The sequence below is a fragment of the Kribbella sp. NPDC043289 genome (assembly GCF_056436705.1).
This window is the reverse complement of sequence record NZ_JBWKCB010000001.1, coordinates 1,877,451-1,935,121: the sequence shown is the minus strand read 5'-3', so window position 1 is coordinate 1,935,121 and position 57,671 is coordinate 1,877,451. Positions and strand designations below refer to the sequence as shown.

Annotated in this window: 44 protein-coding genes (2 of these 44 cut by a window edge); 25 read left to right on the top strand and 19 right to left on the bottom strand. The window is 68.3% G+C overall.

All coding sequences use genetic code 11. From position 1 onward, the window contains the following. The 4 genes from AC0662_RS09125 to AC0662_RS09110 all read left to right on the top strand — a co-directional run. Positions 1-1,739, top strand: the 3' portion of a protein-coding gene (locus AC0662_RS09125) for a glucosidase family protein (protein ID WP_478299549.1). The gene continues 46 nt to the left of window position 1, outside the view; 1,739 of the gene's 1,785 nt are visible here — the last part of the coding sequence; its start codon lies beyond the left edge, outside the window; the stop codon is at positions 1,737-1,739. A gap of 33 nt (positions 1,740-1,772) precedes the next feature. After that, positions 1,773-3,329, top strand: coding sequence for a sensor histidine kinase (locus tag AC0662_RS09120; protein ID WP_478299547.1), 1,557 nt, complete (start codon positions 1,773-1,775; stop codon positions 3,327-3,329). Next, positions 3,326-3,991, top strand: a complete 666-nt coding sequence (locus tag AC0662_RS09115; protein ID WP_452196784.1) for a response regulator transcription factor — start codon at positions 3,326-3,328, stop codon at positions 3,989-3,991. The genes AC0662_RS09120 and AC0662_RS09115 overlap by 4 nt, the downstream gene beginning before the upstream one ends. A 211-nt stretch (positions 3,992-4,202) precedes the next feature. Further along, positions 4,203-5,849, top strand: coding sequence for a MinD/ParA family ATP-binding protein (locus tag AC0662_RS09110; RefSeq protein WP_478299545.1), 1,647 nt, complete (start codon positions 4,203-4,205; stop codon positions 5,847-5,849). A gap of 12 nt (positions 5,850-5,861) precedes the next feature. Here the strand turns inward: AC0662_RS09110 and AC0662_RS09105 are convergent, their stop codons facing one another. After that, entirely contained in the window at positions 5,862-6,728 is an 867-nt protein-coding gene (locus tag AC0662_RS09105) for a sigma-70 family RNA polymerase sigma factor (protein WP_478299543.1), read from the bottom strand. A 67-nt stretch (positions 6,729-6,795) separates the two neighbouring features. On the opposite strand from AC0662_RS09105, the gene AC0662_RS09100 reads away from it, so the two are divergent. Beyond that, positions 6,796-7,506 (top strand): FMN-dependent NADH-azoreductase, encoded by a 711-nt coding sequence (locus AC0662_RS09100; RefSeq protein WP_478299541.1) that lies wholly within the window; start codon positions 6,796-6,798, stop codon positions 7,504-7,506. Here AC0662_RS09100 and AC0662_RS09095 read toward each other — a convergent pair. Next, positions 7,415-8,059, bottom strand: a complete 645-nt coding sequence (locus AC0662_RS09095; RefSeq protein WP_452196780.1) for a DedA family protein — start codon at positions 8,057-8,059, stop codon at positions 7,415-7,417. The two genes, AC0662_RS09100 and AC0662_RS09095, sit on opposite strands and share 92 nt — an antisense overlap. A gap of 133 nt (positions 8,060-8,192) precedes the next feature. On the opposite strand from AC0662_RS09095, the gene thrS (AC0662_RS09090) reads away from it, so the two are divergent. Both thrS (AC0662_RS09090) and AC0662_RS09085 read left to right on the top strand, forming a co-directional pair. Then, a complete protein-coding gene (gene thrS / locus AC0662_RS09090; protein WP_452196779.1) occupies positions 8,193-10,214 on the top strand; it encodes a threonine--tRNA ligase in 2,022 nt (673 codons plus the stop codon). Then, positions 10,211-10,807: an HIT family protein gene (locus AC0662_RS09085; protein WP_452196778.1), complete on the top strand. Its 597-nt coding sequence runs from the start codon at positions 10,211-10,213 to the stop codon at positions 10,805-10,807. The genes thrS (AC0662_RS09090) and AC0662_RS09085 overlap by 4 nt, the downstream gene beginning before the upstream one ends. A gap of 2 nt (positions 10,808-10,809) precedes the next feature. Here AC0662_RS09085 and AC0662_RS09080 read toward each other — a convergent pair whose 3' ends face one another. Beyond that, positions 10,810-11,742, bottom strand: a complete 933-nt coding sequence (locus AC0662_RS09080) for a flagellar basal body L-ring protein FlgH (protein WP_478299539.1) — start codon at positions 11,740-11,742, stop codon at positions 10,810-10,812. A gap of 153 nt (positions 11,743-11,895) precedes the next feature. On the opposite strand from AC0662_RS09080, the gene pgsA reads away from it, so the two are divergent. From pgsA to AC0662_RS09065, 3 genes are read left to right on the top strand one after another with little or no spacing between them, the layout of a single operon-like run. Continuing rightward, positions 11,896-12,567 (top strand): phosphatidylinositol phosphate synthase, encoded by a 672-nt coding sequence (pgsA, locus tag AC0662_RS09075; RefSeq protein ID WP_452196776.1) that lies wholly within the window; start codon positions 11,896-11,898, stop codon positions 12,565-12,567. Between the two features lie 4 nt (positions 12,568-12,571). Beyond that, the gene (locus tag AC0662_RS09070) at positions 12,572-13,438 is read left to right on the top strand and encodes a phosphatidylinositol mannoside acyltransferase (protein WP_478299537.1); all 867 of its coding nucleotides are present in this window, start codon (positions 12,572-12,574) and stop codon (positions 13,436-13,438) included. A gap of 43 nt (positions 13,439-13,481) precedes the next feature. Next, positions 13,482-14,588, top strand: coding sequence for a glycosyltransferase family 4 protein (locus tag AC0662_RS09065; RefSeq protein WP_478299535.1), 1,107 nt, complete (start codon positions 13,482-13,484; stop codon positions 14,586-14,588). Here the strand turns inward: AC0662_RS09065 and AC0662_RS09060 are convergent. Next, a complete protein-coding gene (locus AC0662_RS09060) occupies positions 14,581-14,988 on the bottom strand; it encodes an HIT family protein (protein ID WP_478299533.1) in 408 nt (135 codons plus the stop codon). The two genes, AC0662_RS09065 and AC0662_RS09060, sit on opposite strands and share 8 nt — an antisense overlap. 53 nt (positions 14,989-15,041) lie before the next feature. On the opposite strand from AC0662_RS09060, the gene AC0662_RS09055 reads away from it, so the two are divergent. The 3 genes from AC0662_RS09055 to AC0662_RS09045 are packed head-to-tail and all read left to right on the top strand — an operon-like array spanning position 15,042 to position 17,628. Beyond that, complete coding sequence (locus AC0662_RS09055) at positions 15,042-15,491, top strand: hypothetical protein (protein ID WP_478299531.1); 450 nt, start codon at positions 15,042-15,044, stop codon at positions 15,489-15,491. Further along, positions 15,488-16,363, top strand: a complete 876-nt coding sequence (locus AC0662_RS09050) for a tetratricopeptide repeat protein (protein ID WP_478299529.1) — start codon at positions 15,488-15,490, stop codon at positions 16,361-16,363. The genes AC0662_RS09055 and AC0662_RS09050 overlap by 4 nt, the downstream gene beginning before the upstream one ends. Beyond that, positions 16,360-17,628 (top strand): tetratricopeptide repeat protein, encoded by a 1,269-nt coding sequence (locus AC0662_RS09045; RefSeq protein WP_478299527.1) that lies wholly within the window; start codon positions 16,360-16,362, stop codon positions 17,626-17,628. The genes AC0662_RS09050 and AC0662_RS09045 overlap by 4 nt, the downstream gene beginning before the upstream one ends. 1 nt (position 17,629) lies before the next feature. On the opposite strand, the gene AC0662_RS09040 is transcribed toward AC0662_RS09045, so the two are convergent. Further along, on the bottom strand, positions 17,630-19,756 hold the full coding sequence (locus tag AC0662_RS09040) for an elongation factor G-like protein EF-G2 (protein ID WP_478299525.1): 2,127 nt from the start codon (positions 19,754-19,756) through the stop codon (positions 17,630-17,632). Positions 19,757-19,956: 200 nt separating this feature from the next. On the opposite strand from AC0662_RS09040, the gene AC0662_RS09035 reads away from it, so the two are divergent. After that, positions 19,957-21,933, top strand: a complete 1,977-nt coding sequence (locus tag AC0662_RS09035) for a DUF2207 domain-containing protein (RefSeq protein WP_452196768.1) — start codon at positions 19,957-19,959, stop codon at positions 21,931-21,933. 32 nt (positions 21,934-21,965) lie between these two features. Further along, a complete protein-coding gene (locus AC0662_RS09030; RefSeq protein ID WP_478299523.1) occupies positions 21,966-23,909 on the top strand; it encodes a DUF2207 domain-containing protein in 1,944 nt (647 codons plus the stop codon). Position 23,910: 1 nt separating this feature from the next. On the opposite strand, the gene AC0662_RS09025 is transcribed toward AC0662_RS09030, so the two are convergent. The 3 genes from AC0662_RS09025 to AC0662_RS09015 form a co-directional block, all read right to left on the bottom strand. Next, positions 23,911-24,438 carry a ferritin gene (locus AC0662_RS09025; protein ID WP_478299521.1) on the bottom strand — a complete coding sequence of 176 codons (528 nt, stop codon included), beginning with the start codon at positions 24,436-24,438 and terminating at the stop codon, positions 23,911-23,913. A gap of 51 nt (positions 24,439-24,489) precedes the next feature. Then, positions 24,490-26,397: a DUF2264 domain-containing protein gene (locus tag AC0662_RS09020; RefSeq protein ID WP_478299519.1), complete on the bottom strand. Its 1,908-nt coding sequence runs from the start codon at positions 26,395-26,397 to the stop codon at positions 24,490-24,492. A 118-nt stretch (positions 26,398-26,515) separates the two neighbouring features. Next, positions 26,516-27,532: a hydroxyacid dehydrogenase gene (locus tag AC0662_RS09015; RefSeq protein ID WP_452196764.1), complete on the bottom strand. Its 1,017-nt coding sequence runs from the start codon at positions 27,530-27,532 to the stop codon at positions 26,516-26,518. A 172-nt stretch (positions 27,533-27,704) separates the two neighbouring features. On the opposite strand from AC0662_RS09015, the gene AC0662_RS09010 reads away from it, so the two are divergent. From AC0662_RS09010 to thrS (AC0662_RS09000), 3 genes are all read left to right on the top strand, one after another. Beyond that, complete coding sequence (locus AC0662_RS09010; RefSeq protein WP_452196763.1) at positions 27,705-28,622, top strand: proteasome assembly chaperone family protein; 918 nt, start codon at positions 27,705-27,707, stop codon at positions 28,620-28,622. A 180-nt stretch (positions 28,623-28,802) separates the two neighbouring features. Beyond that, complete coding sequence (locus tag AC0662_RS09005) at positions 28,803-29,648, top strand: acyl-CoA thioesterase (protein ID WP_478299517.1); 846 nt, start codon at positions 28,803-28,805, stop codon at positions 29,646-29,648. Positions 29,649-29,795: 147 nt separating this feature from the next. After that, the gene (thrS, locus tag AC0662_RS09000; RefSeq protein ID WP_478299515.1) at positions 29,796-31,055 is read left to right on the top strand and encodes a threonine--tRNA ligase; all 1,260 of its coding nucleotides are present in this window, start codon (positions 29,796-29,798) and stop codon (positions 31,053-31,055) included. 44 nt (positions 31,056-31,099) lie between these two features. On the opposite strand, the gene AC0662_RS08995 is transcribed toward thrS (AC0662_RS09000), so the two are convergent. The 4 genes from AC0662_RS08995 to AC0662_RS08980 are packed head-to-tail and all read right to left on the bottom strand — an operon-like array spanning position 31,100 to position 35,322. Next, on the bottom strand, positions 31,100-31,957 hold the full coding sequence (locus AC0662_RS08995; protein ID WP_452196760.1) for a MaoC family dehydratase: 858 nt from the start codon (positions 31,955-31,957) through the stop codon (positions 31,100-31,102). 1 nt (position 31,958) lies between these two features. Continuing rightward, entirely contained in the window at positions 31,959-33,305 is a 1,347-nt protein-coding gene (locus AC0662_RS08990; RefSeq protein WP_478299512.1) for a 3-oxoacyl-ACP reductase, read from the bottom strand. Between the two features lie 8 nt (positions 33,306-33,313). Then, positions 33,314-34,591 (bottom strand): acetyl-CoA C-acetyltransferase, encoded by a 1,278-nt coding sequence (locus AC0662_RS08985; RefSeq protein ID WP_478299510.1) that lies wholly within the window; start codon positions 34,589-34,591, stop codon positions 33,314-33,316. Beyond that, positions 34,588-35,322, bottom strand: a complete 735-nt coding sequence (locus AC0662_RS08980; RefSeq protein WP_452196757.1) for a TetR/AcrR family transcriptional regulator — start codon at positions 35,320-35,322, stop codon at positions 34,588-34,590. The genes AC0662_RS08985 and AC0662_RS08980 overlap by 4 nt, the downstream gene beginning before the upstream one ends. Before the next feature lie 89 nt (positions 35,323-35,411). Between AC0662_RS08980 and AC0662_RS08975 the strand changes: the two genes are divergently transcribed. Next, complete coding sequence (locus AC0662_RS08975; RefSeq protein ID WP_478299508.1) at positions 35,412-36,761, top strand: acyl-CoA dehydrogenase family protein; 1,350 nt, start codon at positions 35,412-35,414, stop codon at positions 36,759-36,761. 755 nt (positions 36,762-37,516) lie between these two features. Here AC0662_RS08975 and AC0662_RS08970 read toward each other — a convergent pair. Beyond that, positions 37,517-38,491 carry a WD40/YVTN/BNR-like repeat-containing protein gene (locus AC0662_RS08970; protein ID WP_452196755.1) on the bottom strand — a complete coding sequence of 325 codons (975 nt, stop codon included), beginning with the start codon at positions 38,489-38,491 and terminating at the stop codon, positions 37,517-37,519. Positions 38,492-39,217: 726 nt separating this feature from the next. Between AC0662_RS08970 and AC0662_RS08965 the strand changes: the two genes are divergently transcribed. Next, positions 39,218-39,733 (top strand): DUF2231 domain-containing protein, encoded by a 516-nt coding sequence (locus AC0662_RS08965; protein ID WP_478299506.1) that lies wholly within the window; start codon positions 39,218-39,220, stop codon positions 39,731-39,733. After that, on the top strand, positions 39,733-40,143 hold the full coding sequence (locus AC0662_RS08960; RefSeq protein ID WP_478299504.1) for a hypothetical protein: 411 nt from the start codon (positions 39,733-39,735) through the stop codon (positions 40,141-40,143). Before AC0662_RS08965 ends, AC0662_RS08960 begins: the two co-directional genes overlap by 1 nt. A gap of 4 nt (positions 40,144-40,147) precedes the next feature. Here the strand turns inward: AC0662_RS08960 and AC0662_RS08955 are convergent, their stop codons facing one another. From AC0662_RS08955 to AC0662_RS08945, 3 genes are all read right to left on the bottom strand, one after another. Beyond that, a complete protein-coding gene (locus tag AC0662_RS08955) occupies positions 40,148-41,008 on the bottom strand; it encodes a hypothetical protein (RefSeq protein ID WP_452196753.1) in 861 nt (286 codons plus the stop codon). After that, the gene (locus AC0662_RS08950) at positions 41,005-41,463 is read right to left on the bottom strand and encodes a hypothetical protein (protein ID WP_478299502.1); all 459 of its coding nucleotides are present in this window, start codon (positions 41,461-41,463) and stop codon (positions 41,005-41,007) included. Before AC0662_RS08950 ends, AC0662_RS08955 begins: the two co-directional genes overlap by 4 nt. 133 nt (positions 41,464-41,596) lie before the next feature. After that, positions 41,597-42,760 (bottom strand): epoxide hydrolase family protein, encoded by a 1,164-nt coding sequence (locus AC0662_RS08945; RefSeq protein ID WP_478299500.1) that lies wholly within the window; start codon positions 42,758-42,760, stop codon positions 41,597-41,599. A 100-nt stretch (positions 42,761-42,860) separates the two neighbouring features. On the opposite strand from AC0662_RS08945, the gene AC0662_RS08940 reads away from it, so the two are divergent. Continuing rightward, positions 42,861-43,451, top strand: a complete 591-nt coding sequence (locus tag AC0662_RS08940) for a TetR/AcrR family transcriptional regulator (protein WP_478299498.1) — start codon at positions 42,861-42,863, stop codon at positions 43,449-43,451. 377 nt (positions 43,452-43,828) lie between these two features. Further along, a complete protein-coding gene (locus tag AC0662_RS08935; RefSeq protein ID WP_478299496.1) occupies positions 43,829-46,906 on the top strand; it encodes an alkaline phosphatase family protein in 3,078 nt (1,025 codons plus the stop codon). Positions 46,907-47,023: 117 nt separating this feature from the next. Here the strand turns inward: AC0662_RS08935 and recD are convergent, their stop codons facing one another. Genes recD through recC form a run of 3 tightly spaced genes read right to left on the bottom strand, consistent with a single transcriptional unit; the run spans position 47,024 to position 55,430 of the window. Next, positions 47,024-48,823 (bottom strand): exodeoxyribonuclease V subunit alpha, encoded by a 1,800-nt coding sequence (gene recD, locus AC0662_RS08930; protein WP_478299494.1) that lies wholly within the window; start codon positions 48,821-48,823, stop codon positions 47,024-47,026. After that, on the bottom strand, positions 48,820-52,119 hold the full coding sequence (locus tag AC0662_RS08925) for a UvrD-helicase domain-containing protein (RefSeq protein ID WP_478299492.1): 3,300 nt from the start codon (positions 52,117-52,119) through the stop codon (positions 48,820-48,822). The genes recD and AC0662_RS08925 overlap by 4 nt, the downstream gene beginning before the upstream one ends. Next, positions 52,116-55,430 carry an exodeoxyribonuclease V subunit gamma gene (gene recC / locus AC0662_RS08920; protein ID WP_478299490.1) on the bottom strand — a complete coding sequence of 1,105 codons (3,315 nt, stop codon included), beginning with the start codon at positions 55,428-55,430 and terminating at the stop codon, positions 52,116-52,118. The genes AC0662_RS08925 and recC overlap by 4 nt, the downstream gene beginning before the upstream one ends. Before the next feature lie 351 nt (positions 55,431-55,781). Between recC and AC0662_RS08915 the strand changes: the two genes are divergently transcribed. Continuing rightward, the gene (locus AC0662_RS08915; RefSeq protein WP_452196744.1) at positions 55,782-55,937 is read left to right on the top strand and encodes a hypothetical protein; all 156 of its coding nucleotides are present in this window, start codon (positions 55,782-55,784) and stop codon (positions 55,935-55,937) included. A gap of 543 nt (positions 55,938-56,480) precedes the next feature. After that, positions 56,481-57,671, top strand: partial view of a NucA/NucB deoxyribonuclease domain-containing protein gene (locus AC0662_RS08910; protein ID WP_478299488.1) — the 5' portion only. 123 nt of this gene lie beyond the right edge of the window; 1,191 of the gene's 1,314 nt are visible here — the first part of the coding sequence; its start codon is at positions 56,481-56,483; its stop codon lies off the right edge, out of view.

Here is a 57,671-nt window from a genome sequence, read left to right as displayed (position 1 = left end):
AACGTACCTGGTTGGTCAGTGGCGACATCGAGTTGGTGTTCCCGCGTGGTCCGGTGTTCGTGCTGGACCACGGGTACGTTCTGCCGTCGGATGCGTCCACTGAGGTGCTGAACGGGCACGGCACCTGCTGGGTCCTCCCAGAGCTGGAGGGCCCGGCCTGGCTGATCACCACCGATGCTGCGCTCTCAGTCAGCTTTGACGCCGACAGCTGCCGCGTGTCCGTGCAGGGGCCGACAGCAACGCTGACGAAGCACCCTGCTCGTCCGCACGCCGATGTCGAGGGTGCCGAGTTCGCACTGGAGTTCCCGGGCTCCGACGCACTGGCCGACGCGCTCGCGGGCTTCTACTGGGGCACAGTCCTGCCCTGCGTCGTCGAGCGCACCACGGCACGCACGTATCCCGACCCGGACGGCTACGTGATCAGCACGCTCGCCGACAAGTACGTCGGCACCTATCCGGACGTGGACCACGAGTTTCAGATCAAGGGCCGGATCGCGTGGGGCAGTGGCGTCGACCAGGCCGTCGTACGGCGGATGATCGAGCTGCAGCTCCGCCTGATGCGTGAGGACCCGCAGCAGCTCTGGCGCGACCCGTGCGCCGTGCAGCCGGACGGCGACCGCGAGTATCACGTTCGTCGCAACAGCCTCGACGGTACGGCGAACGCGGTCATGTTCCTGGTGACGGGCAACGTGGAGGTGCTGGAGTCGATCTGGCTGTACGTCGCCCGCACCAAGGACCTGTCCTGGCTGCGTGCCCACATCGACGACATGGAAGGCGCCGCGTCCTGCGTCGAGGACTGCATCGACAGTCTCGGCAGGCTCTGGTCCGACGTGTACTACGAGGACCAAGTGATCAAGGACGGGCGCGAGACACTGGCCGCCGCACTCGCCGTACGGTCCTTCCAACTCCTCGCTGAACTGGAGACCCTGGTCGACCGCACCAAGAAGGCGGAGCGGTACGTCGAGATCGCGCAGCGGCTCATACATGCCATCAGGCAGCCACTGCCCGTCGGCTACTGGGATCCCGGGCACGATCGCTTCGTCGACTGGGTGGACCGCTCCGGTGTAGTGCACGACCACATTCATCTGCTCGCGAACGTGCTCCCGGTCCTGTTCGGGGCGGCTGACGACACTCAGAGCACAAAGGTTCTCGAGTTGGTCCAGAACGAGCTGGACGAGTTCCAGCTCTTCCCGACGTTCCTGGCCGCACGCATCGCCGACTACACGCCGAGCGAGATCGGCGACGGCGGCCCGTACGACCTGTGTGCGGCCGGGCGGTACTGGTGCTGGGACGCCGCGTTCTGGTCCTGGCGCAAGGACGGCAGGATGCTGCGCGACCAGCTGGACAAGGTCGCCGCACAAGGTGCCGTCGACAACTACGTGATGGGCGAGCGCTACGACATGGGCCACGTCTACTACGTCGACGACAAGCCCTGGCACGGAGCTGCGCACTACTACGAGTACCCCTGCGTCTACGCGTGGGTCCTCTTCCACGAGTACTTAGGTGTCCAGCCGACGCTCACAGCCGACCTGCGGATCGCCCCGCGCCTGACCGAGTTCGGCGCGGTCACGCTGCACCAGGCTGCCTATCAGCTGCGGTACGAGTACGGTGCGGACGGTTTCCACCTGCAGAACCTCGCTCCGATCACGCGGACGTTCGAGCTCGACCTGACTGCGCTGGACCCGCGCTGGGAGCCGCAGCACGTCGTACTGGGGCCAGGTGCTGACTTTCGTCAGTAGGAGCTCGGTGTTCGGCTGTGTAGCGTCTAGGTCATGACGTGGCGGCGCCTGGGGGACGTAGGTCTGTGGGCCGCGTTGAGCTTCCTCGTGCTCGGTGAGAGCGGCGCCCGGAACGATCCGTACTGGTTCCGCGCCGGCTGCATCGCCGTCCTGGCGTTTGCGGTGTTCACGCGGCGCAGGTGGCCGTTGCCGGCGTTGACCGCGGTGGCGTGGGCGCAGATCGTCATCCTGGCCTTCGCCCTCGGTACGACGAACGGGGTGCAGATCGCGCTGGTACCGGCGATCAGCTTGCTGAGCTACCTGTCCGGACGCCGCGAGACGCAGCTGAAGCACTTCGTCCTCGTGTGCAGCTGGTCGCTGGTCGGCATGCTCGTCCTCGCGCTGACGATCGCCCGCGCCGCGCTGGCGACCGAGGCGGTGCTGACCTGGCTGCTGATGCTGCTGCTCTCTCTGCTGTTGGTAGTACTGCCGTGGCTGGTCGGTCGCTACCGGGCGCAGCAGGCGCAGCTGGCCACGGCCGGCTGGGAGCGGGCCGAGCGGATCGAGCGCGAGCAGCAGATGGAGATCGATCAGGAACGGCTGCGCGAACGGTCCCGGATCGCCGAGGACATGCACGACTCGGTCGGTCACGAGCTCAGCCTGATCGCGCTGCGCGCCGCAGCGCTCGAGCTCGACCCGTCACTGCCGGCGGAGCACCGGCGGGCGGCAGGTGAGCTGCGTGAGTCCGCGGCGACCGCGACGGAACGGCTCGGCGAGATCGTCGGCGTACTGCGTGACCAGGACGCGCCGACCGTTCCGCACGACGAAACGGTGCGGTCGCTGGTCGACCGCGCCGCGGAGTCCGGACTGGCAGTGCGGCTGGTCGAGGAGGCGGACGCCGAGCTGGCGCCCATGGTCGACCGCGCAGTGCATCGGGTGGTGCAGGAGTCGCTGACGAACGCGAGTAAACACGCGCCCGGCGCGTCCGTCACCGTGGCCGTGACGACCCGCGCGGACGACGTACACGTGCAGGTTGTGGACACCGGCGCTCAACGGCCGGTCGCTGCGCCGTCAGGTGGGCGCGGGCTGGACGGACTGCGGGAACGCGTCCGCCTGGCCGGTGGTTCGCTCACCGCTGGTCCTAGACCAGGTGGCGGCTTCGAGGTGACCGCCACCATGCCGCGAGCCGGCGGACGCCCGGAGCCGCCGACCGCTGCGGTCGAGCGGGCTACGGTACGCCGGAGCGCGCAGCGCGGCCTGATCACGGCCATCGCCGCTCCGCTGTTACTCGGTGCGGTGGTCGGAGCGGTTGCCCTTGGCTACTACCTCGTGGCCGGCTACAGCGCGATCCTGCGCCCCGCGCAGTACGACGGACTCGCGATCGGTCAGTCGGAGGCGGAGGTGGAGAAGGTGCTGCCCCGGATGCAGATGATCGACGCGCCGGGGGAGGGCTACCACCCGCCGGCGGGCTGGAGCTGCCGGTACTACCGCCCGGCGGCTCCCTTCTCCAGCAACTACGTGTACCGCCTGTGCTTCGCGAACGGCGCTCTGGTCGCGAAGACCGTCGTACAGAGCGGCTCGGTACCACCGACCCCGGAGGGCAACGGATGATCAGGGTGATGCTCGCCGACGACGAGGCGATGGTGCGGGCCGGCGTCCGCGCGATCCTCGGCACCGACGACCAGATCGAGGTCGTCGCCGAGGCAGCCGACGGCGTCGAAGCCGTCGAAGCGGTACGGCGGCATCGGCCGGACGTCGCCGTACTGGACATCCGGATGCCGCGGATGGACGGGCTGGCGGCCGGTGCGGAGATCCGGCGGACGGTGCCGGAGACCGCGGTCGTCATGCTCACCACCTTCTCGGAGGACGCCTACATCGCCCGTGCGCTCGGTGACGGCGCCAGCGGGTTCCTGCTCAAGTCAGGCGACCCGCGGGAGCTGATCGCCGGGCTGAAGGCGGTCGCGGAAGGTGCCGCGTACCTGTCACCCCGCGTCGCGCAGCGGGTGATCGCCGAGCTCAGTGCCGGGTCGGGTGGCGGTGCGATGGCGCGAGCGGCGGCTGCCAAAGAGCAGATCGCCGTATTGAGCCCGCGTGAGCTGGACGTGCTCGGACTGGTCGGTGCTGGGCATTCGAACGCCGAGATCGCCGCTCGGCTCTACCTGGTTGAGGGGACCGTGAAGGCTTACGTCAGTGCCATTCTGTTGCGGCTCGGCGTCAAGAACCGAGTCCAGGCGGCGATTGTCGCCTACGAGGCCGGGCTGGTGACTTCCTGACCCTCCTGGTGGCCGTTTCGGGTCAGGTGGGTGCATGGTCTGCGCGCGTCGGGATACTGGTTGCGCAACCGACACCGAACGCTCCGGGTGGTGACGTGGTGAGGACACCGGGTCATGGGATAGTGGACCCTCCCGGGGCCCTCACCTCCGGACTACCCAGCAAGCCTCCAGGGGCCACCGAACCCCTCTCACAGAATCGGGGATCCAGGTCGTGACCGACTCGCACAACTCCGGACAGCACAAGGACCGGGAAGCGGCGGCGGCCGAGGTCCGGAGAATGTGGCAGCCGACCCCCTCCTGGACCCAGCCGGACGACGCCCAGCCCGTCGAGGAAACGGTCGAGGAGACCGAAGAGAAGCCCGACGCGCTGTCCCAGGAGTTCCCCGGCGACTCGTGGTCCCGGCCGGTCAACCAGCCGGCGCCGTGGACCCAGCCGCAGAGCCAGCCCAGCCCGTCCTGGACGCAGCCGGCCGCCGAGTCCGCCACCCCGTCCTGGACCCAGCCGGAAGAGCAGGACGACGAGCTCGGTGACGACACCGGCGTGACCGACCCGGCGGACACCTCCGCCGCGCAGACTGGCAGCCCGACCCAGGACGCCGGTCAGACCTCTGCGCCGACCGCCGGTGCCGCATCCGACAGCCCGGTCTTCGGTGGCTCGTCCTTCCACGGCTCCAGCTCCAGCTCCACCTCCGGCTCCGGCTCCGGCTTCGGCCAGGAGCAGGGCAGCCAGCCGCAGACCGCTCAGAACGGTCAGGCTGGTCAGCCCGGCCAGGCTCCGCAGAGCCCGCAGGCCGGTCAGCCCGGCCAGGCTCCGCAGCCCAGCCAGGGTGGACAGAGCGGTCAGGGCGGGCAACCGCTGTCCCCGGCCGCTCAGCACTTCTTCCCGCAGGGCGTCCCGAACCAGCAGACTCCCCAGCAGCAGAACCTGTCGTACCGCTCCGAGGAGCTCCTCCAGGCGCTGCCGCTGCCGCGCGAGGCTCCGGCCGAGCGTGGTGTCCGGAGCATGCTGAAGCTGCGCCCCGGCACGTCGGAGCGTTCCGAGCGGATCGCCCGCGCGACCGCCGCGACGGCCTTCCGCCGTCCGGTGACCATCGTGGTGGCGAACCCGAAGGGTGGCTCCGGCAAGACGCCGACCACGCTGCTGCTGTCCGGTGCGCTCGGTCAGGCCCGCGGTGGCGGCGTCGTGGCGTGGGACAACAACGAGCTGCGCGGCAACATGCACCTGCGCACGCACGACACGAACTCCCGGTCCACCGTCACGGACATGCTGCAGGCGATGCCGATGCTGACCCAGCCGGACGCGCGCCTCGGTGACGTCGCGGCGTACCTGCGGCACCAGGTGGCCGGTCAGTACGACGTGTTGACCTCGGCGACCACGACCTACGCGCAGATCGAGGCGAAGGACTTCGACCAGATCCACCGCCTGCTGAGCCGGTTCTACAAGGTCCTGGTGATCGACACCGGGAACAACGAGGGCTCCAGCAACTGGCGCGAGGCGATGAAGGCGGCCGACGCCCTCGTCATCCCGATCAAGTGGAAGAGCCTGTCCTGCGCGGCCGCCGTGCAGATGCTCGAGGAGCTGGACAACCAGGGCCCCGAGGCGCAGCGGCTGATCCGCCGCGCGGTGATCGCGGTCTCGAACGGTCCCGGCGACGTCAACAAGGAGGTCGAGAAGCAGCTCCGGCCGTACTTCGAATCGCGCGCCGCCGCTGTCGTCGACATCCCGACCGACATGCACATTGCTGCCGAGGGTCCGCTCGACCACTCCGCCATCCAGCCCGCCACCCGCCGCGCGGCGCTCGAGCTGGCCGCCAGGGTGTCGGAGCAGATCACGACCTCGCTCAACACCCCACGCTGAGTCAGAGGCCGATCAAAGGCTGAGCACAGCAAGACGCACCTGGCTGAGGCGGACCGGATCAGCAATCACGTCGTACGACGTGATCCGGTCCGCCTCGCTGGTGAAGGCGATGGCCAGCCGGAGCCGGCCACGCGGCGCGAGGATCAGCCCGACCTCTCCGTCGACCAGCGCGAGTTCCGCGCGCTGAGAGCGACTCGAGAACAGCACCGTGCCTTCAGCGACGGCACGTGCACCACGAAGCTCCGTAGCCATCCCAGGAGCCAGAGCGGCCGCGTCAGCGCGTCGTACGACGTCCGGCGCCAGTACGGCGAGGATCGCAGTCAGATCGCCCGCACGGGCGGCGTCGAGGAACGCTGACACCACACGGTGCTGTCTGGCCAGCTCGGTCGACGAAACGACCGGAGTGCCCTGGACACGCTGCCTAGCCCGGCTGGCGAGTTTCTTGGTCGCCACGGGGGTCCGCTCCACGATCGGTGCGATCTGCGCGAACGGTACGGCGAACATGTCGTGCAGCACGAACGCGATCCGCTCAGCAGGTTCCAGCGTGTCCAGTACGACGAGCAGCGCGCGGCTGACCGAGTCCGCGACCAGTGCCTCGTCCTCGGGACCACGTCGTACCACTGGGACCTGCTGTAGGTCCTCAGGAGTGGTGAGCTGTTCCGGACGGACCTTGCGGGCGCGCAGCATGTCCAGGCAGATGCGGGTCACCACAGTCCGCAGCCAGGCGCCGAGGTTGTCCACACCGTCTGCCCTGCCCAGGCGGATCCACGCTTCCTGCACCGCGTCCTCCGCCTCCGGATGCGCGCCGAGGAGGCGGTACGCGACCGCCTCCAGCTTGCTCCGTTCCGCTTCGAACGCCTCGGCCAATCCGTCGTTCACTGGTCACCTTTCCGCGCCGTACGCCGTCACCCAGTCTGACGACCACGAGACGACGAAGGTGACCACAGTGCTTCTCCATCTGGACTCCAGCGCCAACCGCACGGACGAGTCGGTGACCCGACGCCTGACCCGGCAGTTCGCCGCGGCGTACGACGACCGTCGCTATCGGGACCTGGCCATCCAGCCGGTGCAGCCGATCGACACCGCGTTCTGCCAGCTGGGCCGCCGGTCCGAGCAGCGCGGCATCGTCCCGCTCCACCAACTCGACACGATCATCGAGACGCCCGCCGAAGAACAGGCCTGGGCGCTGACCAAGCCGCTGGTCGAGGAGGTCCGCGCAGCCGACACAGTCGTGATCGGTGCGCCCATGTACAACTACTCGCTCCCAGCCGCCCTGAAGGCCTGGATCGACCGCATCACCTTCCCGGGCGCCTTCCCCGAGGGGGTACTACGGGACACCCAGGTGGTCGTCATCTCGTCCAGTGGGGGAGCGTACGGCGCCGGCTCACCGCGCGAGGGCTGGGACCACGAGACGCCGTACCTGCGGGCATACTTCACGAACCTCGGCGTACTGGACGTCAACCTGACCTTTATCCGTGCCGAGCTCACCCTGACCGGTCTGGTCCCGCAGCTCGACCAGTTCACGCCGATGGCACAACAGTCACTCGCCGACGCCGAGCGGCGTATCAGTCGATGGCGTCCACGAGCTCACGCTGAAGATCAGGTTGAGGCTTACGCTTCTTCCGGTAGTGCCGGACGAGCTCGACGATCAAGGTGACGGCGAGGGCCAGGCCGATGCCGAGGGCGACGCCCTTGAGCGGGTTGTCCTCGAAGGCCTTGCCGCCGATGTAGCCGACGAGCGTGCAGTACACACCCCAGCTGACGGCCGCGAGGGCGGCGTACGGCGTGAACTGGCGCAGCGGGTAGCGGACCGAGCCCATCGTGAGTGTGACCGCGGTCCGGCCGCCGGGGACGTAGCGGGCGACGACGAGGACGAGCCCGCCGCGTTCCTCCAACGCCTGACGTGCCCAGAGCACGGCCGCGTGCCGCTTGGTTCCGGGCTTCATCCGGTCGAGGAGACGGCCGCCGGCGCCTCGGCCAAGGAGGTACGAGACGTGGTCGCCCATGAACGCGCCGATCGTGGCGACCACGATCACGGCGTACAGGTTGGGCTCGCCGGTGGAGGCGGCGAAGACGCCGGCGGTGACGACCAGGGTCTCGCTCGGGATCGCCGGGAAGAACCCGTCCAGTGCGGCGAACCCCCACAACGCCAGGTAGATCCACCACGACGACATCAGCTCGCTTGCGAAGTGCAGGATCTGTTCGCTCATGCGTCCAAACTAGAAATCGCGACCCGCTCCGCACATCTGACTACCGGCTGGTCCGACCCCCTACTTTCGTTGTCGATACCATCTGTGCCGTGAGCGGCAAATCGGCCGGTCGCGTGCGAACCGAGGAGTGAACGTGTCGGAAGTCAAGGTCCATCTGGTCGGCGTCGAGGGCGAGGCTGAGCGGAGCGTGACCGAGACGACGACGATCGGGGAGCTGTTCGCCGAGATCTTCGGTCAGGACCGCTCCGCCATCGCCGCCCGGGTCAACGGCGAGCTGCGGGACCTGTCCCGGGTGATCGCCGACGGCGACCAGATCGAGCCGGTCAAGGCGGCGTCGGACGACGGCCGCGCGATCATCCGGCACTCGACCGCGCACGTCCTCGCGCAGGCGGTGCAGGACCTGTTCCCGGACGCCAAGCTCGGCATCGGCCCGCCGGTCGAGAACGGGTTCTACTACGACTTCGAGGTCGAGACGCCGTTCACGCCCGAGGACCTGGGCAAGCTCGAGAAGAAGATGCAGCAGATCATCAAGGAGCGGCAGCGGTTCAGCCGCCGGGTGGTCAGCGACGACGACGCGCGGACCGAGCTTTCCGCAGAGCCGTACAAGCTGGAGCTGATCGGCATCAAGGGCTCGGCGGCGGACGCGGCCGAGGGCGCGAGCGTCGAGGTCGGTGGCGGCGAGCTGACGATCTACGACAACGTCCGGCGCGACGACAGCGTTGCCTGGAAGGACCTGTGCCGTGGCCCGCACGTCCCGGCCACCGGCTACCTGGGCAACTTCAAGCTGATGCGGACCGCGGCGGCGTACTGGCGGGGGAGCGAGAAGAACCCGCAGCTCCAGCGCATCTACGGCACCGCGTGGGAGTCCCGCGACGAGCTGAAGGCCTACCTGAACCGGCTGGAGGAGGCCGCCAAGCGCGACCACCGCAAGCTGGGCACCGAGCTCGACCTGTTCAGCTTCCCGGACGAGATCGGTTCCGGTCTCGCGGTGTTCCACCCGAAGGGCGGCGTACTGCGGAAGGTGATGGAGGACTACTCCCGCCAGCGGCACGTCGAGGACGACTACGAGTTCGTCTACTCACCGCACATCACCAAGGGCCAGCTCTTCGAGACCTCCGGGCACCTGGACTGGTACGCCGACGGCATGTACCCGCCGATGCACCTCGACGAGGAGCGCGGCGCGGACGGGCAGATCCGCAAGCAGGGCCAGGACTACTACCTGAAGCCGATGAACTGCCCGATGCACAACCTGATCTTCGCCGCCCGCGGCCGGTCGTACCGGGAGCTGCCGCTGCGGCTGTTCGAGTTCGGCACGGTCTACCGGCTGGAGAAGTCCGGCGTCGTGCACGGCATGACCCGGGCCCGCGGCTTCACCCAGGACGACGCGCACATCTACTGCACCCGTGAGCAGATGCGCGACGAGCTGAAGAACCTGCTGAACTTCGTGCTCGGCCTGCTCGCCGACTACGGCCTCGACGACTTCTACCTGGAGCTGTCCACCAAGAACCCGGACAAGTTCGTGGGCTCCGACGAGGTCTGGGAAGAGGCCACCGAGACGCTCCGGGAAGTTGCCGAGGGCTCCGGTCTCGAGCTGGTCCCGGACCCGGGCGGAGCCGCGTTCTACGGCCCGAAGATCTCCGTCCAGGCCAAGGACGCGATCGGCCGGACCTGGCAGATGTCGACGATCCAGCTGGACTTCAACCTGCCGGAGCGGTTCGAGCTGGAGTACACCGCGCCGGACGGGTCCCGGCAGCGGCCGGTGATGATCCACCGCGCGCTGTTCGGGTCGATCGAGCGGTTCGTCGCCGTGCTCACCGAGCACTACGCGGGCGCCTTCCCTCCGTGGCTGGCCCCGGTCCAGGTGATCGGCATCCCGATCACCGACGGGCACGTCGACTACCTGCTCGAGATCGCCAAGCAGCTCAAGGCGCAGGGCATCCGGGTTGAGGTGGACGCGTCCGACGACCGGATGCAGAAGAAGATCCGGAACGCCCAGAAGGCGAAGACGCCGTACATGCTGATCGCCGGTGACGAGGACATGGCGGCCGGGTCGGTCTCGTTCCGGTACCGCGACGGTTCGCAGAACAACGGCGTACCGATCGCGGCCGCGGTGGCCGAGATCGTCGAGGCCGTCCAGAAGCGCGTCCAGGTATGACGGAACACCCCGACCACCCGTCCACGGAGGACGCCCCCGAGTCGCCGTACGAGCCCGAGGAGCTGGTGCCGCAGGACGGGGTCGGGGTGCCGGACCCGTTCATGCGGCTCTGGACGCCGCATCGGATGGCCTACATCGAGGGTGAGAACAAGCCGACCAGTTCCGCGGCCGGCTCGGGCTGCCCGTTCTGCCGGTTGCCGACCGAGCCCGACGCGCAGGCGCTGATCGTGCACCGGGCGGAGGCGGCGTACGCCGTCCTCAACCTGTACCCGTACAACCCGGGTCACCTGATGGTCGTGCCCTATCGGCACGTCGCGGACTACACCGAGCTGACCGACGCCGAGGTCGCCGACGTCGCGACGCTGACCCGGCAGGCGATGCAGGCGATCCGGACCGTGTCGGCGGCGCACGGGTTCAACATCGGCATGAACCAGGGCGAGATCGCCGGCGCCGGGATCGCCGCCCACCTGCACCAGCACGTCGTACCCCGCTGGACCGGCGACACCAACTTCATGCCGGCGATCGGCCATACCAAGGTGCTGCCGCAGCTTCTGTCGGACACCCGCGCGCTGCTCTCCAAGAACTGGCCGTGAGCTCAGCGGAGGAAAAGCGGTAGCAACGGGCCCACGATGTTCGTGAGAGCGTCCAGGGTGACCTCGCGCGGCGGGTTGGTCAGGGCAGTCACCCGGACCACGCGGCGGCCTTGGCGGAACACCAGCTCACCGGCCTCGGGGATGTAGTAACCGGGCTGACCGATCGGCGCGAGCCGGGGTGGCGGCACCCGCTGCGCCTCGGGGATCGAGGGTTGGCCGAACGACTCGACGATCGACACAGTGGCGTCGTACGTCCCCCAGATACAGGTCAGCGCGCCGTTTATCCGATAGTCCCGCCGCAACTGGACCTGCAACTGCACGAACCGTTCCGCCACCGAGTTCGACAGCTGACACGTCTCGTCGGACTGCCGCGCCGGCCGCAGGTTCTTCGGTACGGCGTCCCGCGCCGCCACCGCGACCGCCACGGCCTTCGCCCGATCGATCCCCTCCGCGGTACCCCGATCGATCCCGCCGCTCGGTGTCACCCGCACGACCCGATCGCCGGCCAGGAAGACCAGCCGTGACTCCGCGATCAACGCACCCTGCCCGAGCTCGGGCAACGACTTGATGGCGCCGGCACCGTTCATCAGCCGGCTGAGCGAGTCGCTCTGGCTCGGCAGGGCGCTGACCCCGATCGTGACTGCCCGGTTCTCGAGCATCAGCGTGCACAGGTCCATCGCGGGCAGGCCGCCGTCGTTCCAGGCGCTCGGCTTCGCGGTGACCGGGATCTTGAGCTGGGCGGTGAGGGTGCGCGTGATCGCCGTACAGACCTGCGGGCCGGGAGCTCCCGCCGTACCGTCGAGGCCTTCGGGTTGTGGGGGAGCGACCACGGTCGGCACGACCGCGGCCGGTGGGAGGACAGGCGGCGCGGTGCCGTTGGCGCGCTGCGCGACCGAGCAGCCGGTCACCAGGAGCACCGGAACCAGCACTGCCACGGACAAGGCCGCCGACGGGGCCAGAAGCGTACTGCGACGAATGTCACCCACCCCCTCACTGGCTCCAGCATCGCGCGGAAGTGGGGGCGACGCAGGGCGAAACGAGCGCCTTGTCATCCGATGGTGATCCGGCTGGACTACGATCGCGTGGCCATGCTTAACAGATTCCGGCAGTTCTGGACCAAGGTGATCACGCCGATCGCCAACCTCTTGCTCAAGCTCGGTGTGAGCGCCGACTTGGTCACGTTGGTGGGCACCATCGGTGTGTCCGCCGGTGCGCTGATCTTCTTCCCCAGCGGCCACCTGTGGCTGGGGACCGTGGTCATCACCTGTTTCGTGTTCTCGGACCTGATCGACGGTCACATGGCCCGTACCTCGGGCACGTCGTCGAAGTGGGGTTCGTTCCTCGACTCGACGCTGGACCGGATCGCCGACGGCGCGATCTACGGCGGCCTGGTGATGTACTACGCGAACTCGCGGGCCGGTGACTCGACGCTGATGGCCGCGGTGACGCTGTGGGCGCTGGTGATGGGCGCCGTCACGTCGTACGCGCGGGCCAAGGCGGAGAGCCTCGGCCTGAAGGCGAGCGGCGGTCTCGCCGAGCGGGCGGACCGGCTGGTCTTCACGCTGGTCATCGCGTTCTTCTCCGACGTGTTCAACCTGCCGATCCTGCTCGAGATCGTGATCTGGTACGTCGCGGCCGCGAGCACGATCACCGTGGTCCAGCGCTGCCTGGCGGTCCGCAAGCAGGTGCTGGCCGACCCGGCGAACGCCGGTCTGGACACCCCGCAGGCCAAGCCCGACACACCGGACTCGAAGAACTGACGTGATGGAGGGCCTCCGCCACCGCGCCGTCGACCTGGCCTTCGCCCTCGCCTGGACCCTCGTACGCCGCCTCCCCGAGCGCACCGTCAGCTGGCTGTTCCGGCTGACGGCCGACCGGACGGTACGCCGCAACGGTCGCGGCGTACGGCGGTTGCGCGGCAACCTGGCGATCGTCGTTCCGCAGGCGACCGACGCCGAGCTCGATGCGCTGACGAGCGCCGGAATGCGCTCGTACCTGCGTTACTGGCAGGAGGCGTTCAGGCTCCCGGAGTGGTCCGACGCGGAGATCGTCGGCCGGGTCCGGACGGTCAACGAGAAGCTGTTGCGGGACGCGTACGCCGCGGGGCAGGGCGTGATCTGCGCGCTCCCACACCTCGCGAACTACGACCACGCGGGCGCCTGGGCCGGCCTGACCGGCATGCCGGTCTCGACCGTGGCCGAGCGGCTGCAGCCGGAGTCCCTGTTCGATCGGTTCATCGAATACCGCAAGAAGCTCGGTATGGAGGTGCTCCCGCTGACCGGTGGTGACGACGACGTCACCGCCGTACTCGCGGACCGCCTGCGTGCGGGCGGCTTCGTCTGCCTGGTCGCCGACCGGGATCTGTCCGAGCGCGGCGTACCGGTGACGTTCTTCGGCCGCCCGTCCCGGATGCCCGTCGGCCCGGCGGCGCTCAGCCTGAAGACGGGGGCGCCGCTGATCCCGGCGACGCTGCACTACGACGGTCGTGACCTGGTGATCACGTTCCACGACACCATCGAGCCCGAGGGCGGGGCGGCGCAGATGACCCAGCGCTGCGCGGACGCCTTCGCGATCGGTATCGCCGAGCACCCGCAGGACTGGCACATGCTGCAGCGGATTTTCCTCGACTAAGCGGATTTTCCTCGACCAGCACGGTGCGAGTAAGAATCGTGGTGTGAGGATCGGTTTGGTCTGCCCGTACTCGCTGGGCACGCCCGGCGGTGTGCAGAACCACGTCCGCGACCTCGCCGAGGCACTGCTCGCGCTCGGTCACGAGGTCTCGGTGCTGGCCCCGGTCGACGACCCGTCGCGGGACGGCGCGATCCCGCCGTACGTCGTCTCGGCCGGCCGCGCGGTCGGGGTGCCGTACAACGGGTCGGTCGCCCGGGTGACCTTCGGGCCGCGGACCGCGGCGCGGGTGAAGAGCTGGCTCGCGGACGGCAACTTCGACGTGGTCCACGTGCACGAGCCGACCACGCCGAGTGCGTCGATCATCGCGCTCTGGTCCGCCGACGGGCCGTTCGTCGCCACCTTCCACACCTGGCAGGTGCGGTCCCGGGCGATGAGCGCGGCCGCCGGTCTGCTCCGGCCGGCGCTGGAGAAGATCGACGCCCGGATCGCGGTATCGGAGAACGCCCGCTCGATGATGGTCCAGCACATCGGCGGCGAGGCCGTGGTGATCCCGAACGGCCTGTACACGGCGCGGTTCAAGGGCAGCCCGCGACTCGAGTGGATGGGCGAGGACGGCACGATCAGCTTCCTCGGGCGGCTGGACGAGCCGCGAAAGGGCCTCGGCGTGCTGCTGGACGCCGTACCGCTGCTGCTGGCGGAGCGGCCGCGGCTGCGGATCCTCGTAGCCGGGGCGGGGCAGGCCGACGAGACGCGGCGATCATTGCCCCCGCGATACCGCGAGAACGTGCTGTTCCTCGGCGCGGTCGACGACGAGGCGCGCGCGGACATGCTGGCCGGATCAGACCTGTACGTCGCGCCGCACCTCGGTGGCGAGAGTTTCGGCATCGTCCTGCTGGAGGCGATGGCGGCCGGCGCGCCGGTGCTGGCGAGCGACCTCGCCGCGTTCCGGCAGGTGCTGGACGGCGGGCGGCTGGGGGAGCTGTTCGAGCCCGGCAACGTCCTCGAGCTCGCGGCCCGCACCCTCCGGCTGCTGCGCCGCCCCGAGGAACGCGAGCGCCTCCGCTCGGCCGGGCTGGCCGCCGTACCGCGCTATGACTGGTCGGTGCTGCTGCCGGAGCTGCTGTCCGTCTACGAGCTCGTCGCTAGATGAGCTTGGCGTGGACGGCGTTGATCTCGTCCATGTCACCGGACTCCGGCTTCCACGGCAGGACCATCGGGTCGTTCGGATAGCGCGGGATCACGTGCAGGTGGGTGTGGAAGACGCTCTGCCAGGCGTCCGCGCCGATGCAGCTGAGCAGGTTCGCGCCGGTGGCGCCGTCCAGGCGGTCGATCACGCGGCCGACCAGCGACTGGGCGAGCAGGGTCGCGGCGGTCAGGTCCTCGGGAGCGGCCTCCCGGAGGTCGATCGAGTGCACGCGCGGGACCACCAGCAGATGCCCGGGCGTCGCCGGGGCGATGTCCATGAAGGCGATCGCCCGGTCGTCCTCCGCGACCCGGGTGGAGGGGATGGTGCCGGCCACGATCCCGCAGAAGATGCAGTTCTCGCTCATCGCCACAGGCTATACACTGCGCGAGCGTTGTCGACCGACACCTGAGGAGTCCGATGCCGGACGAACTTCTGCGCCCGACGATCGGCGCCGGGGTCGACCTGTCCGTCCGCCCGTGGCGCCTGATGTCCCAGACGTACGTCGCCTTCTTCGGCGGTGTGCTCGCCTCGACGGTCGTTGCCTACCTCAACGCGGGCCGGCTCGGCGTCGACGCGGCGAAGCGCCGGCTGATCCTGCTGACCGGCCTCGTCGGGCTGGTCGCGGTGTTCGCGGTGTTCGCGCTGTTCGAGCGCGATGCGGATGTCACGTCGGGGCTGCGCGTGAGCACCCGGGTGGTGGCGGTGCTGTGCTTCCTGGTCCAGGCCCGGCTGCAGCGTCCGATGGACCGGGCGTTCCAGTTGCGCGGTACGGACTACGGCTCGTTGTGGCGCGTGGGCATCGCGGCGACGGTCGGCGGCGCGATCGCCGAGACTCTGATCCTCCTCTTGGTGACGGTGGTGCTGTGAACGAACCGAGTGAGGCTCGCCTGCGGATGGCCAGCCACTGGCTGCAGATCGGCCACCCGGAGCGCACGCTCGAGGAGCTCCAGGGGTTGTCCGGTGACGCGGCGGTCGACTACCGCGCGTTCCTGTTCCGCGGCGCTGCCCTGCACGCACTGGACCGGAACGCCGAGGCCGTCGACGTACTGCGGGACGGCCTCGCGCAGCACGGACCGTTCCTCGCGATGCTGCATGTGCTCGGCTCGGCGCTGCGATCCGAGGGCCGCCTGCCCGAGGCGGAGGCGGCGTTCCTGCAAGGTCTGAGTCTCGACCCGAACGATCCGGATCTGCTGATCGGGTACGCGCACGTCTGCCTGACCGCCGGTCAGGCGCAGAAGGCGAGTGCGCTGGTCGAGCGTGCCGCGTCGCAGGCGCCGGAGAGCGTGGCGGTGTCGGCTGCCCGCGCACAGGTCGCGTTCGCGCTCGGCAAGGACCGTGACATGCACCGGCACAGCACCGAGGCGCTCTCGTACGACCCCGAGGACCCGAACGCCCGGGCCCTGCACGGTACGGCGTCCATGCTCACCGGTGACCCGCGCTCGGGCTACTCATCGCTCGCGTCCGCGGCGGCCGCCCAGCCCGGCGACGCGGATCTCCGCGCGGCGGCCCGGGAGGCGAAGCTGTTCAACCACCCGCTGCTGCGCCCCCTGCGCCCGTTCGCGCGGGTCAACCCGCTGGTCGTCTGGGTCTGCGCCGTCGCCGTCATCTACGGCCTCCGCGCCGTCGGCCTGGCGCCGCTGTCCTTCGCGTTCGCCATGATCTGGCTCGCGTTCTGCGTCTACTCGTGGGTGGTCCCCCCGCTGGTCCGCCGCTGGATCAACAGGAGTTGGGGTTCATGAGTAATGAGCGAATCGTCGCGCTGCGGAAGGCAGTCGACGCGAATCCGGATGATGTGCTGTTGCGGCTGGTGCTCGCGGAGTCGCTGGTGGCGGCGAGTGAGACCGAGGAAGCGCTCGACCAGTACGTCGTGCTGCTAGACCACCAAGGTCTGCCGGACGACCAGTTCGTGCCGGTCGGGGAACTCGCCGCGGCGAACGGGCGGCTCGCGCTGCTCCGCAACCTGCTCGAGGCGGCGCGTCAGCGCGGTGTCGTCGAGGGGACCGGGCGGCTGCAGCAGCTCGTGGACGGGATGATCGCGGAGCGCAGCGGTGTCCGGATCAAGGTCGGCCCCGAGGCGGAGACGCCGTACGACTCGTACGACAAGGAGACCACCAAGGAGACCACCACCTTCGACCAGGTCGGTGGCATGGAGGAGATCAAGCGGGTCATCCACCGGATGGTGATCCTCCCGCAGAGCCGGCCCGAGCTGTATGAGAAGTACGGGCGGAAGCCGGGCGGCGGTGTGATGCTCTACGGCCCACCCGGGTGCGGCAAGACGCTGCTCGCGCGGGCGACCGCGGGGGAGTGTGGGCTGCCGTTCGTCAACGTCCGCATCGAGGACGTGATGGACCCGTACCTCGGTGTCTCCGAGCGCAACCTGCACGCCGCGTTCGAGCACGCTCGCGCGAGCGGACCGTGCGTACTGTTCCTCGACGAGCTGGACGCGCTGGCGTTCGCCCGGCACAAGCACGGTGGGTCCGAGGCGCGGCGGCTGGTCGACGTACTGCTCCAGGAACTCGACGCGATCGGCTCCGAGAACGAGGGGCTCCTGGTGCTCGCCGCGACCAACGCGCCCTGGGACGTCGACGAGGCGATGCTCCGGCCGGGACGTTTCGACCGGGTGATCTTCGTCCCGCCGCCCGACGAGCCGGCCCGCGCGGACATCCTGACCGTGGTGACCAAGGACGTCCCGACGGACGGACTGGACCTCAAGGCGCTCGCCGGTCAGACGCCGATGTTCAGCGGTGCGGACCTGCGGGCTCTGATCGAGCGCGGCGTGGACAAGGTGATCGACGAGGCGCTCTCCACCGGTGGCGAGCCGCCGCTGGGCATGCAGCACCTCACCGATGCGCTCACCGCGGTGAAGCCGTCCACCCTCGAGTGGCTGCATCGCGTGCGCTCGTACATCGAGTTCGCGAACCAGAGCGAGCGGTACGACGACGTGGCGGCGTACCTCAAGTCTCGCGACGTACGCCGCCGCCTCAGCCGCGACTCCAAGGGCTAGGTCACTTGAGCTTCGCCGCAGCCGACTCAGGCATCGCCTCGTAGCGGGAGAACTCGCGGGTGAAGGTCGCGGCGCCGTGGGACAGCGAGCGGAGGTCGATCGTGTAGCGGGTGATCTCCACCTGCGGTACTTCGGCCTTCACCAGGGTCCGGTCGTCGCCGACCTTGTCGGTGCCGAGCAGCCGCCCGCGGCGCCCGGACAGGTCGCTCATCACCGTGCCGACCAGGTCGTCCGGTACCAGCACCGACACCAGGTCCACGGGTTCGAGCATCGAGAGCCGAGTCGCGGCCGCGGCCTCGCGCAATGCCAGCCCACCGGCCATCTGGAACGCCATGTCGGACGAGTCGACGCTGTGCGCCTTGCCGTCGCGCAACGTGACCCGGATGTCCACCATCGGGTACCCGGCCCCGACGCCCTTCTCCATCTGCGCCCGGACACCCTTCTCCACGCTCGGGATGAACTGCCGCGGCACCGCCCCGCCGACCACCTTGTCGACGAACTCGAACCCGGACCCCTCCGGCAGCGGTTCGACCTCGATGTCGCAGACGGCGTACTGACCGTGGCCGCCGGACTGCTTCACGTGCCGTCCGTGCCCCTTCGCCGCCCCGACGAACGTCTCCCGCAGCGGCACCCGGAGCTCGACGGTGTCCACGGTCACGCCGTACCGGTTCGCGAGGGCGTCCAGGACGACGTCCGAATGGGCCTCGCCCATGCACCACAGGACGATCTGGTGGGTCTCGGGGTTCTGCTCGATCCGTAGTGTCGGATCCTCCGCGGCGAGGCGTTGCAGGCCGACGCTGAGCTTGTCCTCGTCGGTCTTCGCGTGTGCCTCGACGGCGATCGGGAGCAGCGGCTCGGGCATGGGCCACGGCTTCAGCAACAGCGGATCCGGCTTGCCGGACAGCGTGTCACCGGTCTCCGCCCGGGTCAGCCGGCCGATCGCGCACATGTCACCGGCGAGGACTTCGCCGGCCGGTCGCTGCGCCTTGCCGAGCGGGAACGACAGCGTGCCGATCCGCTCGTCCTCGTCGTGGTCCTCGTGCGATTTGTGCTCACCGAAGAAGGACGTGAAATGGCCCGACACGTGAACCGTCGTGTCGGGCCTGATGGTGCCGGAGAACACCCGGACCAGGCTCACCCTGCCGACGTACGGGTCCGACGTCGTCTTCACCACCTCGGCGAGCAGCGGGCCGTCCGGGTCGCAGGCCAGGCCCTGGCGGGCGACGCCGTGCGGGGTGAAGACGTCCGGGATGGTGTGCTCGGGCGGCGACGGGAAGCCGCTGGTGATCACCTCGAGCAACTCGAACGTGCCGATCCCGGAGGCGCTGCAGACCGGGACGACCGGGAAGAACGACCCGCGGGCGACGGCCCGCTCGAGGTCCTCGATCAGCACCTTCTGGTCGATCTCCTCGCCGCCGAGGTACCGGTCCATCAGCGACTCGTCCTCGGACTCCTCGATGATGCCCTCGATCAGCGTGCCACGTAACTCCTCGATCTGGTCGCCGTACGACGGATCGGTGGTCGCCGTGGAGCGCTTGCCGTCGGCGTAGGCGTAGTACGACTGGGAGAGCAGCCCGATCAGCCCGTCACCAGCGGGCAGGTAGAGCGGCAGCACCTTGTCGCCGAAGGCGTCCTGCGCGGTCGCGAGCGCGTTCTGGTAGTTCGCCCGGGCATGGTCGAGCTTGGTGATCACGACCGCGCGCGGCATCCCGACCTGGTCGCACTCCTGCCAGACCGCCTTGGTCGGCTCGTCGACACCCTCGCTCGCCGAGACCACGAACAGCGCGCAGTCCGCGGCGCGGAGTCCGGCCCGCAGTTCGCCGACGAAATCGGCGTACCCCGGGGTGTCGATCAGGTTCACCTTCACGCCGTCGTGCGGCAGCGAGGCGAGCGACAGGCCGACCGAGCGCTGCTGCCGGATCGCGGCGTCGTCGAAGTCGCACACCGTGGTTCCGTCGACGACGGTGCCGGGTCTGTTCAAGACTCCGGAGGCCACCAGCAGGGCCTCGACGAGGGTGGTCTTGCCGGCGCCCGACGGACCGACCAGGACCACGTTGCGGATGGCGGCCGGACTGTCCACAGCGGGCGCGGCTCCGGTGCCTTGGGAAGTGTTCGTCTTGTCTGCCATGACGTGCCTCCTGGTCCACCCACGATTCCCCTAACCGACACTTCGCACAAGGCCCCTCCGGTCGCGGATTCGTCTCCTCCTCCCACGACCGGACCCTCACGATCGATAGGGTCCAGGGCATGCTTAGAGCGCGTCTCCCGGTCCCACGCCTACTGCGCGGCGCTCGGCGGGCACCTCGCCAAGCTGGAGCGAAGGGAACGATGACACCACATCGACCCCTCCGCTCCAGCTCGCCGAGGCACTCCGCCGAGCACCTGCTCGCTACGGCGTGGGACCGGGAGACGCGCTCCAGGGCACTCGGGGTCGTCATCAGTACGTTGTTCGCCGTTCTGGCAGTGGCCGGTTTCGCGGTACCGGCGTCCGCGTCCACGACGGACTACGGCGACGTGATCAGGAACTTCGGGATCAACTACACGGTGACAGCCGACGGCGTGCTGCAGGTCGAGGAGACGATCGCGTACCACTTCGCCGACAGCGGCCGGCACGGCATCTACCGGGACCTGGTCACCCGCGAGCCCTACAAGGACGACGACTCCAAGGACCAGAAGTACGAGGTCTCGAACATCGAGGTCTCGTCGCCGAGCGGCGCTCCGAGTCAGTTCACCAAGGAGACGTTCACCGGGAACCACGGCCGGTACGAGAACATCCAGATCAAGATCGGTGACCCCAACGACACGGTGAAGGGCACGGACGCGACGTACGTCATCAAGTACGACGTCCGCGGCGCGCTGCGGCACTTCGCCGACCACAGCGAGCTGTACTGGGACGCGACGGGCAGTGCCTGGAGCGCGACCATGGACCAGGTCAGGGTCAAGGTCGACGTCCCGAAGGGTGTCACGCAGGTCGAGTGCTTCCGAGGGACGACGGGCTCGAACACCAGCTGCTCGCAGAAGTCCATGGTCGGCGGTCAGGGCGTCTTCGGCCAGTCCAACCTGGAACGGGGGGAGCAGCTGACGATCGTCGCGGGGATCACCGCGGGCGCCGTACAGAACGACGCGCCGATCGTGGTCGACCCGCCGAGCTGGCTCGAGCGCAACGGCCTGTCCTGGCTGTCCGTGATCGGTGCCGCCCTCGTCAGCGCGGCCGCGATCGTCGTCGCCTGGCTCTACGCGAGGTTCGGGAACAAGGACCAGCGCTTCGCCGGGATGCCGCCGGGCACCTTCCCACCGGACGGCGCCTCGGTCGCGCCGGTGAAGGACGAGCTGGCCACGGACCAGATCCCGGTCGCGTTCGCGCCGCCGCGGATCCCGGTCGCCGAGGGTGGTCTGCTGATCGACGCGAAGGCGACCACGGTCGAGACGGCCGCGACGCTGATCGACATGGCGGTGCGCGGCGGCGTACGGATCGACAACACCGGTGACGACCAGAGGGCCGTGCTGATGAACCCGGCGGCCGCGACCGCGCCGCACGAGCAGGCGCTGATGGCGGGGCTGTTCCCGACGTTGCAACCCGGCTCGGAGGTGACGCTGAAGCGCGGTGCGGTAGGGGAGAACAGCATGCGGAACGCGCACACCGCGATGATCAAGGCGCTGCGCGACCAGGTGAGGGCGCGCCAGTGGTACCAGCGGATGCCACGCGCCAGCGGTGGCTCGGTGTTCAAGAACGGCGCCCGATTGGCGTGTCTGTCGATGATCGGGATCTGGGTGGTCGGCGCCGGCCTGTTCGGTACGGTCGTCAGCGCGGCGACCGGCGGCCTTGGCCGGGCGGTCGTGGTCGCGATCCCGGTGATCGCCGTGATCGTTGCCATCATCACCTGGGCCGTGATCCGTGGCCGTGGGCAACGGAACCCGGCGGGCCGGGCGGTGACCGACCAGCTGGTCGGCTTCCGGAAGTACCTCGCGACCGCCGAGGCGCAGCAGTTGCGCTTCGAGGAGGGCGAGGACATCTTCTCGAAGTACCTGCCCTGGGCGATCGCGTTCGGGATCGCCGACCGCTGGCAGAAGACCTGCGAGCAGCTGGTCGCCGCGGGCCGCCTCACCCCGGACCCGTACTGGTATGTCGGCCCGTCGTACTACACCTCCGGCTGGACCGCCGGCGCCGTCGGCTCGACCCTCGCCCACAGCTTCGACCCGCCGCCCACGCCGTCCAGCTCGGGCGGTGGCGGCGGCAGCTCCTCCGGCTTCAGCGGCGGCTCCTCCGGCGGTGGCGGCGGCGGTGGAGGCGGCGGCAGCTGGTAGCCGTGTGCTCTGCGCTCGGTAGGGTCGCGGGCATGCGTCGTGCACTCGGGGTCGTCGTCAGCCTACTCACCGTCGCGCTGGCGCTGGCAGGGTTTGCTCTGCCCGCATCGGCTGCCCTCGGGGACCGGGTCACGGCGATGACGATCGACTACGTCGTCTCCGACGACGGCATACTGCACGTGACGGAGACGATCGACTACGACTTCGGCGACAAGGACGCGCACGGGATCTTCCGGGACCTGGTGATCCGGGAGCCGTTCGTGGACGACCGCACGAAGGACCAGAAGTACGAGGTCTCGAACATCCACGTGTCGTCTCCGACCGCATCGGCCGCGGTCAGCACGAGCACGACGAAGACCAACAAGCGCCGCGACCAGGTATTGCGGCTCAAGATCGGCTCGGGCGACAAGACGATCCCCGGCGGGCGGGCGACGTACAAGATCACGTACGACGTGCGCGGGGCGTTGCGGCACTTCCCGGACCACAGCGAGCTGTACTGGGATGCCACCGGCTCCAGCTGGGAGGCGCCGATCGACCATCTGGTGGTCACCGTGGCGGTCCCGCAGGGCGTTACGCGGGTGGCCTGCAACACCGGTCCGCCCGGGTCGACGGACTCTTGTAACGCGAAGACCATCCGCTCCGGCAAGGCGGTGTTCACGCAGGAGACCGACATCGTCCGGGGCGAAGGGCTGACGATCGTCGCCGGACTGAAAGCCGGTGCCGTGAGCAACGACACGCCGATCGTCGTGAACCCACCGGGCTTCCTCGAGCGGTACGGCATCAGCTGGCCGGCAGCGATCGTCTCGGGCCTCCTCACGATCGGCGCCTTCATCACCGGCAAGATCATCGGTCGCCGCCGCCGCGACCTCCGGTACGACGGGGTTCCGCCGGGGGCCGTGCCGCCGGGAGCCGTTTCGCCGGCGGGGGCCGTGCCGCCGCCCGGGGCCGTGCCGCCCGCGGGGACTGTCGCGGTTCCGGATCGGTTGCGGGAGAAGGAGATTCCGGTCGCGTTCGCGCCGCCTGACATCACGGTCGCGGAAGGTGGTCTGCTGATCGACAACGAGGCCGACACGACCGAGGTCGCGGCGACGCTCGTCGATCTCGCGGTCCGCGGTGCGATCCGGATCGACAGCAAGGACGACGTACGGACGGCTGTGCTGGTCGATGCCGGGGTTGCTTCGGCGCCGCACGAGAAGGCGTTGCTGACCGGGTTGTTCCCGAAGCAGCAGGCGGGATCCGAGCGGCGGCTGTCGGGGCCGGCGGTGGGGGACACCGCGCCGGCGCGGGCGGCGGAGAACCTGGTCGACGCGGTGCGGAAGCGGGCGGAGGAGCAGCAGTGGTACGTCCGGATGCCGCGCCGAGTGACAGTCGTCGAGTCGTCGGGCTACGGGTGGGTGCCGTTCGGTTGCGGAGCGTTCCTGGCGGTTGTCGCCGCAATCATCAGCGTGATCGTGTCGTGCATCAAGTTCGGTGCGCCGAGTTGGCTGGGGCCGACGCTGGCGGTCGTCGTACCGCTGCTGGCGATGGGGAACGCGCTGCTCGACGTGATCCTCGAGCGACGGCGCGGACGGCGTACGGCGCTCGGGCGGGCACTGACCGATCAGGTGGTGGGCTTCCGGCGGTACCTCAGCACCGCGGAGGCGGATCAGCTCCGCTTCGAGGACGGTGAGGACATCTTCAGCAAGTACCTGCCGTGGGCCGTCGTCCTCGGCCTCGCCGACCGCTGGCAGCAGGTCTGCCACCAGCTGGTCCAGTCCGGCCGCCTGACCGCAACTCCCACCTGGTACTCCGGCCCCACGACGTACTACGACTCCGGCTGGTCCGCTGGGAGCATCTCCACCACGGCGTCGACCACCTTCGCCAATCCCCCCACCCCCTCAACCGGAGGAGGAACCTCCTCCGGCTTCTCCAGCAGCACCTCCTCCTCGTCCTCCTCAGGCGGAGGAGGTGGCGGCGGAGGCGGTGGCAGCTGGTAGGTCAGACTGCTCCGCCGGCGGTGGCGGGGGCTGTGGGGTCGGTGCCGGGTTCGCCGACGACCTCGCGGGCCAGGAAGTCTTCGAGGTGGAAGAGGTTGTCGCCGGCGCGGTTGGCGACGTTGACGAGGGTCTTCATCGCGGCGACCTCCTCGACCTGCTCCTTGAGGAACCACTGCATGAACTGCTCGCCGATGTAGTCGCTCTCGTCCCGCGCGGTGCGGGCCAGCGTCTCGATCTGCTTGGTGACGGTGATCTCCTGCGCCAGCGCGAGCTCGAGCGGCTCCAGCGCGGACTTAAAGTCGCCCTCGACCTCACCGACGGCCCCGATCTGCGGCCGGATGTCCTTGTCCAGCAGGTACTGGACCATCATCATCGCGTGGTTCCGCTCTTCCAGCGACTGCTTGTAGAAGTGCGCGGCCAACTGCGGGAGATCCTGGTCGTCGTACCAGACAGCCACTGCCACGTACTGCTGCGACGCCGTGAATTCGTTACGGATCTGTTCCTGCAGGAGTTTCTCGTACGTGCTCATTCGGCCAATCTAACGGCGATCGACCGAATTCACACCCTTGGCGAGCCTGACCTAAGCGGTTCGGTTCCGTCCCAGCTCCACCACTTCGGTGCCGCCACCGGGCAGGCTGATCCGCACTGTCGTACCGTCCACCGCGACATCGATGCCCTCGGCAAGCGCTTCCGGCCGGAGTGCGTCCCGGGTCAGCAATACGGCGTTCACCAGCACCAACGGCTCGCCGCGATGCGAGGCGGTCAGGTACGGCGTCGCCGAGTGCGCACCGTACGGGTTCACCCCGAGCCCGCGGTGCACAGCCGCCTCGTCGTACCCGTGCAGTCCGACAACCGCCGACACCAGACCATCCGTGTTCCGCGCCGACGCCACCAGCGCGCCGACCGTTGCTTCCGGCAAAGACTCGCCCGCGACGGCGAACCCACCGCTGCGTACCGACGCACCGTCCGGACCTTCGACGAGCGCGCAGCGGATCTCCCACCCGTTGTGCACTACCGAGGCGATCTCGATCGCCCACGGCCCTTCGGATCCGAGCCACGCCTTGTGCCACGAGGACGCCGTACGCCCGTCGACACCCAGCCGACGGATCCGCCCGCGCCCGCTCGCCGACCCGTCGGGGGAGGCGAGCGAGATCAGGTTGTCGACGTGCGGTTCGTGATCGGACAGGTCCGGCCCGGCGTGGTTGGCGTACGCGAGCCGGTTGTAGTGCGGATCGCCGGCCGGCTCCACGCCCTCCGGCTCGGCGACCGGCGCGTGGTCGGCGCCATGGTTCACCAGCTGAACGACCTGGTCGTGGCGACTTCCGTGCAGGATCCACCCAGGCTTCGGCATGGCCTTCAGCTGGTCAGCGTCGTCCAGCGGGATCGAGTCCTCAGGATCCGACCACACCGGGTGCTCCGGCGGCAGGATCAGCCCGACGAACCCCTTCGAGGCCCAGTACGGCGATCCCGGTCCGGAGTACTGCTGCGTCGTCGGCAGGAACGTGTCGTACCACCCGAGCGTCAGGACCCCACGCTCGTCCGGCACCCCGTGCTGCACGAAGTGCCGGGCGATCCCCGAGCACAGCCGCCGCGTCTCACCCGGGCTCAACGGCGTCGAGTCCAGCAAGGCACCCATCCAGTACGGCGCCGCGGCCGCCATCCGGTAGGTCAGCGAGCGACCCTGGTAGACCGGGGCGCCGTCGTTCCCGACGAGATGCACCGCGTCCTCGAGGAACAGCCGGATCCGCTCCTTGTACAGCTTCAGCCGGTCCTCGTACTGCGCTCCGGGCGTCGCGGCCGCCATCCGCGCCCACAGGCCCGGGTACAGGTGCATGGCCCAGCCGATGTAGTTGTCGTAGTTCTGCCCGTCGCCGTCGGAGTACCACCCGTCGCCGACGTACCAGTCCTCGATCCGGTCGAGCCCGCCGTCGATGTCCTCCTGCTTGTACGGCGCTCCGACGGACGCGAGGAACTGCTCGCTGACCACCTGGAACAGCCGCCAGTTGTTGTCGTGCGTCGTCGACCCGTTGAACCCGCCGAGCCACTCCGCGACGTGCTCCTGCGCGCGGGTGTCGAGGCGGTCCCAGATCCACTCGCGGGTCTCGTGCAGTGACACCGCGATCGCGGCGGCCTCGACCATCTGCTGGGACCTCGGGGTGAGCCGCAGCCACGCCTCGGGGTGGTCCGGGTTGGCGCCGTTCGCAACGCCGCGCGCGTACCGCTCGATCAGCTGCTCGCAGCCCTTGCCCTGGACGCCGGCGATCCGGAACGCGGCCAGCATGAACGACCGAGCGAACCCTTCCAGCGCGTCGGACGCCGTACCCGATCGGCTCGGCCGCCCGGGCAGCTCGACGAGCGAGGCACCGGGGGAGAAGTACGGCACCAGCGAGTCGAGCAGATGATCCGCCAGCGCCTCCCAGTGCGCCCGCCCCCATCCCGTCTGACGGGACAGCACACGGTCAGTATCGGGTAGAACGAGCTTGGTCATGGGGCCTCCCGGCCTGGACTGAGGAGCGGAGGTAGCGAAGCGACTGGAGCGACGAGGGAAGGCCGGGAGCCACAGCCCCATGACCCCGCCGGCGCCGAAGGCCCGGCCAAAAGCACAGTCATGCGAGTCTTCCGATCTCAGCAGGGGTGATTGCATGAAGGAGGGGTTGGCCCGCGGCGAGGCGTTCTAGTTCGGTGACGGCCAGTTCGCCGAGGCGGGCGATCTCGTTTCCGACGGCGCCGGCGACGTGCGGGGTGATGAAGACGTTCGGCAGGTCGAGCAGCGGCGAGTCGGGTGGCAGCGGCTCCGGCTCGGTGACATCGAGTACGGCGTCGATCCGGCCAGTCACGCACTCGCGGATCAGCGCCTCGGGGTCGATGATCTTGCCGCGCGCCGTGTTGATCAGCACCGAGCCGTCCTTCAGCAGCCCGAGCAGCCGCGCGTCGACCAGCCCGACCGTCTCGGGCAGCAACGGCGCGTGCACGCTGAGGATGTCGCTGCGCCGGAACAGGGTGTCGTTGTCGACCAGTTCCGCTCCGAGCGCGGCGGCCTCGTCCGTGGTCAGGTACGGGTCGCTGATCAGCACCTCGAGATCGAACCCGCGCAGCCGCTCCGCGACCATTTTCGCGATCCGTGACGCTCCGAGCAGGCCGACCGTCGTACCGTAACTGCCCGGCTGCCCGTGCGGGTCGGTCTTCCGGCGCTCCAGCCGGTACTGCGCTGCGAGGCGGAACGCCCGCTTCCCGGCGAGCACGATCGCCGCGACGGTGAACTCCGCGACCGGCTGCGCGTTCGCCGTGGCCGCCGACGACACCTGGATCCCGCGGTCGAACGCGACCGGGTCGACGAGCGCCTTGACCGAGCCGGCGGCGTGCAGGATCGCCTGCAGCTTCGGCGCCGCGTCGAGTACCTCGGGACCGATGTGCGGACAGCCCCACCCGGTGAGCAGTACGTCGACGTCCGGCAGCGCGGCCCGGACGGCGGGGTCGGTGAGGAAGCTGGTCCCGGGGCCGACCGGCAGCACGGTGGCGACCGCTTCCAGCCGCTGCCGGACCTGCGGTACGAGGACTCGGTCCCGGGTGCCGTCGTTCATCGCCAGCATGACGGTCAGGGCGGAGGTCGGTACTGTGCTCACGACGGACAACTTAGCAAGCGCTTTCCCAAACTGTCGCCCCGACCGCCGAGTCTTGGAACATCCTGAATCTTTCGCGCGGGCGGAATTTGTCCGCCGACTGCGGGCGTTGGCCTGATGTAAGGGTTGGATAGCAGGGCCTACCCGCCCGTTGGCCAAGTGAAGGAGAACGACGATGCTGCGACCGGACGACCTCTACGAGATCGTCGACGAGTCGGTGGCGACCGGCCCGGCGGCGACGCCGAAGGTCTTGGTGCACTCGCTGGACGGGTTCATGGACGCGGGCCAGGCCGGCCGGGTGACCGCCGACCACCTGCTCGAGGTACTGGACCACCGGCTGCTCGCGCGGTTCGACGTCGACCTCCTGCACGACTACCGGGCCCGGCGACCCGAGGTGACGTTCGCCGAGGACCGGTTCACCGACTACACCCCGCCGCACCTGTCGCTGCACCTGGTGACTGACGACGCCGGGGTCGATTTCCTGCTGCTCGAGGGCGCGGAGCCGGACAACCACTGGGACCGGTTCGCCGGAGCGATCCGGCAGCTCATCGAGCGCTACAACGTGACCCTGACGGTCGGCGTCCACGGCATCCCGATGGGCGTGCCGCACACCCGGCCGCTCGGCCTGACCGCGCACGCGACCCGGCCCGAGCTGGTCACCCGCTCGAACATCTGGGACGGCGAGATGGTGCTCCCCGCGAGCGCCGGCACGATGCTGCAGGTCCGCCTCGGCGAGGCCGGCAAGGACGCGATGGGCTTCGCGGTGCACGTCCCGCACTACCTGGCCGAGAACCGCTTCCCGGGCGCCGCGCTGGCGCTGGTGCACGCGATCTCCGCCGCGACCGGCCTGCTGCTCCCTAGCAAGGCGCTGCTCGACGAGGCCGCCGTCACGGGCCGGCTGGTCGACGAGCAGGTCGACGCCTCCGAGGACGCGAGCGCGGTGGTCAAGGCCCTCGAGACGCAGTACGACGCCGCCGAGGGCTCGGTCAGCCGCAAGAGCCTCCTCGCCGACAACGGAACCCCGTCCGCCGAGGAATTGGGCGCCGAGGTGGAGCAGTTCCTGGCGGACCTCAACCGCGACGACAACGAATAGGCGCCAGCCCGCTGGGGTACGCGGGTGGGTGGCTTGCACAGGAACTGGGGGCGTTGCACAGGGAATAACCTGTGCAACGCCCCCGGTTTGTGTGTCACCGCCCGGTGGCTGGCAGCGCGGCGTGACGGTTTCCACAGCGGGTACGGCGTGTGCGCGGCGCTGAGCCTGTCAGGATGAGGCATGCCTGATTCGCTGGAGGATCTGGTCGAGCTGCTCGACCTGGAGGAGATCGAGGTCGACCTGTTCCGCGGTCGTCAGCCGCAGACCTCGATGCAACGCGTGTTCGGTGGTCAGGTCCTCGGCCAGGCGCTCGTCGCGGCCAGCCGGACGGTCGACCCCGAGCGCGTCGTGCACTCGCTGCACGGGTACTTCCTGCGCGGTGGAGACACCTCGGTGCCGATCGTCTACCGCGCGGAGCCGACGCGGGACGGTGGTTCGTTCAGCAGCCGTCGCGTGGTGGCGTCGCAGCACGGCAAGCCGATCTTCTACATGTCCGCGTCGTTCCAGCGTCCCGAGCCCGGTCTGGAACACCAGGATCCGATGCCTGAGGACGTCGTACCGCCGGACGAGGCTCCGCGGCTGGCGGCCGTGCTCGAGGCGCAGTCCGGGCGACCGGCCGCTGACTGGGATCGGGAGTGGTCCGCGCTCGACGTACGCCTGGCAGGTGTCACCGGGCGTCAGTTCTGGATCCGCGCCGCGGGTAAGCTGCCCGACGATCCCGCGCTGCACGCGTGCGTGCTCGCCTACGCCAGCGATCTCACGCTGCTCGGCGCCAGCCTGCTCCCGCACGGCATCGTGATCGGCGACCGCCGCATCCAGCCCGCGTCGCTGGACCACGCGCTGTGGTTCCACCGCCCGTTCCGCGCCGACGAGTGGCTGCTCTACGACCAGGCGTCCCCGTCGGCCTCCGGAGCCCGAGGCTTCGCCACCGGCCGCCTCTACACCGAGTCCGGCACCCTGACCGCGTCGGTCGCGCAGGAGGGCCTGATTCGTCCTGTCGGCCTGGACACCGACCTGCTAACCTGACGCCGTGATCAAGCGCGCTGCAGTGACGACGCCGGAGTATGTCCCGGCGCGCTGACAGCTGACTGTCGAACGAAGCCCCGGGGCGAGTGCCCCGGGGCTTCGTCGTTCCCGTGGTCCCTCGCCCCACCCCAGAGGAGGAGACCACCCATGAACGAGCACATGTACGACCACCGCAAGATCGGCCGCGAGCTCGGCCTGTTCGACTCCGACCCGTTGATCGGGGCCGGACTGCCCTACTGGCTGCCCGCCGGTGCCGCGGTACGCCGGGCGCTCGAGAGCTACATCGTCGAGGTCGAACGAAGAGCCGGCTACCAGCAGGTTTATTCGCCCGCGCTCGCCAAACGCGAGTTGTACGAGATCTCGGGCCACTGGGCGAAGTACCACGACGACATGTATCCGCCGATGGACATGGGCGCCGAGCAGCTCGTCCTGCGACCGAGCATCTGCCCGCATCACGCGCTCATGTACCGATCCCGCTCGCACAGCTATCGCGAGCTGCCACTGCGGATGTCCGAGCTCGGCGGCCAGTACCGCGCCGAACTGTCCGGCGCGATCGGCGGCCTGAGCCGGGTCCGCGCGATGCAACTGAACGACGCGCACATCTTCTGCCGCCTGGACCAGGTCGCGGACGAGGCCGCCGATGCCTTGCGACTGATCAACCAGGCGTACGCCGACATGGGTATCGCGGCCTCGCGCTACGTCCTCGCCCTGCCGGCTGTCGACGCCGAGTTCAACAGCCCGGCCAGCAAGTACGTCGGTGACGCCGCGAGCTGGGCCGCAGCGGCCGACCTGCTGCGCAACGTGCTCAAGGACGCGGGCATCGACTACGAGGAGGCGCCCGGCGACGCGGCGTTCTACGGACCGAAGATCGACATCCAGATGGAGGATTCGGCAGGTCGCGAGTTCAGCCTGTCGACCGTCCAGATCGACTTCCACCAGCCGGCGGCGTTCGGCCTCGAGTACGTCGGTGCTGACGGCAACAAACATCGGCCGGTGATGGTGCACCGGGCGATCGTCGGGAGCATCGAGCGGGCGATGGCGCAGCTGATCGAGGTGCACGGGGGCGCGTTCCCCGCGTGGCTCGCGCCGGTGCAGGTCGTCGTACTGCCGATCTCGGACGACGAGGAGGAGATCGCCGCCCGGGTCGCCCGGCGCGCGATGGACCGCGGGCTGCGGGTCGAGATCGCGCATGCGGACGAGGGCAGTCTGGGCGCGCGGATCCGCGAGAACCGGTCGGCGCCGTACCAGGCCGTCATCGGTGCCCGGGAGGCCGCTGCGGGCGACATCGCGGTGCGGGAGCGCGACGGCAGCCGGTGGGATCCAGCCCCGGTCGGTGCCGTGCTGGACCGGATCCGGGAAGAGGCGGAGCCCCAGGCCATCGCAATCGGCCGAAGCGAGGACGCGTGAGCGTGAACACCGCCCCGAGGCGGCGATTGTGATGGCCTGGCGGTTCAGCTCGGCTGCAGCTGGCCGATCAGGTGCGTCAGGTCGTGCGACTCGTCGTACAGCGCGAAGTCGAGCGTCTTGCCGGTCTGCTGGTGGGCGAACTGCACCCGCGACGGGAGCAGCAACGGCTTCCGGAAGTCCACGCGGACCGTGAACCCGTCCGGCAGGTCGCCGGCCCGCTGGACGGACGCGAGCGCGGCAGCCTTGGCCCACATCCCGTGCGCGATCTGGCGCGGGAACCCGAACGCCTGCGCGGTCAGCTTCCACAGGTGGATCGGGTTCCGGTCGCCGGACGCGGCGGCGTACCGGCGGCCGAGGTTGCCGCGCAGGTCCCACCAGGCGCTCGGGCTGAGCACCGGGTCGGGCAGCAGGTCGGCGTGCGCGTCCGGCGTACCGGCCGAGCGGCTCAGCAGCGTGGTGAGGTCGCTCCAGACGAGTTCGTGGTCGACGAACACCTCGCTGATGATGTCGAAGACCGTGCCCTTGGGGTGCGGGCGTTCCGGCGTACTGTGCACGCGGATCGCGGGCTCGGCGTGGATCGGGATCGGCGCCTGCTGCGTGATCGTGTTCGACAGGTGCACGATCCCCATCGGCTTGTACGGGAACGAGGGGTCGGACATCAGGTCGAGGTGCAACGGGAACGCGAGCACATGCGGGTACGTCGCCGGCAGCGTCGGACCGGCCGCGAAACCGGTGACCTCCCGGTACGCCGTCAGGTGGTCCTGGTCGATCGCCGATCGGGGCAGCTCGAGTGTCAGCCCGTCCTCGTCCGGCTCGTAGTCGGCCCGTCGGAGCGTTGCCCGGACGGTCCGCGCGTACAGCGATCCGAGGCCGGGGGAGTCGTCGTACCGTCGGGTCGGCATGTCAGGCGCCCAGCATGCTCTGGCCACAGACCCGGACCACGTTGCCGGTCACACCGGCCGACGCCGGATCCGCGAACCACGCGATCGTCTCGGCCACGTCGATCGGCAGACCGCCTTGCTGCAGCGAGTTGATCCGTCGCCCGACCTCGCGGATCGCGAACGGCACCTTCGCGGTCATCTCGGTCTCGATGAACCCGGGCGCGACGGCGTTGATCCGGATCTGACGCTCGGTCAGGGTCGGCGCGAGCGCCTGCACGAGCCCGATCACGCCGGCCTTCGAGGTCGCGTAGTTCGTCTGGCCGTTGTTCCCCGCGATGCCGGCCATCGACGACACGCCGATGATCGAGGCGCCGTCCTTGAGCGCGCCGGACTCCAGCAGGTACTCCGTGATGCGCTCGGGGGCCCGCAGGTTCACATCGAGAACGGCGTCCCACGCGTCGGTCCGCATGTTCACCAGCCGCCGGTCGCGCGTGATGCCGGCGTTGTGGACGACGATGTCGAGCCCGCCGTGCTGCTCCTGCGCGTGCGCGGCGATCCGCTGCGGGGCGTCGACCGCGGTCACGTCGAGCAGCAGTTCGGTGCCGCCGATCTTCGTGATCACCTTGCGCAGCGCGTCCGCGTTCTGCGGTACGTCGACGCCGATGATCGTCGCGCCGTCCCGGGCCAGCGTGTTCGCGATCGACGCGCCGATCCCACGCGCCGCGCCGGTCACCAGCGCCGTACGGCCGGCGAGTGGGCGGTTCGGGTCGTTGCTGACCAGGGGACCGGTGCCGATCCGGGCGACCTGACCGTCGACGTACGCCGACTTGGGGGAGAGGAAGAAGCGGAGCGTGGAGTCGAGTTGTTCGTGCGCGTCCGGGGCGACGTACACGAGGTTGACCGTGGCGCCGCGCTTCACTTCCTTGCCGAGTGAGCGGGTGAAGCCCTCGAGCGCGCGCTGGGCGACGTGCTGGCCGGTGGTGCTCGCGAGTTCCGGCGTACGGCCGACGACGATGACGCGACCCGCGGGGGCGAGCTGGCGGACGACGGGGGAGAAGAACCGCTGCAGGCTGGTCAGGTCCGCGGTCGAGGTCGCGCCGGTCGCGTCGAAGACCAGCGCCTTCGGGCGGATCTCGCTGGACGCGACACCCTCGGCCGCCGTGCTGAACGCGGCGCCGATGTCCCGGAGCAGCGCCTGGATCGCCTTGCCGGCGTCGGTCTCGCCGATCGCGCCGAAGACGACCGGCCCGTCGATCACCGGCGAGCCCTCGATCCAGCGGGGCAGCGGCGTCGGGTCCGGCAGACCAAGGTTCTTCACCAGGGTCTGCCCGAGCGGCGTCCGGGTGAAGGTCTGGTAGCGATCCGTCATCTCAGCTCCTACTTCTCGAGGATGGCGACGACACCCTGGCCGCCCGCGGCGCAGATCGAGATCAGGCCGCGGCCGCCGCCGTTCTCGTCCAGTTGCTTGGCCAGCGCGGCGACGATCCGCCCACCGGTCGCCGCGAACGGATGACCCGCGGCCAGCGAGCTGCCGTTCACGTTCAGCTTGTCCCGATCGATCTCCCCGAGTGGCGCGTCGAGACCCAGTCGCTCCTTGCAGAAGATCGGGTCCTCCCACGCCTTCAGGGTGGACAGTACCTGGGAGGCGAAGGCTTCGTGGATCTCGTAGTAGTCGAAGTCCTGCAGAGTGAGACCGGCGCGGGCCAGCATCCGCGGTACGGCGTACGCGGGGGCCATCAGCAGACCCTCGGAACCCTTCACGTAGTCGACCGCTGCGGTCTGCGAGTGCGTCAGGTACGCGAGCGGGCGCAGACCGTGCTCGGCCGCCCACTCGTCGGTCGACAGCAGCACCGTCGACGCGCCATCGGTGAGCGGCGTCGAGTTCCCCGCGGTCATCGTCGCGGTCTCGCCCTTACCGAACACGGGCTTGAGCTTGGCGAGCTTGTCGATCGTGGTGTCCGGCCGGAGGTTCTGGTCCTTCTCGAGCCCGAGGTACGGAGTGATCAGGTCGTCCTGGAAACCCCGGTCGTACGCCTTCGCGAGGTTCACGTGGGACCGGTACGCGAGCTCGTCCTGCGCCTCCCGCGTGATGCCCCACTCGAGTGCCGTCAGCGCCGCGTGCTCACCCATCGACTTGCGGGTCCGCGGCTCGGCGTTCCGCGGGATCTCCGGTACGACGTCCTTCGGGCGCACCCGGGCGAGGACCTTCAGCCGGTCCGGGTACGTCTTCGCGCGGTTCAGGTCGAGCAGGACGTTGCGCAGCCGGTCGTTCACCGCGATCGGCGCGTCCGACGCGGTGTCGACACCACCCGCGATCCCGGCGTCGATCTGCCCGAGAGCGATCTTGTTCCCGACCAGGATCGCCGCCTCCAGCCCGGTGCCACAGGCCTGCTGGATGTCGTACGCCGGGGTGGTGGGCGCGAGCTTCGAGCCCAGGACGACCTCGCGCACCATGTTCCAGTCGCGGGCGTGTTTGAGGACCGCGCCGGCGACGACCTCACCCACCTCCTGGCCGCCGAGGCCGGTCCGGTCGACCAGACCGTTCAGCGCTGCGGTGAGCATGTCGGAGTTGGAGGCGTGCCGGTAGGTCTTGTCCTGCCGGGCGAACGGGATCCGGTTTCCGGCGACCACGGCCACCTTGCGCGGTTCGGTCACGATGTCTCTCCTGCTCTAGTGGAGCGGGTCTTCTTGGTTGTCAGTGCCTTTTGCCCCACCGCGGTGGCGAGGGTGGCAGTGATAGCGGTCGACCGGACGGTGCCGACATCGGCATGATGCACCACCGGGTGGCCAGGCCGGCTCCCCGACACGATCAACCCGACTCTTGCCATGTGCAACGATCCGAGCGTCTGCGTGTACAGGTGGTTGGCGAGGTAAGCGGTGTCCACCTCGTCGAACACGCCGGTGCGCTGGCCGGCCTCGAGAACTTTGGCGATGCGATCCAGTGCCGCCGCCATCGCCGTACCGAGTTTGACCATCACCGGCTCGGTGATCTCGCCGAACAGCTCCTCACCGCTCCTGCGCAGCAGGCTCATCGCGCAGTCGGTGAAGGCCGGGTAGGCGAGACAGAAGTCGACGAACGTCTCGCTCAGTGCCTTCAGCCGGTTGAGCGGCGCGCGGCGCGGGTTGTCGGCCGCGGCGAGTCGCTCGTCGAGCTCGCCGAGGTAGTCGACCAGGGTGAGCGCGAACAGCTCCTCCTTGCCGGCGAAGTGCCGGTAGATCAGCGCCTTGTTGATCCCGACCCGCTTGGCGATATCGTCGATCTGGGCGTCGATCGTGCCGCGCTCGTCGAACAGTTCACGGGTCGCGCGGATGATGTCCCGCTCCCGGTCGCGACGACGCTCCGCCGTGGTCCGGCGGCGTCCGATCGCGAGCAGCGCGGAGCTCATGCGTCGATCTTAGCCACAGTGGTGTCACCTGGTGCAAACGACGGTTACACTCGTCGGTAACATCGTAGGTTCACCGCTGGAGGATGTTGATGACGATGACCGATCCGAAGTCCTCGGTCTCGGCCGACGTGATGGCGCTGGCCGGCGAGCTCGGCGCCGAGCGGTCCCAGCCGGGCTGGAGCTCGTTCTCGCTCTCCCTGAACGACGAGCAGCGGGAGATCCGCGACTGGGCCCACAGCTTCGCCGCCGATGTGATCCGTCCGGCCGCCGCGGAGTGGGACGAGCGCGAGGAGACCCCCTGGCCGGTCATCCAGGAGGCCGCCAAGATCGGCCTGTACGGTCTCGACGCCAACATCAACCTCTTCATCGACCCGTCCGGGCTGCTGATGCCGCTCGTGCACGAGGAGCTCTTCTGGGGCGACGCCGGCATCGGCATGTCACTGAAGGGCACCGGTCTGGCATCATCCGCGATCTTCTCGAACGGTACGCCGGAGCAGTGGAGCCAATGGATGCCCCGGTGCTACGGCACGCCGGACGACGTACGCGTGGCCGCGTTCTGCTCGTCTGAGCCTGGCGCTGGGTCGGACGTGTCTGCGATCCGTACTCGGGCTGTGTATGACTCGGCGACCGATGAGTGGGTCATCAACGGGCAGAAGGCTTGGGCTACGAACGGTGGGATCGCGGACATCCACGTCGTCGTCGCTACGGTTGATCCTTCTCTCGGTACTAAGGGCCAGGCCGCGTTCGTCGTACCGCGGACTGAGGTTCGCGGGTTGGAGCAGGGGACGAAGCTGCGGAAGCACGGTCTGCGGGCATCGCACACCGCGGACGTGTTCTTCGACAACGTCCGCATCCCCGCCGCGAACGTCCTCGGCGGCAAGGAAAAACTCGACGAACGCCTAGCCCGAGCCCGCGAAGCCGCCGCCGCTCGAGCTGCTGGCGGGGCGTCCGGCTCGACCACTCGGAATGCCTCGATGGCCACCTTCGAGATGACCCGGCACATCGTCGGCGCGCAGGCGATCGGCATCGCGCGCGCGGCGTACGAATTCGCCCTCGACTACGCCAAGACCCGCGAACAGTTCGGCCGCCCGATCATCGACAACCAGGGCATCGCCTTCAAACTCGCCGACATGGCCATGGAAATCGACGCCGCCCGTCTCCTGGTCTGGCGCGCCGCCAACATGTCCGCCGCCCTGATGCGCGGCCAAACCCCCGACTACCGCAACGGCGAAGGCTCCATGGCCAAACTCAAAGCCGGCGAGGTAGCCGTCAAGGTCACCGAAGAAGCCATCCAAATCCTCGGCGGCAACGGCTACACCCGCGAGTACCCCGTAGAACGCATGCACCGAGACGCCAAAATCTACACAATCTTCGAAGGCACCTCAGAAATCCAACGCCTGGTAATCGCCCGAGCCATCTCGGGCATGCGCATCAGGTAAATAGCCCCCGCGTGCTCCGCAGGTGCTCCGGTCGCGCCGCTCCCTCCCGCACCTGCTCCGCGCGCTACCCACCCACCCCCGGCTCAGGCCGGAGCACCAGCTGCCGGCTGCCGCCGGCGCCCTGCGGGCTATCGCCAGCGAACGCTCGCTCCGCTCGCGGGCGACCGCCACGTACTACCGGCGCGCTCGGGATGGATGAACCCCGGGGGTGCGTCCCCCCAAGGCATCCGAGGAACGTGTTACCCAGGGTCAATCCGCGTGGCATGGGCCCGACACTTGGCGGGCTGATCCGGCGATCAATCGCCGGATTGCCTGCCGGGCACACGCCGGCCGGTCTTCGGCCTCATGATCAGACCCGGCCCTTTCGTACTGAACGCCTTGGTCTGCTCTGCCCTTCCGGATCCACTCGCCCCGCCGACCACCGCTTTCTCCCCACTGCTAAATCCGCATCCGTGAAGCACTCCCGTCGGCCTTCTCTGCCGGCCGTGTCCACAGATCCTTCGCAGAGGACATCGCACGGCGTCCCCGCTGTCGTCGAAATGCGGCGGCTCAACGGTCGAGGGAGTAGTCAGCGCAGCTGACGTGCCCGATCCGACCGTCCTGGGCGTCGACGACGGGTTCTGATTCCGCCCAGCTTCCTGCATCTCGCGTTGAATGGAAACCCGATCGAATTTCGCCAGGTGAGTGCGCGCGGCTCAACGCCTTTCGGAGGCGTCGGCGCGCAACACATCTCGACGACAGCCTCGCCGGCGCCGTCATTGCTTGAGTTCGGCGGCCATGAGGTCTTTCCCGACGGCCCAACAACCTGCATCACCGGCGCAGTTGATGCCGCGCAGGTCGGTCTGGTCGAAGAGCTGCCAGGTATGCCCGCCGTCGGTGGTGATGTCGCTGCCGGTGAAGCCAACGGCTACTGCGGTGTGGCTACCACTCGTCGGCACCGGGGCCATGTTGGTGCGGAATCCGTCCGGTGAACCGACTCGTGTCCATGTCGCGCCGCCATCGGCGGTCGCAGCGGCCACACTTGGACGGTTGGTGGAGGGGCTGCCGCCTCCAAGGGCCAAGCCGTGGTGGGTATCCCAGAACGCCAGTGAGGCGATGCCGAACTCCGCCGGCAGTCCGGGTATCGGGGTGCTGGCCACCGACCAGGTATGACCACGGTTGTTCGTGTGGAACACCCGCGAGTTGTCTGGTTCGGCCACGGTGCCGAACCAGGTGTCCTGAGGCCCTTTGGTGACCAGACTTGACCCGGTCGCTCGCACACCTTCGGTGGCCAGCGCCGGAGGCATTCCATTGCTGGGGGCAACTTGCCAGCTCTGTCCGGCGTCGTGAGTGTTCAGGATGCGGAATTTGCCGTTGACAGGATCGCTCACGGCGATGCCGTTGTTGTTGTCAAAGAACGCGATCCCATCGTAGAACGCGGCCGGGTCCTGGTTCTGGAACACCAGATTCCACGTTTGGCCACCGTCAGCGGTGCGATAGATCCTCGACTCATCGCCTGGACCGACCGCGACCGCGAGGGCGTTGTTTTTGTCGAACGCCTCGAGATCATGAAAAGCCAAATGCTCGGCGCCGGGAGGGGTGACGTCCTGCCAAGTGTCGCCCCCGTCGTCCGTACGGACGACGATTCCAGGACCGGAATCTTCGTCAGGGGCTTTGAAGCCACCGCAGGCCCACACAACCGCACGGTTGACGACGTCAATCCCGACCCAGCTCGGGGTGACGGTTCGCATGAGACGCCAGGACAGTGACATGGCTACTCCGATAAGTTCGGCCGGTGAGAGTCGCCGGCAGGATGTTGGATTGCTTGGCTCGGGAACAACCTGGCCGGCCGTTGAATCGTGAGCAGCAGGACTGCGAGCCTTGTGATCAGCTTTCGACGGTGTACCGAGGCCGCGCCGAGCGCCTCGATGTCGCTTCGCCGCACAACTGGGCATCGCCTGGAGACCTGATGGGTCGCTGTTGCTGGCCCTTCATCTCGGCGCTTATGTCGATGGTCTGAGTTGCGCCCGGGCGAACCGGCAACAAATAGACGGCCGACGAACAGAAGCCCGAGGTAGGGCCATCACGGAGCCACTGAAATCTGACTCAATCGGCCCGTGTGTTGCGCTGTTTGAGTACCGACGCCACCTAATCATGACGCTCCCCCCGGAGCGCGGACGGACTCGTCCGCTAATTTGAGCGGGCGCGGCGGGCTAGAGATCCGTCAATAGCGCGCTGCCGTTATCTAATACTCGTGAGTTGGGCGGCGACGCGGCCGGATGCTAACTCGGCGACCCATCAGATTTGCCCGGTTCTACCTCTGCGGCCATCGGCTCGAACGTTTGACTTTGGCCGCAGGCCGATGGGGGAGAACGGGGACCGCCGTCCATCGCGTCGAGTGAACCAGGATCCGTTCGCTGACGTATCAGTAGGTGCATGGCGAGCGTCGACGGCGATCGGGAGGCAGCGTGGAACCAATGCGACAGGCCAAGCGGCCCGTGACTGGACTCGCCGGCCCGTACGGCCACCCGCTGCACCCGGCCGTGGTCGCGATCCCCATCGGATGCTGGACGGCCAGCTTGGTGTTCGACCTGGGATCCCGTGTCGTCGCGGACGGCGCGTTCCTGGCGCGTGGTTCCAGTTGGCTGATCGCGCTCGGCGTGCTGGGGGCACTCGCGGCGGCATCGCTCGGACTCCTTGACTACTTCGCGATACCGCCTCGGACCCGGGCTTTCCGCACGGCCACGGTGCACATGTCGTTGAACCTCGGCGTGACTACGGCGTACTCCATCAGCTACGTCCTCCGGCGCAGCACCCCGCTGCACGTGGGCTGGGGGCTGATCGCATTGTCGTTGGTCAGCCTGACCGCCCTGGCGGTGTCGGGGTACCTCGGCGGCAAGCTCGCCTACAGGTACGGCGTCCGAGTCGCCGACGAAGGTACACAGCTCGAGGGGTACCGGGATTCCAGAACCATCAAGAGGGGGCAGACCTGATGGCCATTGCAGCTCTGGTGACCTGGGTGGTCACGGCAGGACTCGGATTCAGCATGCTGTACCGGTGGATCTCCAAGGGCGGCGTTCAGGCTGCCCGAAGTGGTGCGGTGCGCTCCGACGGATTCGCGCCTGGGCTGATCTTCGGCCACTTCGCGCTGGCGGCCGCAGGCTTGGTGCTGTGGATCGTCTACACGGTCGCCGACGTCGAGGCGCTGACCTGGGTGGCGTTCGTGTTCTTGATCGCGATCGCCGTTCTGGGTGATCTGATGTTCCTGCGGTGGCGCAAGGGGCCGGCATCGAGCACCGCTGAGTCGAGCCTGCCTCGGCCTGTCGTGTACATCCACGGTCTGTTCGCCGTGACGACGATCGTGCTGGTCCTGCTCACCGCTCTCGGCGTTGGTGAGAGTTGACGCATCAGGAACTCCGCACGGGCAACGGTGGTTCTTCCCTGCGGCTGATCGCCTTCGCAGGGAGCGTGACGAATTTCCCTAGGCGTTCCAAGGGTGCGAAGGCCAGCCAGCACACCACGGTTGGCAGGAAATGGATCCCGAGCATCGCGGTGTTCGCTGCATGGAAGCCCAGGAAGAAGAGTGCCGCGAGCAACAACCACCGTCCCTTCAGCCAGAGCACCGCCGGCGACAGCAACTCGCCGATGAAGCCGACCCATTGAAGGATGTGGAGGAGCCAGGGGTAGTCGAGCAATCTCTCGCCGACCGGGTTCGGGCGTCGGACGATCGCCCACGTCAGCACTGAACTGGTGGGCCAGGTGAACGCCCACCCCGCGCTGCGGATCTTGGCCAGTGCCGAAAGTGCGTACGTCGAGACAACGGCGAGCTGGATGCATTTCACAGCCCAACCCGCGATCTCGCTCGTCCGCAGATCGTCGTACCGAGCCTGGCCGGCAGTAGGGAGAACCCATAACGCCACGACGAGGGCGAGGTGGTCGTGGTCGACCTTGCCGTCGCTCATTCCGATCAGCACCCACCACGTGAACGCCGGCGCGACCGTCCAGCCGGCCAGGCGGGGGAGCCGGTTCGTTGCCCCGACGAGACAGGCCACGATCAGTACGACGTACAGCGTGTTGGTGAGCGGGACGCTCGGCCGGGGGAGGTCGAGGAGACGGGCGAGGAACAGCGGCTGGTACAGCTCCGGCGACCTGCCCTTCAACCTTGTGTCGTTGACGAACAGGTGGATGTCGAGGATGACGAACAGATAGAGGATGGTACGCAACCAGGCGATCCGGGCGATCGCGACCGGCGGGAGGAACCAGCTCACTTCTGCACCTGCCAGACGGCCAGCACCTTTGAGGCCGGGCGGCCGGAGACCCGGCCGTGCGCCAACGTGGTGGTATCGCGGACCAGTTCCAGCCGGACGTACTTCGGCTTGTCCGGGTGCTTGCGCGCCCAGTCGTCCGCGACGGACTGCAGGAGCGACGGGTCTGCCATGATCGCGCTGGTACGCGCCTCGATCTCGGCCCGTCGTATCCCGGCGCCGTTCGTGTCCAGCGGTACGTCGACTGTCGTGCCCGCGTCTGTACGCGCCACAACGCGGATGGAGTCGATCGAGGCGTTGCTCGGGATCGACATCGCATACTGCGACATCGGCCCGAACGGCCAGAGATCATCGGTACCGCGGACCGTGCCGTGGATCACCATCCCTAATCCTGTGACTACGACTCCCAGCCGGACAACGCGTCCCCATTTGCCCGCCCGCACCACCTCAGTGGTCATCGCCTACCCGCCCCTTCCCGGTCGCTCAACAGAGAGTTTCTCGCCGCGGGCGGGCTCACTTCTAGCGTTTCAGCCCCAGAAACCGGAGAAGGGACACCATGGACTCTCCCCCCGGCAGCGCGGGCTCACGGGATCACGAGCGGAGGGAGCGTAGGCCGGTGCGGATTTCGTTGACCAGGATCTCGGGCTGCTCCAGGGCTGCGAAGTGTCCGCCTGCGGCGGCCTCGCCGTAGTGGATCAGGTTGCTGTAGGTGTCTTCGATCCAGCTTCGTGGCAGGCGTGGGATGTCCTTCGGGAAGACGGTCACTGCGACTGGGAGCGTCAGTTTCGGGCCGGCGAAGGTGGCCGATCTGTTCTCCCAGTAGATGCGGGCGGACGAGGCTGCGCTGTTGGTGAACCAGTAGAGGGATATCGCGTCGAGCATGTCGTCCATGCTGAGGGTGTCCTCGGCGAGTCCGTGGTTGTCGGTCTTGGACTGGAATTTCTCGTAGATCCAGGCTGCTTGGCCGGCGGGAGAGTCCGCGAGGGCGAACCCGACTGTCTCGGGCTTCGTGCCCTGAAGGTGGTTCGAACCGCCGAGGTCGCCAGTGTAAAGAGCGAGAGTCTGCACGGCGTCGAGCTGTTCGGGCGACAAGGAGGCGGGCGTCTGTTCCGGGAAGGCGTACTGGGTGTTGAGGTGAATTCCCAGAAGCCCTTCAGGCTGCATTGCGCCGAGGGCGGTGGTGACTACGGCGCCCCAATCGCCTCCTTGCGCGGCCCATTCGGCGTACCCGAGACGCTTCATCAGCTGCGCCCAGGCGTTCGCGATGCGTGCCACGTTCCACCCGGTCTGCTTCGGCTTTTGGGAGAATCCGAACCCGGGGAGCGACGGGACGACGACGTCGAACGAGTCACTTACGTCGCCCCCGAACGAGACCGGATCGGTCAGTGGGCCGATCAGTTTCACGAACTCGGTAATCGAGCCCGGCCACCCGTGGGTGAGCAGCAGGGGCATTGCGCCGGGATTCTCGGATCTGACGTGGATGAAATGGATGTCCAGCCCATCGATCCTGGTGAGGAACTGCGGGAGCCTGTTGAGTTCGGACTCGAAGCGCCGCCAGTCATAGCCGGACTGCCAGTAGTCCACCAGCGATCTCGCGTTAGCTGTGCGAACACCCTGCGACCAGTCGTCCACGGTTTCGGGATCCGGCCATCGGGTCCTGGCCAGTCGCTGCTTCAAGTCGGCGATGTCGGAGTCCGGGATCGAGACGGTGAACGGGCGGACGAGAGCCGAGGTCGGCGGCGTCGATGGGGGCATTGCCTACTTCTCCTTCTCCTGTGCTTGGGAGCGGCGCACCTTTCATTGCACACTGATGTGCAATCTACTTCGTTGCACACTGGTGTGCAACACTGTGGTGATGGCCACCGAGTCTGCCCGGGCGCGCTCGATGAAGGAGACGCGCGATCGCATCCTTGACGTCTCTCTGGAGGTGCTGGGCGAGAATCCCGACGCTGGAATGGGGGACATCGCCGCCGCTGCTGGTGTTGTCCGCCGCACGGTCTACGGCCACTTCCCTACGCGTCTCGATCTCATCGGGACGCTCACGGAACGGGCCGTTGGCGAGATGACGGCCGTGCTCGCCGAAGTCGATGCATCCGGCGCGGGAGCGGACGTGGCGTGGGCTGAGTTCATCGCCCGCGTCTGGCCGGTGACGCACCGGTATCGAGTACTGCTGGCGCTGCGCCGGGGGGAGTACAGCGAGGCGATCCACGGCCTGCTCGGGCCGGTCGACGAGCTCCTTGCGCAGCTCGTGCGACGAGGACAGGACAGCCATGTGTTTGCACGGCATCTACCGGCAGACCTCTTGAGCCAGGTTGCCTATGGCGTGGTGTTCGCGATCGCGGACGGCGCCGTCGGCGCACGAGCGGCGACGATCACCAGCTTGCTGACTCTGGGACTTCCCGAGACGCAAGCAGTCGCCCTGGCCGGTCGCCAGGATCCGACCTGACCTGCAGGACCGACCAAACGCGGCGGGTCCTGGATGCGATGGGAACTCTCGGTTCCTGAGAACGCAGGCTTGTGCGGTCGTCTCAGGTTTCCCTTGCGTTCGTTCGGCTGCCAGAGCTGCGCCACGTGCTGTGCCTAGCTTCCTCCGCAGGTTCTGACCTGCGGGGGAGTCAGCGCAACGGATCGCCGTTGCGCGGCACAGACAACCAGCGGGGATCCATCGGACTCATTGGCAGGACGACAGCGCGGTCGAACTGCTTTCCAGCGGTCGCTCGGAAGGATCAGTCAATGCGAGTAACACGTCAACGGCGTGTGAAGGTGCGCTCCAGCCTTCTCACGCGGCGTAAGGGCCGGATACCGCTCCTCGTGGTAGCCGGTTTGGCTGCCGTCGCCTCCGGCACCACCGCGTTCGCGCAGACCACGCAGTTCGGCATCGAGCATGTTGGTCAGACCACCGATCAGGGCCAGGTCGTTTCCGACAACCAGTACATCAAGCCGATCGGTCAGCGGCTGGTTCTCCCGTACGGCAAGATCATGTCGTCCTCGGTCAGCCCGGACGGGACGCACCTCGCGGCCTCGCTCACCGACGGCGGGCAGGTGCTCGCGATCGTGGACCTGAAGAACTACAAGGTGCAGCAGTACGCCGGTAACAACGCGCAGTCGGATCTCCGGGTCAGCGGCGGCGACGTCGGCCAGGAAGGCCCGACGTACTCGCCGGACGGTGCGCAGCTCTGGCTGGGCCGGATCGACGGGTTCACGAAGTTCACCGTGAACCCGGACGGCAGTCTCGCCAACCCGACGAACATCACCATCGCGGCACAGGGCTCGAAGCATGCGCTGTCGGGCGCGCCGGTGTTCTCGGCCGACGGCAAGACCGTGTACGTCGCCGTCAACGGCCAGAACCGGGTGATCGCGCTCGACGCGGCGACCGGCGCGATCCAGCAGAGCTGGCCCGTGGGCATCGCCCCGCGCGGAATGGTCGAGGTCGGTGACAAGCTGTACGTCAGCAACGAGGGCGGCCGCCAGGCGAAGCCGATGCCCGGTAGCCTGCTCGACCAGGTCGGCGCAGTCACCGCGAGCGGCGAGAACCCGCCGAACGAGGTTGCTGTGAACCTCAAGGACCACGATCCGTCGACCAAGTGGCTGTCGAAGCAGCCGACCGGGTCGGTGACCTACCAGCTGGCCAAGCCGGCGGCGGTCGTGCACTACTCGTTGACCTCGGCGAACGACTCGCCGGGCCGCGACCCCAAGGACTTCACCCTGCAAGGGTCGAACGACGGCACCAGGTGGACCGACCTGGACAAGCGCACCGACCAGCGCTTCGACTCGCGGTACATCACGAACAGCTACACGCTCAAGAACACCACGGCGTACGGCTACTACCGGCTGAACGTCACCGCGAACTACGGTGACCCGCTCCTGCAGCTCAGCGGCTGGGACATCAGCACCACGACCACGCGGGCCGAGACCACGATGAACTCGTACGGCACCGCCGTACCGGCCGATCCGTTCACCGGTTCCTCCACCACCGGCACGGTCAGCGTTGTTGACCTGGCGAACCCGGCAGCCGCTGCGACGAGTATCGATGTGGGTCTTCACCCGACCTCTGTCTACGCTAAGAACGGTGCGGTGTTCGTCACAAATACCGCCACCAACAGCGTGTCGGTGATCGACGCGTCCAAGGACAAGGTCGTTCAGACCATCGCCACTCAGCCGTGGCCGGAGGCCTCCGTGGGCTACGAGCCCACCGCGGTGACCCTGACCGACAACGGCCGTCTGCTGGTGACGCTCGGGCGCGCCAACGCGGTCGCCGTCTACCGGTACAAGAGCCCGCTGGAGCCGGTCAGCTACATCGGCCTGCTCCCGACGGACTACTTCCCATCGGAGATCACCACCGCGGGCGGCAACGTGGTCGTCTCCAACACCCGTGGTATCGATGCCTTGCGCAACAGCAGCAACCACACCACGCACGACACGACCTCGAGCCTGCAGCAGTTCAAGCTGCCGGACGACGGTGTCATCAGGACCTACACGCAGCAGGTCTTCAAGCAGAACGGCTGGACGCCGAACTCGGTGCAGAAGGCAACGGGCAACGGCGCCAAGCCGGTCGCGGTACCGGTCAAGCTCGGCGACCCTTCGACGATCAAGCATGTTTTCCTGCTGGTCAAGGAGAACCGGACCTACGACCAGGTGTACGGCGACATGCCCGAAGGCAACGGTGACCCGGCGCTGACGCAGTACGGCGAGAACGTGACGCCCAACCAGCACGCGCTGGCCAGGCAGTTCGGGCTTTACGACAACACCTACGACATCGGTACGAACTCGGCCGAGGGCCACAGCTGGCTGATGCAGGCCGACGACCCGGAGTACACCGAGTCGACGGCCGGCGAGTACCAGCGAAGCTACGATTCCTACAACGACGTACTCGGCCACCAGAAGAGCGGCTTCCTCTGGACCGGCGCCGAGGCGGCGGGCAAGACCGCGCGGGACTTCGGCGAGTACCAGATGCAGATGAACAACAAACCGGCTGCGGCAAGCTGGCAGAACCTGTATTGCGACACGAAGAACATGGCGGCGAACCCGAACCAGAGCACCGCGTACCCGATGTACTCGAACGTCGACATCCCGTCGCTCAACGACATCTCGGTCCACGGCTACCCGGGTGGCGACCTAAGCATCCCGGACATCTACCGGTACGAGATCTGGAAACGGGACTTCGAGAAGAACGGCCCGGCCAACCTGAACATGTTCTGGTTCCCCAACGACCACACCGGCGGTGGGCCGACCGGTCCCGCCCAGGTCGCGGACAACGACCTCGCCGTCGGCAAGGTCGTCGACGAGATCTCGCACAGCAAGTACTGGAAGGACTCCGCGATCTTCGTGGTCGAGGACGACTCCCAGGCCGGCGTGGACCACGTCGACGGCCACCGTGCCCCGATCCAGATCATCAGCCCGTACGCGCAGCACGGAACCGTCGACAGCCATTACTACTCCCAGATCACGCTGATCCGTACGATCGAGCAGATCCTCGGGATCCACCCGATGAACCAGAAGGACAGCGCCGCTACTCCGATGCGTGCGGCGTTCACCGACAAACCCGACTACACGCCGTTCACCGTGCTGCCCAACCGGACCCCGCTGACCCAGGGGCTGTCGACACTGCCGACCTGCGGCGCGGACACCCCGGCAGCGCAGGATCCGAACGCCGCGCCCGCGCCGACGGGCAAGGTTGCCGCGCCCAACCAAGCGGTCGCCGCGCAATGGGAGGCGTGGAAAGCGAAGCAGCCCTTCACGGGAGACAACGCCAAGGTCGACTCCGTCCACCCCGAGCAGATGAACCGCTTCTCGTGGTACGAGGCGCACGAGTTCGCCAAACCCTACCCAGGTGACACGAGGATCTACGCGCCGGACGAGGTCCCAGGCGCCTACATCCCAGGCGCCGACAGCGACGGCTGACCCACCCGACCGAAACACCAGGACGGCCCGCCACCCCGGCGGGCCGTCCGGCCGGCCGCCACAGTCTCTGCTCAGCAGGGCCCCACAATGGCGTCCGAGTGCGAACACGCACCTTGATCATTGGGGAGCGCCAGCGGAATCGTCATCCGCGCGGCGTCGTGCGAGGCGCTGACGTAGGCCGGTGGCTCGGAGCGCACGGTGGTCGAGGGCCATACGAACCGTGGCCTCGGATCCGACGATGCGGACCTGGTCCTGGGCGCGGGTGACGGCGGTGTAGAAGAGTTCGCGGGTGAGCAGTCGAGAGTCTTCGCCGGGCAGCAGCACCGTCACTTCGGCGGCCTGGCTGCCTTGGGCTTTGTGGATCGTCATCGCGTGCATGGTGTCGACGTTGCCGAGGCGACCGGGGGAGAAGTCGAGGCGGCCGCGAGTACTGTCGATGTAGACGCGCAGGGAGCCGTCCGGTCGTCGCACGGTGACGCCTAACTCGCCGTTGTAAATGCCGAGGCCGTAGTCGTTGGCGGTGACCAGGATTGGCCGGCCGACATACCAGTTGTCCCAGAGCGGGTCTTCAGTCTCCTCGGTGATCCAGCGCTCGATGGTCCGGTTCCAGTGGGTGACGCCCCAGGGGCCGTCGCGGTGGGCGCAGAGCAGGCGGTGGCGTTGGAGTGCGGCCAAGGCGGCATCGGCGTCGCCGGCGTCGGCAGCTTCCCGGATCGCGAGTGCGTCAGGGAGCAGCGCGGATCGCAGTACCTCTCGCGGGTCTTCGTCCTCGATGAACGTGACCCGTTCGCCACCGCCGCGGAGTACGGCGAGGACATCGTCCGGGCGATTCTCATGGACTGCGAGCGCCAGGTCGCCGATCTCGCTGCCGAACCGGTGGGATGTGCGCAGCTCGGCTGCCTGCGTGTGTCCGCCGGCGACCAGTCCTTCGACCAGGTCTGCAAGGACGGCACCGGCTTCGATAGAGGCGAGCTGGTCGGGATCGCCCACAAGGATCAGCCGGGCGTCGGGCCTTACGGCCTCCAACAGGCGGGCCATCATCGTCAGCGAAACCATGGAGGTTTCGTCGACGACAACGATGTCGTGCGGTAGCCGGTTGTCGCGGTTGTGGCGGAACCGGGTCGACGAGTCCGGGCGCCGGCCGAGCAGCATGTGCAGGGTACGCGCGTGGAAGTCGCCCAGCCGTGCAGTGTCCACGTCGGAGAGGCGATTGCGTATCTCGCCGCGGACCGCTTCCTCCAGCCGAGCTGCGGCCTTGCCGGTCGGTGCGGTCAGCGCGATCCACGGCTGGCGTTGGCCGGCCTTCTCCGCCTGCTCGGCGAGCAATGCCAGGAGGGCTGCCACGGTGGTGGTCTTGCCGGTGCCCGGACCGCCGGTGAGTACGGTCGTCCATTGCCTCGCGGCGGTCTCCGCTGCGATCCGTTGCTCGTCGTACGACGTACCGGGGAAGAGCCGGCTGAGTCCTGCCTGCAGTGCATCCTCGTCTGCGATCGCCGGCGCCGGTTGGGCGGATCGGCGGCGCAGATCCTGTTCGACCTGTTCTTCCTCTCGCCAGTACCGATCGAAGTAGAGGAGAGTGCCTTCGAGCCGAAGCGGCTGCGGTGCGGCGAGCAGTGAGCTGGCTGCGACGGCCGCCAGCCACTGGTCGGGGTCGGGCCAGTCCAGGTCGGCGCCGTCCGGGCCGACCTCCTCACGGATCTCGGTGAGGTCGAGACAGACGGAGCCCGCGCGCACTGCCCGGACGACCAGCGCGCACGCGAGGGCGACCGATTCGTCCGTTTCGCCCAGCATCGACGTCAGCCGAGTCGCGACGTGGACGTCGGCAGCGACCAGCACTCCGGCCTGGTTGAAGTCGCGCAACCTCCCGGCAGCGGTGAGCGCCAGCGAGACGTCGAACTCGTCGACGGTCGTCGTCACAAGGTCCTCCCGTCGAGCAGGTCTGACAGCTCGATGACCAGGGCGGGCGGCACTGGCCAGCTGAAAACGCCGGCCGGGTGGTCGTCCTGGACCGGAGTGTCCGGGCCGCACATTCCTCGTAGGTAAAGGTAGATGACCCCACCGAGATGGAGGTTGGGGTCGTACGCCGGCAGTCGCCACCGCAGGTACCGGTGCACGACGACCGAGTACAGCAAGGCCTGCAGGGGATAGTCGGAGTGCAGCATTGCGGCTGCGAGCTGCTCGCGTCCGTAGTCCGCTGAGGTGGCCGGCTGCTCGGGGTCGCCGAGTCGGTTGGTCTTGTAGTCGACCACGACGAAGCGGTGGCTGTCGCCGTGCGGGATCCGCAGTACGACGTCGATCGAGCCGGAGAGGTAGCCGCGCAGGCTCTGTCGGCCGAGCAGGGGTTGTTCGAGGCGATCGGCGTACGCGACGAGCGGGTCGGCCGCCGGAAGGTGACGGCGCAGCAGCGGCGCGACATCGGCCAGGCGTACGTCGGCGCCGACGGCCAGATCGCCCCCGGCGAGTGGAATCTCGAACTCCAGCTCCCGGAGCCGGTCGCTCAGGCCGAGGGCACCGAGGGTCAGTCCGGGTGCCAGCGGTCCGAGTGGCGTGGTGTGCAAGGGCAGCAAGGCTTCCGCCAGGACGTCCGGCGCCGCCTCGACCCGCCACATGTGCAGTTGTTCACGGACCCATCGGGCCAGCTCGGCGTGGAGATCAGGTGCCTGCGGGTCGGCGTTTTCGAGCACAGCGTGCACCAGCGAACCGAAGGTTGCCCCGACCGGAAGCCCTTCCATCGGAGACGGCAGCGCCTCGCCAGGTACGACGCCCGGCGCAGGCAGAGAGTCGATCGACTCGTCCTCCAGCCCGCCGTCCTCGTGCTCGCTGGCCACGCCGCTGACCTGCTGCTCGGCGGCGCGGATCAGCCCTGAGTACGACGTACGACGCCAGGCAAGATCGACCTCGCGGGAGAACGACGCGACTGTCAGCCCGCGCGGCAGCTCCGCCGCCACGGGCTCGAGACGCTCGCCGATCACTGACTCCTCCACGACTGGTCCACCGGCCTGCTGCCAGCGCCGAAGCCAGACGAGCACGTCGTCATCCGAGGTCGCCCGCGGCAAGCTCTCGGGGACTACTGGATCGCCCTGTTTGCGACCACGCATCAGCCGCGAGAGGCCGCCGTTGATCTCATCCCACGAAGGCGCCCACCAGGCGATCACCTGGGACTGCGCACGAGTCAGAGCGACGTACGTGAGCCGGATGTCGTCACCGGCGACCTCGGTCCGCCAGCGCTGCTCGTTGGCCTTGTAGCCGCTGTGCTTCCGACCACCGATGTCGAGACTTCGTACGCCGTTCTCGTGGAACAGCAGGAGTTCCTCGTCGTCGAAGATATGGCGGTTGAAGCCGAACGGGAGGTAGACGACGGGGTACTGCAGGCCTTTGCTCACCCAGACGGTCATGATCTGAACGGCCGCGGCGTCGCTGTCGAGCCGCCGCGTGCGTTCGGTCGTTTGTCCCTTGCCTCCGTGCTCGGCACGCAACCAGTCGAGCAACGCGGGCAGGCCGAACCGCTCGCGATGTGCGGTCTCGTGCAGAAGTTCGGCGAGGTGCGCGAGGTCGGTCATGTCCCGCTCGCCGGCCCGCCAGGCCAGCACCCGCTCTGACATCCCGCTGAGTTGCGCGGCCTCGAACACAGCAGCGACTCCGCGCGTCCGCAAGTGGTCGGTCCAGGCGCGCAGCGTGTGGCCGATCCGGTCCGTGAGCTCGTCACCACCGGCGTGCAGGCTCTCCGCGGTCTCACCGAAGAACATGGTGGTCGCCGCGGCACGGACCAGACCGGAGCGGTGCGGTTGCTCGAACGCCTCGAGGAGACACAACCAGTCCTTGGCGGCCTGCGAGGCGAAGATGTCGAGGTCGCCGGAGTAGACCGCGGGGATCCCGGCGGCGGCGAGTGCCTCGCGACAGGCCCGGGCGTCCTTGTGTGCCTCGACGATCACGGCAATGTCACCCGCGCGCAAGGGGCGATCCTCGTACGTCGCTCGGGCTGACAGCAACCGACCGATATCCGCGGCCAGGTCGCGGGCGATGTGGTCGCGCAGGTCGTCCATCGGGATGCTCTTGCGGGCGGCCGAGCCGAACTGTTCCCGACGGGCAACCCGCAGCCGGAACGGCGCGTCGGACGGCGCACCGGCGAGCCGGCGGCCCTGGTGATGCGCGGCGATCTTGTGGACGATGATGTCGTCGTGGCCGAGCCGGGCATCGCCCAGCACGACCTGGAGGCAGTCAACGAGCGGTTGGTCGCTGCGCCAGTTGATGTCGAGGGTGCGGCGCTCACCAGCAGTTCCAGCGGCCGTGAGGTACGTCGCGATGTCACCGCCGCGGAAGGCGTAGATGGCCTGTTTCGGATCACCGATCAGCACCAGCGTGCTGTGCCCGTTGAACGCGGCGTCGACCACCTTCCACTGCACCGGATCGGTGTCCTGGAACTCGTCGACCATGACCACCGACCAGCGGCGTTGCATTCGCTGACGCGCGGGCGCTGCGGGGTCCTTCAGCGCATCGGCAAGCCGCGTCAGCAGGTCGTCGTACCCGAGGATGCCGAGGCGGCGTTTACGGTGCTCCATCTCGGTCAGAACGGCTCGCGCGAAGTCGACGCGGACGCTCTCGGGTGAGCCGACGGCGGGCGTCACGGGTACCAGCCGGGTATGCGGGTTGCCGACGACCTTGGTGGCGATCTCGAGAGCGACGGCTCGGGTGATCGGCGGTGGCTGCGCGGAGCTGCCGAATTTCGCCAGGTACAGGTCGTCGACAACCTCGGCGACGAGCGGTCCGAGGTCGTCGACGAGGGTGACGCCGGCGTCGGTATCACCGGCGACGCCGAGTGAGCGCAGGACGAGCTGGCAGAACTGGTGGGTCGTCGCGATGGTCGCGGCGTCGAAGTTGGCGAGCGCGTCGCGGAGCCTGCTTCGGCGTTCGGCAACCTCTTCCGCGTTGCCGCGCGCGAGGTAGCCGAGCAGACCGCTGTCATCGGCGAATCGTTCCGGGGCAGCCGTGGCCCGTTCGGCCTCCAGCAGTTGAGTGCGCACCCGGTCCCGGAGTTCCTGGCTCGCTGCCCGGCCGAAGGTGATCAGTAGCATCTCGTCGAGCCGGGCGACGCCTTCTGCGACGTACCGGGTGACCAATCCGGCGAGCGCGTAGGTCTTTCCGGTGCCGGCACTGGCTTCCAGCACGGTGGTGCCTGTGGGCAGTGGACCGAGCAGATCGAACGACTCGATCATGGCGCCCCCTGCTCGAAGCGCAGCATCGGTCCCCAGAGCCGGGCAGCGTAGGCCCCGAGCCGGGTCGACTCGCCTGGCTGCTCTTCACCTGGGCGCGTCGGTTGCAGCAACACGTTCAGCAACGTGTTGGGGCCCCAGACGCGGACATGAGCAGGATCGGCGTTCTCGCCGTCATAGCTCGACGGGCGCCACCGGCGGCCCGCGGCAATCGCGGGGTCATCGTGGGTCCGGCGCGCCTGGTACCAGGCGTACGACGTCTTGAGCGGCAACGGCAACGGTTCCCGGCGGCCCGCGTCGTAGATCGCGACCAGATCAGCGAGCAGCGCACCCGCCTCCGCACCGACCGGGCCGAAGAGCCGGACCGCGGGGGCGTGGCCACGTGCGGCTCGGCCGATGACGATGCTTGTCCAGTTGTGGTCCTCGTCGTTGGCGGACAGCGCGAGCAGCTGCACCCACGCGCTCAGCAACTGCTTGGCATCGAGACGCGAGTAGGTGACCGACACCAGCCGGTACGCGTACAGGCCGGGGACGGTGCCGGTGAGGCGGCGGCCGTTGCCGAGGTCAACATCCACGTCGAACGCCCGCGGGGTGCCCTGGCGATGCGGATGGGCGCCGACCGCGAGCCCGCGCGCGGCGTCACGGATCTCGGTCGCCGTCCGCCAGCCGAGTCGGCCGGGCGGCAGCGTTCCACGCCGCCACTCGGCGTTGAGCGCGACGTCGGGGTGGATGCCGGCCAGCATGTCGCGCAGCATCCGGTCGCCGACGGACCATTTCTCCAGGTTGTCGATCTCCACCGGCATCGCGTCCGCCACCTCGTCGACTTCCCAGGGCAAGGTCAGATCCAGCGCGCGGAAGAATCCTTTCACCGGATCACGGAGGAAGGCCAGCAGGTCCGCGAGTGCCACGTCGTCGCCCGCGGCCAAGGACAGCGGACCGGACAGGAACTCCGGCCGCGGCGGTCGGGATCCCGCCACGGCTCGCCCGGCGACCAGCGCGATCGGGTCGAACGTGAAGGGACCCGGCCGGCCGAGCCGACCCGGCTCCAGGTTCTTGTCGTCGAAGGGCTGCAGTGGATGCCTGATCAGGACCGAGTCCCGAACGTTCGACTCGGTGCAGCCGTCGAGAGCGTCGAGCAACTCGCCCAGCGGCACAGCAGGCGGCCGCGGCTGACCGGAATACTCGTTCGAACCCGTGTAGGTGATCACCAGAGACTCACCGGCGGCGAGGATCGCATCGAGCATGAGCTGGCGGTCCTCGCTGCGAACGTCGCGTTCGCCGGTGACGGGGCACCTTGCCAGTACGTCGTCGCCGTCCGCGAGACCGAAGCGCGGGAAGACGCCGTCGTCGAGACCCAGCAGGCAGACCACCCGGTGTGGGACCGACCGCATCGGCACCATCGTGCAGACGGTCAACGTGCCGGTACGGAAGTTGGCGCGGGTCGGTCGGCCGGTCAGATGAGCGGACAACAACGCCCGGACGTCGGGCAGCCTGAGCGCCGTACCGGCGAGGCTGCCGGCATCGGCGGCAACGCTCGCGAACTCGCGCTGGACCTGGCCGCTCTGCCAGGTGTCGTCGGGGCCGACCCGGGTCAGCTGCTCAATGCCGGCGCGGAGTGTGTCGAGCCAGTCGGCGAGTGGCCGGGCGCCGTCCAGACGATTCGCGATCACCTGCAGGCGATCCACGTACTCCGCAAATCGGCCGGCGAGATCGATCCGGGTGCTGCCTACGTCGTCCAGTGGAAGCGCAGTGTCGATCCAGGCATGCGCATCGGCAGACATCGTCACGCCACTGACCACCCGGTCGACGCCGAAACGCCAGGTGTTCTGCGGGTAGTCGGCCAGGCCGAACTGCTGCCGGTCGGTGCGGTCGAACGCCCACCGGACGCCCGAGTCGCGGACCCAGGCGGTAATGGTGGCAAGGTCGTCATCGGTGAACCGGAACCGGAGACGGACCGGGTCGGCCTGGGCGAGGTCGAGCACCTGGTTGGCGGTGGCCCTGCTCCCAGCGATATCGAGCAACTGGGACGCGATCCCGAGCAGCGGATTCGTCTGCGTCAACGACCGGTCCGCCAGCTGCACCCGGAGTCGGTGCGCGGGATGACTGGACCCGCCGAGGTCACCAAGCCCGAATCGAGCCGTGATCAGCGGTGCGTAGGTCTCGATGTCGGGACACATGACGAGAATGTCGCGGGGCTCAAGCGTCGGATCGGCCTGGAGCATCCCGAGCAGGACGTCACGTAGTACGTCGACCTGCCGGGCAGCGCCGTGACAAGCGTGCACCTGGACGCTCCGATCGTCCGCCGCCAAGCTCCGACCGGCGGGGGAGACGGTGTTGTCGCGCAGATCCTGCTGCAGCCAACCCAGCAAAGTGTCCGGTGCCGGTGGCGGCGCGGAGTGCTCGTCGACAGGCGACGTCGTCGCGAGCGTCAACTGCAGCTCGCGGCTGTCTCGTCCAAGGGTGGCCAGCAGCGGCTGGTCAGCCTCCTGATGACTCTTGTCGAGCGATCGATCACCTGTCGTGATCCCGGCGAGCTTGAGGCGTTCCCACAGCGCACCGCTGGGATGCGGCAGCCACAGGTGTACGTCGCGATTCTCAGCCAGCGCGGAGAGCAGTTCGACCTCCGTAACCGGGAGCCGGGTGTGCCCGAACAGCGACAGACGTTCCGGAAGATCGAACGACTTCGGCTGATCGCGGAGCTCGGTGAGCGTCTCCGTGTGCCGCACGGACGGTGGTGGCGCATCGATTCGGTCGGCCATTCGTCGCCAGAGCTCGGGCTGCCACGCGAGGTCGTCGTCGACTGCTGCTCCGCGTCCGTCGGTGTTGCGTCCTTCGGTCCAGTCGGCGAGCAGCGTCGGCCGCTGAACGGCGTACGCAGCGAAGAGCCGTGCCAGCCGTGCCGCGACCGCATACCGCCGGCCGTGGCGCAGCTCGGCCTCGGTCCCCGTCTCGAAATGGCCGAGGTGCCGCGCGACCGGCTCGCACCACACCTCGTCAAGGGACTCATCCAGTACGGCGAGCAGAGGCCAAGCCATGGCCTCAGCCGCCCACGGGTCGTCGTCGCCGAGTCCCAGCACCGCGGACACCAGGGACCGCGGCGAGATGAAACGGACCCCAGCGCACACCCCGTCACCACCTGCCGGTGCGGCACCCAGCCGATGCGCGAGCCGCTGCGACAGCCAACGCTCCACGCCCCGAGCTGGGACAACGACGAGTTCTTCGGCGAACGGATCGGCCAGCGGCTCTGCGAGCAGCTCACCCAGTCCGCGCGCGAGCACGTCCGTGCGCTCCGAGCGGTGCAGGTAAAGGGCCATCGTGGCAGCATCCCACGCCCCACCGACGCATCGTGGGACGCACTCAGAGAGCACGCCCCGACTAGCCCGCCAGCGAAGTCGCGTGCCTCCAGCGGCCATGCCGTCGGGTAGGGAGCATCGGCCCGGATGCGCCTACACGGTGGGAGTCACCACCAACGCGGCACACAGCTGCCGCCCGGGTCGCCGATACCGCGCGTCGTGTGCGCTGAGCCCGAGTCCTGCTGTACGGCGCTGGCGCGGATCGTTTGATCAGCTTCGAGCAACCCGGGGCAATGTTCGGGGGTGTCGCCGAGCCTCGGTGTTCCGTGGCAGTTCCGTGGCACGTTGGCAATCAACAGGAACGGACGGTAAGTGCTGAGTATCAAAACCGCAGGTCAGGGCCAGATTCGCGCTACCCACCGCAACCTTCCAGCAGGCACCGAGGAGATCTACACCATCTTCGAAGGCACCTCAGAAATCCAGCGCCTCGTCATCGCCCGAGCCATCTCCGGCATGCGCATCAGGTAAACACCCCCCGGCGCGCTACGCAGGTGCTCCGGTCGCTCCGCTCCGTCCCGCACCTGCTACGCGCTACCCCCCACCCCTGGCTCAGCGCCAGAGCATCCCTTGCCGACTACCGCCGACGGGGTTGCGGGCTATCGCCCGCTTCTCGCGCTACCGCGAGTGCGACTGCTTCGTGGTGGAGGCCAACTGGCCTGGACTAGTGAATTCGCCCACGGCCTCCGGGCTGCGTCCGCTCAGGTACGGGCCGTCGTCCGGCGCCCAGGAGGTAGTTGGGGGGAGCAAGAGATCGGTCGTGCCTCGGAAGGAACCACGCCGGCGGAGACCTAAGTACTCCGCAGTTGCGGTGATGCCAGCAACGTGCGGCTTATCTGGCGCCCGAGCCTGTGCTCGACGTAGCGCACCGGGAACGGCTCGCGCAGCTCCAGGCGTCGCCGTGATCTCTGACGGCACCTGTCAAGGGTGTCTGCAGCTTGCTGCAGAACCCGTAACGGGCAAGGCAGCGTTCGCGATGCCGGTGTTGATGACCGCCCCGTCAGAGGAGCATGAATGAGATTGTTCTGTTTGCTCGTCAGTGCTGTGTTTGTTTTGAGCGTCCCAATAATCAGTACGGCTTCGGCGACTGCTGGATCGGCAGAAGTAAGCGCTCTAGGCGTCGTAGCCGGCACGTCTGATCCGACATCTCCGGTTACGCCGACAGGGACACCGAGCGTTCCTGTCCGGAAGGCCGCGTCCGACTATCCGGGACCCCGCCCTCAAGACCCGTTCACGTTCCTGGATCTCGACCAGTGCCGTGCCGAGACGGCAGGACACCAGGAGTTTGCAGAGGAGTTGCGAGGTTTTGCTTTCAACCACTTCCAGTGGTGCGCCTCGACCAAGATCACGCTGTTGACCAATGACGTGAACGACGGCTCTCTGATCGGCGCGGTCCAGTTCCGGGCGACCTTCCTTGCGCAGGCCCCGGAGAATGACCGGCAGTTCACGACTCAGATCCTCATCGACAAGGGTCGCGACAGATGGCCACACACCATGAACCTGGACAACACGAGGCTCCAGTGGAATCCCTCGTGCGAGTTGACTGAACTGAAGGGAACCTGCACCTTCACTCCGGGACACACCGAGCCGCAGTCCATCAGGTATCTCCAGGACCACCCGCAAGCGATCACGCTCCGATCCGAGCAGACCGCATCTTCCGGCAATCCGTACGCGATCATGAAGGGCCTTCTGCGGTTTACCCTGGCCTGGTCGACCGATGCCGGGGTGACCGATCCGGGAGTCGTTCCCCGTGTGCACCAAGGCATTCGCTGTGACTCGGCCGGCGATGTGTCTGGGAGGGTGTACGGGCGTGCATGCATCTTCGACTGGGCGGGATCGGTTCTCCATCTGAACGCGAACGACGAGAACATTGACGAAACAGCCCTTCACATCCGCGACGCCCAGAACGATCCCATGAACGCGGAGCCCAAGCCGCCGACCGGGGTCACCAAGTCGATCCCTTCGATTTTGACTCGGCAGTGGGACGACAAGTTGACTTCCGATCAGCGGCTTGCGTCGAAGGCTGCCTGCGTCAAGGCGTATGGAACCCTGCCGCCGAACTCTGGCAAAGACTGCGATGAGTTCCCCTTTGCAAGCACCAAGGAGGGCTCGTTGGGTGTTGCAGGCCCGGGGCAAGGCGGAACCAACCTGAACTATTCCGTGCGCTACGTGAAGTCGAGTGACAATCAGCTTTCCGGTTCGTGG

Excerpts from the sequence above, each read along its gene's own strand:
- AC0662_RS09120 (WP_478299547.1), top strand. The coding sequence starts at position 1,773 with ATGACGTGGCGGCGCCTGGGGGACGTAGGTCTGTGGGCCGCGTTGAGC.
- AC0662_RS09115 (WP_452196784.1), top strand. The coding sequence starts at position 3,326 with ATGATCAGGGTGATGCTCGCCGACGACGAGGCGATGGTGCGGGCCGGC.
- AC0662_RS09095 (WP_452196780.1), bottom strand. The coding sequence starts at position 8,059 with ATGAGCGAACAGATCCTGCACTTCGCAAGCGAGCTGATGTCGTCGTGG.
- AC0662_RS09085 (WP_452196778.1), top strand. The coding sequence starts at position 10,211 with ATGACGGAACACCCCGACCACCCGTCCACGGAGGACGCCCCCGAGTCG.
- pgsA (WP_452196776.1), top strand. The coding sequence starts at position 11,896 with ATGCTTAACAGATTCCGGCAGTTCTGGACCAAGGTGATCACGCCGATC.
- AC0662_RS09070 (WP_478299537.1), top strand. The coding sequence starts at position 12,572 with ATGGAGGGCCTCCGCCACCGCGCCGTCGACCTGGCCTTCGCCCTCGCC.
- AC0662_RS09060 (WP_478299533.1), bottom strand. The coding sequence starts at position 14,988 with ATGAGCGAGAACTGCATCTTCTGCGGGATCGTGGCCGGCACCATCCCC.
- AC0662_RS09055 (WP_478299531.1), top strand. The coding sequence starts at position 15,042 with ATGCCGGACGAACTTCTGCGCCCGACGATCGGCGCCGGGGTCGACCTG.
- AC0662_RS09045 (WP_478299527.1), top strand. The coding sequence starts at position 16,360 with ATGAGTAATGAGCGAATCGTCGCGCTGCGGAAGGCAGTCGACGCGAAT.
- AC0662_RS09040 (WP_478299525.1), bottom strand. The coding sequence starts at position 19,756 with ATGGCAGACAAGACGAACACTTCCCAAGGCACCGGAGCCGCGCCCGCT.
- AC0662_RS09035 (WP_452196768.1), top strand. The coding sequence starts at position 19,957 with ATGACACCACATCGACCCCTCCGCTCCAGCTCGCCGAGGCACTCCGCC.
- AC0662_RS09030 (WP_478299523.1), top strand. The coding sequence starts at position 21,966 with ATGCGTCGTGCACTCGGGGTCGTCGTCAGCCTACTCACCGTCGCGCTG.
- AC0662_RS09025 (WP_478299521.1), bottom strand. The coding sequence starts at position 24,438 with ATGAGCACGTACGAGAAACTCCTGCAGGAACAGATCCGTAACGAATTC.
- AC0662_RS09020 (WP_478299519.1), bottom strand. The coding sequence starts at position 26,397 with ATGACCAAGCTCGTTCTACCCGATACTGACCGTGTGCTGTCCCGTCAG.
- AC0662_RS09010 (WP_452196763.1), top strand. The coding sequence starts at position 27,705 with ATGCTGCGACCGGACGACCTCTACGAGATCGTCGACGAGTCGGTGGCG.
- AC0662_RS09005 (WP_478299517.1), top strand. The coding sequence starts at position 28,803 with ATGCCTGATTCGCTGGAGGATCTGGTCGAGCTGCTCGACCTGGAGGAG.
- thrS (WP_478299515.1), top strand. The coding sequence starts at position 29,796 with ATGAACGAGCACATGTACGACCACCGCAAGATCGGCCGCGAGCTCGGC.
- AC0662_RS08995 (WP_452196760.1), bottom strand. The coding sequence starts at position 31,957 with ATGCCGACCCGACGGTACGACGACTCCCCCGGCCTCGGATCGCTGTAC.
- AC0662_RS08990 (WP_478299512.1), bottom strand. The coding sequence starts at position 33,305 with ATGACGGATCGCTACCAGACCTTCACCCGGACGCCGCTCGGGCAGACC.
- AC0662_RS08980 (WP_452196757.1), bottom strand. The coding sequence starts at position 35,322 with ATGAGCTCCGCGCTGCTCGCGATCGGACGCCGCCGGACCACGGCGGAG.
- AC0662_RS08975 (WP_478299508.1), top strand. The coding sequence starts at position 35,412 with ATGACGATGACCGATCCGAAGTCCTCGGTCTCGGCCGACGTGATGGCG.
- AC0662_RS08970 (WP_452196755.1), bottom strand. The coding sequence starts at position 38,491 with ATGCGAACCGTCACCCCGAGCTGGGTCGGGATTGACGTCGTCAACCGT.
- AC0662_RS08965 (WP_478299506.1), top strand. The coding sequence starts at position 39,218 with ATGCGACAGGCCAAGCGGCCCGTGACTGGACTCGCCGGCCCGTACGGC.
- AC0662_RS08960 (WP_478299504.1), top strand. The coding sequence starts at position 39,733 with ATGGCCATTGCAGCTCTGGTGACCTGGGTGGTCACGGCAGGACTCGGA.
- AC0662_RS08950 (WP_478299502.1), bottom strand. The coding sequence starts at position 41,463 with ATGACCACTGAGGTGGTGCGGGCGGGCAAATGGGGACGCGTTGTCCGG.
- AC0662_RS08945 (WP_478299500.1), bottom strand. The coding sequence starts at position 42,760 with ATGCCCCCATCGACGCCGCCGACCTCGGCTCTCGTCCGCCCGTTCACC.
- AC0662_RS08940 (WP_478299498.1), top strand. The coding sequence starts at position 42,861 with ATGGCCACCGAGTCTGCCCGGGCGCGCTCGATGAAGGAGACGCGCGAT.
- AC0662_RS08925 (WP_478299492.1), bottom strand. The coding sequence starts at position 52,119 with ATGATCGAGTCGTTCGATCTGCTCGGTCCACTGCCCACAGGCACCACC.
- recC (WP_478299490.1), bottom strand. The coding sequence starts at position 55,430 with ATGGCCCTTTACCTGCACCGCTCGGAGCGCACGGACGTGCTCGCGCGC.